Source organism: Rhizobium sp. SJZ105 (assembly GCF_007828365.1).
GTDB lineage: Bacteria > Pseudomonadota > Alphaproteobacteria > Rhizobiales > Rhizobiaceae > Agrobacterium > Agrobacterium tumefaciens.
The window spans coordinates 1-57,671 of sequence record NZ_VIUP01000009.1; the positions used below are offsets into that span (position 1 = coordinate 1).

The window sequence follows — 57,671 nt, forward strand, 5'->3', positions numbered from 1 at the left end:
GCGCTTAAACTCTTCGCTGAAATTCGATTTGCTCATGATGCTCTTCTTGCCTCAAAATTAGGAAAGAAGGCGTCTACAAATCTTGGGGCTATTCATGGTTAAGGCTCTGAAGCTGATCCTCAGCACGCTTTTGGTCCGTAACATCGAAGCCATCAACGAAAATCCCGGTCACTGATCCGTTAAGGTCAAAAATTGGCTGGTAGATCAAATGTACGAAGCGCTGATCCGGCTGCTCCTTGCCATCCCGTTCAAGGAAAACAGGCACATAACGACCTATATACGGCGTGCCCGATCGAAAAACACCGTCGAGCAATTCGAAGAAGCCTTGCCCGGCAATCTCAGGCAGCGCCTCTCTGACGCTGAGGCCAAGGAGCTCGCGATGCCCGACAAGTTGATTATAGGCATCGTTGACCAGCTCGAACGTGTGTTCAGGCCCGCTGAGGATGCACATGAAACTTGGGGCTTGCTGGAACAGGGCGCGCATCCGATCTCGCTCCGCGGTCCGAAGTTCCACTTCTGAGGAGAGTTGACGATTGAGCTGCTCGAGTGCCAACGCTGCTTTTTCCCGGATCTCAGCAGCCTCCGCAAGCGCCGCTGCCCGTCGACGTTCTGTTTCGAACGCTTCGGCGCTCGCCAAGCGCGAGGTGATCTGGCCGGCAATCAATTTAAGGAAATCCAGGTAATCGTCGCTGACCGCCCGATGCGGATTGAGCCCGGTGATCATTACCCCCTTGGGTTGGTCGCTGGCTTGTCCGACCAAAGGAATGACCGCAGCCTGAGATGGCGCTCTTTGCCAGGGCCCCGACGGGATGACGTCTGTGGCCGACAACTGTATCAGATCCATGGCCTGTTCTTGCCAGGCGCGTTCAAGGTTCCAGATACCCACACCACGGTTTATTGTTACAGGCAATAAAGTGTCGTCTTCAGCTGTGCCGCAAACCCACCGGCGCATCGCATTGCCGTTCTCGTCAAAAACGTAAAGTGCGCAGAAGGGAAGATCCTGAGGGTTGTCGTTAAGCGCTTTGCGTGAAGCGTTGAAGACTTCGACCTCGGTGTCGGCCACGGCAAGGCCAGACGCCAGGGTGCGCATGGTTGCCAGGCGGCGTTCACTGATGACCCGCTCGGTTTCTTCCGTGACCGCGCAGAAGACGCCCTCGACCTTGCCATTGTCTCCGATCAGCGGACTGTAAGAGAAGGTATGATACGTTTCTTCCGGATACCCGTCGCGTTCGAGAAGCAAAAGCAGCGCGCGGTCCCAGGTTGCCTCTCCGCTTGAATAAACGGTTTCCAAGCGCCCTTTGATATCATTCCAGATTTCAGACCATAATATCTTTGTCGGCACAGCAAGCGCGTTGGGGTGCTTATTTCCCAAGGTCGGCCTATAGGCATCGTTATAGAAAAAGGCGATGTCTGGACCCCAGCCAAGCCACATTTCAAATTTTGAGGTGAGCAACAGCCGAATTGCGACCTTCAGCGCTTCGGGCCACTCGTCCGGACAACCAAGTGTACTATCCGCCCAGTCATGGCGCCGCATCATCTGCGCCATCTCTCCATCGCCAACAAATATGTCCCGATACCGGTCCGAAATTAATGCCATTCCACTTCCATCCCAATAAAGCACACCCTACGTAGAGCATTGATAACGCTTCGCTGGCCAGCTAGTTCTAGATCGATACCAGCTTTTGTATGGGGTGGGAGAAATTTGAAATTGAGCAAAGGCACATCACAACCTGAATGGAGTACAGCCGAGCTCAGGCGTGCTATCCAGTCGGCCGGGGTCGCGCTCTGGGCCTGGATCGTTGATGACGACACGTTTGTGATGGATGCCAAGGCTTACGAACTCTGGGACATTTGCGGCGAGGTAGACCTCACTTTCGAGCATCTTTCCGCCAAGGTGCATCCCGCCGACCGAGACCGCGTCAGGGCGGCGTTCGTCGCAACCCGCGCCATCGACGGCCCGTTTGAAATTGATTTCCGCATTCTCACGAACGCCTCCGACGTTCGTTGGATTTCCGCTCGGGGCCAGGGCAACGAGGGAGACGCTGCAACCGAAAAAATGACAGGCATCTTTCTTGACGTCACGGGCCGCAAGCAGGCGGAGGAAGGGCATGAACTCCTTGCCGGCGAGATGAGCCATCGCGTCAAGAATATTCTGGCTCTGGCCTCTGGATTAACAAATATCACCTCGCGGACGACCGAGACAAAAGAGGAAATGGCAAAGCAGTTGACTGAGCGACTGACGGCCCTCGGCAGGGCCCACGAACTGGTGCGCCCGCTCCCCGATGGCCAGGGGAGATCGGCATTGCTCGGTGACCTCTTTGCTGTGCTGCTTGCCCCTTACGACGACGTCGGAGCTTTTGCAGGTCGCATCCGCGTTGCTGTGCCGCGGATGGGATTAGGAGAAAAGGCCGCAACCAGCCTGGCACTCGTGATACACGAGTTGGCAACGAATTCGCTCAAATATGGTGCCTTGTCGAATAATGCGGGATTGCTCGACATATCCGGTTCTGTAATCGAAGACGAGGTCGAGATCGTCTGGAGCGAACACGGAGGCGACCCTGCCCAGTCGCCCAGATCTTCAGACGGTTACGGCAGTAAGATGTTGCACAGGACAGTCTCTGGACAACTCGGTGGATCAATCGACTATAACTGGGTAGAGGGCGGCGTCGTTGTAACGCTAAGGATGAAAGAAAGCCATCTTTCTGGATAAATGATCGGGGACCGAGAGTTGGCCCTCAAGCACCCGGCGTGCCGAGACAAAAGCCGAAGTCCCAACCACCGACAGGCTCGGCGCCCTTGCGGGGAAGCATCGACGCGCGTTCCACCAAAACTGATGGAGCCTCACCGTTCTGCGGGACTGAATATGGGTAATCAGAGTGTCGCACGGTTGCGTGGTGACAACATGGACATCGGTATCCCCGTGTCTTTCGGCCATTTAAGTGGCGATGACGGCCACTCTCCTCAAGGCAGAGTTTGTCCAATAGGCTACCTCGGTGTCTTCGCTTTTGCGGTCGAATAGCGACAAACACAAACCATGCCGAGGACCCATTACCCAGAGCGATGTCGCGCAACGGAGCACGTGTCTGCGCGTAGCTGCTGGGCGAATGACAGAGATGCTCCTTGAATGCATTTGAGAAATGTTGGCTTGAATTTAGGTCCGAGTGATCATCTCATCTATGCGTTGGAACGGGTCAGTGGTTCTGATCCCTTCAAGGCAGGGATCGTAACCCCCCTTTAAACAGGCTTTAGCAAAAACCGTTCAATTTAAGGATTCGATACGCTTCGATCGAGCTTCGAAGTGCATCCTCAGAATTGCGGTCTCCGTCATTGGCGTCGGGATGGTGCATTTTGAGCCTCTCCTTATAGCGGCTCTTGATTTCTTGGGATGTCGCCTGGGAAGAAAGGCCGAGTGTTTCGAAAGCTTTGGCTTCCAGTACCTTGAGCTTTCTCTGTTGGGCGCCGATCCGCGATTGCCCCTGCCGATCGGCTTTGCGAGCATTTAGCGTTTTTGCCGAGCCTGAACGAACTGAAGACGGTAACGGAGTTTCAGTCGCCGCGCTCACCCTCTTACCCCAGGTCGGGCGCGCACCCGTCGTCGCTTCTTTCTGGTAACGGGCGACGTCGGCATTGGAGGGTGGCGTCGTAAAACTATAACCCTTGTTGTAGTCAGTCACATGCTCAAGGCAGAATAAGAGGTAAAGACCTTCTGCACCCGATCCCACCGGCGCACGGTGAGTACCGCTCTTTTCACACCCGTCCCATTGGCATTTTGGGCCTGTGGCTTGGCTGGGCGATGGCGAGCGTTTGCGAGCGGATCGAAGACCTACGAATATTTTCGAATCATGCGTCATTAGAACTATATGGACGCGGAAGACCCCTAGGGCAACATCAGACACGTCCAATCTCGATCACACGGACAGCATGCGCGATAGCCAGCCTCACCGGGGGAAGCACTGTTTTCTTGGAAATTGGCCATTTGGAAATGGCCAGTATGGAAAATTTCGGGTCATGCTCATGTCTCGCTGAAAACCCCGCCCGCTCGACAATCATTCTCGCAAGGCGTGCATAGATCTTCCCGAGAAGACGATAGCTCGTGGTTGCGGTATTCTCGACGGATTGTCGGCCGCGAAATGGAAAAACGGGTCAAATCCTGCTGAAACTCAATACTCTTGAATTTTAGCATCATTCTTGGTATTTTGATATCAAAGAGATCATTTTTCCAAGGATGATATCAATGCCGGCAGTCACCATTCGTAACCTTTCTGAAGAAACACATCGCGCTCTGAGGGTGCGAGCGGCTCATCATGGCCGGAGCACGGAGGCCGAGATTCGTGCCATTATTGAAGCGGCTGTTCGTCCTCCGGAACGTATTCAGCTCGGTTCCTTGCTAGCGGCCATTGGTCGCGACGCCGAGCTTTCCAACAGCGACGTTGAAGCTCTTCAGAAAAGTCGCGACAAGACACCTGCTAAGCCGATGACCTTCGAATGATCTTGCTTGACACCAACGTCATATCCGAACCTTGGAAACCGGTTCCGGACGAGGCGGTGATTGCCTGGTTGGACGCCCAAGCTGTCGAAACGCTGTTCATCTCCGCAATAACGATTGCGGAACTTCGCTTCGGAATTGCTGCTATGCCTTCAGGCAGACGGCAAACTATCCTCCGCGACCGTCTCGAGGGCGAGGTGCTGCCACACTTTTCCGGCCGCATCCTGTCCTTCGATCTGACTACTTCTCAGTTTTACTCTGAACTGATGGCACGCACTCGAGCGTCTGGGAAAGCGATCGGCACGGCCGATGGCTACATTGCAGCCACAGCGGCTGCAAATGGCCTCACGATCTCAACTCGCGATACAAGCCCTTTCGAGGCTGCCGGGGTGAAAGTGATCAATGCCTGGTCCAGATAACCACAATGTTCATCTGGGTATCGTAAGGTCATATATTCTGAAGCGCTTTGAAAGGTGACTCAGAGATAATGCGTGCCTCTCGCAGCGAGATGTATTAGGAAATGGCGTGACGCAAGGCATTGTTTGTTCATCGAAACCGAGCTGGTTAGGCGCATAATTCCACAGATGGGTTGGGGGCGGCATCGTAGCGTATTCCCACAGTTGGGAATGAGGCTTCTGTCATTGCCAGCTGGCAAGCAGGACTTCAAGTGTAGCACGATCCTCGTCGTCCAGACGGGCGAGTCCTGGTGCTCGAACTGGGCCAACCGCAAGCCCCTGTATCTGCATCGCTTCCTTCACCACAGTCACATTGGCGCCGTTCCGGTATCGTGTCCGCAGCCGTTCGAACAACTCGATCTTTTCAACGATCTTACGTGCGGTCGAGAAATCGCCGGCCGTCAGTGCATCATGAACTTGCAGGGAAAATTGCGGTGCGACATTGACGAGACCGGATGTGAAACCGCGGGCTCCGACGGCGCAGAAGGCGGGAGCCCAGCTTTCTGCCAGTCCACACACGTAAAGTGAGCCGTCAGGATCGGAAGCGGCGATCGCACGCGACAGAAGCATAATATCCGTCGTCGCGAACTTTATGCCTGCGACATTCGGATGGCTCGATAGTCTGACCATGTCATTGACCGAGAACCCGTCGGCGCGGACATAGGCTACGAGAGGCAATTCGCTGCCTTCAGCCAGGCCGATAAAATAGTCGATCTGTGATTGCGGCGCTGCGAACGGGTCAACCGGCTGGTGGGACATGACCGCAGACGCGCCCATCTCCCTGGCCCGACGCGCCATGGACAGGGCCTCCCGCTGTGAGCGTCCAATCGCTGCAGTAACGGGGGCTTGCCCGTTCACCCCTTCAATCGCAGCTTCGTAGACCTTGAAAATTTCAGCGGGCGTCAACGCGTAAAACTCGCCGGTATTGCCCGCAGCAACGATATTGTGGATGCCCGCCTTTGCTACACGGGCATAGGCTTCGATGGTGACAGCTATATCGACTTCCCCGTCTGTCTCGTAAGCCGTTACGGGGACGCCGGAAATACCGTGCAGAGCCTGGCGGAAATCGAATGTCGTCATCAACTGGTTTCCTTAAAAATCAAAGGGCATCTTCAGATAGAAAATTTGTGAACGGCTACGCCCGCGACAGGCACATCAAACGCAACAAGCGTACCTGGGGTGGTTGTTCCGTTCGTTTCGGTCACAAGACTCGTCAGATAGATCGTTTTGAGGTCCGGGCCGCCGAAACATGGCATGGTCGGCCCTTTGAACGGCAACCTGTATATCTCAAAGAGTTCGCCCTCCGGCGAAAAGCGGTTGAGACGCCCGGCCTGAACGCCGGCGCTCCAGTAACAGCCTTCGCAATCGGTCGCCGCGCCATCAGGCCTGCCTTCGTCGGGTGCGAAATCGTGCAGGCGTTCGGCTGGACCGAGCCTGCCCGTCGCGACATCGAAATCGAACGCCTGATACATCAGACCGCTGCTATCGGAATGATACATGCGCGTTCCGTCCAGATTCCAGGCAAGCCCGTTCGATGTGAACATATCGCCATTGATGACAAGCTCGACGCCGCCATCTGGCGCGATACGATAGAGGCGGGCATTTCCTGTCTGCACGGCAGCCTCGTCGCGGGTTCCCACCCAGAAATGGCCATCGGGGCCGACCTTGCCGTCGTTGAGACGGCTGTCTGCTCGTCCTTCGTCCGGATCGCACAGCAGTTCGAGCGCGCCGTTTACGGGGTCTAGAAGGTGCACGCCCGTCTTGAGGCCCGCCACAACAAGGCCATTGTCGCAAAGACCGAGGCATCCCACCTGGGCGGGCATTTCGTATCTGTCGAGTTTGCCGCCCGGATGCAGGCAGAAAATGGCGGGGGCGAGAATGTCGACGAACCACAGATTCCCGGTACGCTCATCCCATGCCGGTGATTCGCCGACCTTCAACGGCGTGTCGATGAGAGAGCGGAGTTTCGGCTCTATGATGCGTGGCTGGATCACTGATTATTTTCCCTTGCCCTGTATGGCTCGCCTTTTGAAATGTGGAAAAACGGTTCTAGCTGCCGACGCCCTGAAACATGCGGGCACGGGCCTTTAGGATGTGATCTTTCATTGCGTCATGCGCGGCCTGTTCCTGGCGCGCAAAAATCGCTTCCACGATTGCCGTATGTTCGTTCTGTACCTCGCGCACATGTTGCGGCGTGCGCTTGAGGCTGAGGCTGCGTGTCACCGACTGGCCGATCGCGAAATGCGGCTTGAACCAGATCCGCACGGTGATGTGGAACTGGTTATGGCTCGCTTTCGCAATGGCTTCGTGCAGGGCAAAGTCCTCCTCCGCACCAAGATCGTTGCGCGCAAGACACTGTTCCAGCGCGGTAATGGCCTGTTCGATGCGGGCTTTGTCGGCAGCCTGCCAACTGCGCGCTGCAAGTTCGGCGGCTGCAGACTCAAGGCCGGACCGGAACTCGAAGAAACGCTGCACATCGGCAAGCGAGCCGACAGGAACCTGCTGCAACACGGATGAATCCGGCTGCTGGCGCACATAGGAGCCGGAACCTTTCTGCGAAACGATAAGCCCGTCGTTGCGCAGCCGCTCCAGCGCTTCGCGCACCACAGGCCGGGAAGCCCCGAACAGGGAAGCCAGATTTTGCTCCGACGGCAACCGCTCGTTCACGGGAAACCGCCCATCAGAAATCATTCCGATGATCTTTTCGTAGATGATGTCGCTCAAGCGAGTCTCGCCTCGAGCGGCGGCGGATGCGGTTTGATTGTCCATCAGCAGCCCTTCCGTTGCAAATCGCTGAAGTTAATGGGTTTCCTGCATTTCAATCGCAACAGAAATACCGGGGTTTTCGTGAACGTGGTTACTGTCGTGCCGGTTCTTTCCTCAAACCTGATCGTGAAAACCGGTCTACGAATAAAAAATATGTAAAAATCTGTCAATACTTGTAATCATCTGAAAACGCCCATATGGTCTGCCTGCCGGTGGAGGATCGGTGTGCTGGCTGGCCGGGAGGCTGTTGCGGTTCGGTGAAAGCTGTGTCGCTGCCGGTGATTTTTTGGGAGGATAGTCGATGCGCGATGGCGATAAATTTTCACTGGGCGTGACGCGCCGAACCTTTATGGCTGGGCTTGGCGGCGTCGCCGCCGTGTCCGTCATCGGGAGCTCGGCCCTGGCTGCTGCCGGCAAGGAAGCGCCGGAGCTGGCAGCCTTGGTAAAAGACGGCAAACTGCCGCCGTTGGCTGAACGTCTGCCAAAAAACCCGATGGTGGTGACGCCGCATGAAAAGATCGGCACCTATGGCGGCACATTGCGCCGCGGCCTGCGCGGTTCGTCGGACCATAACGGCATCCTGCGCATGGTCGGCAACCAGGGGCTGGTGCGCTGGAACATGGACTTTACCGAAGTTCTGCCCAACCTTGCCGAGAAATGGGAGGTCAATGACGACGCCTCCCAGTTCACCTTCTATCTGTTGCAGGGCGCGAAATGGTCTGATGGACATCCCTTTACCGCAGATGACGTGGTGTTCGCCATCGAGGACTGCATCAAGAACAAGGAGCTTTACAGCGCTACCCCGGCGCAGCTCTCCGTCGCCGGTAAGGCGGTCGATGTCGAGAAAGTCGATGATTTCACGGTCAGGTTCAAATTCGCAGCGCCAAACGCGCTCTATCTGGAAAACCTCGCCACGCCGCTCGGCCAGCATCCGACGCTGTTTGCCAAGCATTATTGCAGCAAGTTCCTGCCGAAATACAACACGGCGCTCGATGCCGACGTCAAGGCGGCTGGCGTGTCCAGCTGGACGGAACTGTTCCGCGCCAAGTGCGGCGACATCGAAATTCCGTCGCGCTGGTCGAATGTCGACAAGCCGACGCTCGACCCGTGGGTGGTCAAGGAACCCTATTCCGGCGGCGCGACCCGTGTGGTCATGACACGCAATCCTTACTTCTGGCAGGTCGATACGGAAGGCAACCAGCTTCCCTATATCAACGAAGTCAATTTCGGCATTTCGCAGGATGTCGAATCGTTGATGCTGAACGTCATCTCCGGCAAGATCGACATTCAGGAACGCCATATCAGCGTTCTCGCCAACAAGCCGACGCTGTCGCAGAACATGAAAAAGGGCGATTACCGTCTGTTGACGCTGGTGCCATCGGCTGCGCAGCAGTGCCAGATCTACCTCAACATCACCCACAAAGACCCTGAGATGCGCAAGATGTTCGGCGACAAGTCGTTCCGTCAGGCGCTGTCCATCGCGCTCAACCGCCAGGAAATCATCGACATCGTCTATTTCGGCCAGAGCGAGGGCTATCAGGCCGGGCCGCGCCCGACGCATCCCTGGTATCACGAAAAGCTGGCGCGTCAGAACACCGAATACGATGTCGCCAAGGCGAACGATCTTCTCGACAAGGCCGGCTACGACAAGAAGAACGGCAACGGCATGCGGCTCCGGCCCGACGGCCAGCCGATTTTCTTCTCGATCGATGTGATCCCGACACTCTATCCCGATCTGGTCGATGCGCTCGAACTGGTGAAGGCGCAGTGGGCGCAAATCGGCGTCGATATCAAGGTCAACACCATCGAACGCGCGCTGTACTACACACGCGGCGATGATAACGCCCATGATGCGGCGGTCTGGCCGGGTCCGGGCGGTCTCGATCCGATGCTCGACCCGCGTGACTTCTTCGCGTTCCACCCGCAGGGGTCGCGCTACGCCATTCCGTGGGCGCTTTGGTACACATCCAACGGGCAGAAGGGGGAAGAGCCGCCGGAAAGCCAGAAGAAGCGCTTCAAACTGTTCGATGAAGCGCGTTCGACGGCCGACCTTGTCAAGCGCGGCGAGAAGATGAAGGAAATCTTCGATATTGCGGCGGAAGAGTTCGAGACGATCGGTCTTTGCCTTGCCGTTGGTGGTTTCGGTATCATCCGCAACAACCTTCGCAACGTGCCGGAGAAAGAACCCGACAGCTGGTCATGGCCCAACCCCGGCCCGGCGTTGCCGCAACAGTTCACCTTCACAAGCTGACACCGCCACATGGGCGTCGCTTCATCAATGCGGCGGCGCCTCTCAGGTTGCTTCGACCACCCGCAAGCCGTCTCGTAGTGGAAGGCGGCGCGTGTGGTAAAACGTGATTGCGAGAACGTCATGCTGCTATTTATCGTAAAACGCCTGCTGTGGATGATACCGTCCCTGTTCGCCGTCAGTTTTCTTGCCTTTGTACTGATCCAGCTGCCACCCGGTGACTATGTGACGACTTACATCGCCACGCTTGCTGCGTCCAACGAAGTCATAGACCACAATACGGCGGCGCAACTGCGAGAGCGCTTCGGCCTCGATGACCCGATGATCGTGCAATATCTCAAATGGATATGGGGCATCATCAGTCGCGGCGATTTTGGCATCTCGTTCGAATGGCAGCAGCCCGTTTCCGGCCTCATCTGGGAGCGCATGGCGCTGACGCTGGTTCTGGCCATAGCAAGCCTTCTCGCAACCTGGGCCATCGCACTTCCGATCGGCGTCTTCTCCGCCGTGCGCAAATATTCGATCGGTGATTATCTTTTTACCGCCTTCTCCTTTTTCGGCCTGTCCATACCGTCATTCCTTCTGGCGCTGGTGCTGATGTATGTCGCGGCGGTGGAGTTTGGGGCCGATGTCGGAGGGCTGTTTTCGGCGGAGTACGAGACTGCCTCGTGGAGCATCGCCAAGATGATGGATCTGATGGCCCACATCTGGCTACCAGTTGCGATCCTCGCGGTGTCCTCCACGGCAAGCCTCATCCGCGTCATGCGCGCGAACATGCTGGACGAATTACCCAAACCCTACGTGACCACCGCGCGCGCAAAGGGATTGTCCGAGTTCCGGCTGCTGACGAAATATCCTTTGAGAATTGCGCTCAACCCATTCATTTCCACGATTGCATGGCTGTTGCCCAATCTTATTTCAGGCTCGGTTGTGGTTGCTATCGTGCTCAATCTGCCGACGGCCGCGCCGCTGCTTTTACAGTCGCTGATGGCGCAGGACATGTATCTCGCCGGCGCCTTTGTGCTTTTGATCTGCGGATTGACGTTGATCGGATCACTCATCAGCGACATCCTTCTTGCGCTGGTCGATCCGCGCATCCGTCTCGAATAGGAGGGCGCCATGAGCGATATCGCCATCACCACCAATACCCGGCCGGACCGCGCTGCCGTCGCCTCGCAATGGCAACTGATCTGGTGGGCGTTCAAGCGCCACAGGCTGGCCATGGCCGCCCTGTTCGTCACCATCGCAATGTATATCGTCGCGCTTTTGCCAGGTTTCTTCGCCATCAACGATCCGGTTCTGCAGAATGCGCGCGCCACCTTCCATCCGCCGCAACGTGTGCATTTCATCGATACGACGGACGGCCTCTCGCTTGGTCTGCACTATTATCCGCTGAAGCTGACGCGTGATCCCGAAACGCTGGCGGCGGTGTTCGTCGAAGATACGGCCAAGAAAATCCCGATCCAGCTATTCGGTCGCGGCTACGAATATTCGGTGCTCGGCCTGTTCACCACGGATATCCATCTGCTGGCCTCGACCGACAAGACCCGACCGCTCTTCCTTTTCGGCGCGGATCGCCTTGGCCGTGATGTTTTCAGCCGGGTAATACAGGGCTCGCAGATTTCGCTGTCCATCGGTCTCGTCGGCGTGTTTTTCTCGCTGCTTCTCGGTGTCGTTCTGGGCGGTATCTCCGGTTATTATGGCGGCCGCATCGATTTTGTCATGCAGCGCGTCATCGACTTCGTTTTGTCGCTGCCGACTATTCCCATCTGGCTGGCGCTTGCCGCTGCCCTGCCGCAGGGTTGGCCGGCAACGCTGCAATATATGATGATCACCATCATCCTGTCCTTGACCGGCTGGGCGCAGCTTGCCCGCGTCGTGCGCGGCAGGTTCCTGTCACTGAGGACGGAAGAGTTCGTGGCGGCAGCCCGGCTGGATGGTGTGCCGGAAGCGCGCATCATTTTCCGCCATATGCTGCCGAGTTTTTCGAGCCACATCATCGCCTCAGTCACGCTTGCGGTTCCGGCGATGATCCTTGCGGAAACCTCGCTGTCCTTCCTCGGTCTTGGCCTCCAGCCGCCGACCATTTCCTGGGGCGTGCTGCTTCGCGAGGCGCAGAATATTCGCTCGATCGCAACCGCGCCGTGGCTGTTCCTGCCCGGCGTGGCTGTTGTCGTTGCCGTCATGGCGCTCAATCTGCTCGGTGACGGTTTGCGTGACGCAGCCGACCCCTATAACAAGTGAGGCCCCGGATGAGCGACATTCTCTCCATGAAGCCAGACCGACCGCTGCTTGACGTCCGCAATCTGGTCACCGAATTTCCCGTGCGAAACGGCATTTTCCGCGCGGTAAACGATCTGTCTTTTTCCATCGATCCCGGCAAGACGCTCTGCGTTGTGGGTGAAAGCGGTTCCGGCAAATCCGTCACCGCCCGCTCGATCCTGCAGATCATCGACAGCCCCGGTTACATCGCTTCCGGGTCGATCATCCTCAACCGTGCCGACGGCACGTCGCTGGATCTCGCAAAGCTCGATCCGCGCAGCCGGGCCATCCGCTCGGTGCGCGGCGCAGACATCGCGATGATTTTTCAAGAGCCGATGTCGTCGCTGTCGCCGGTGCATACCGTCGGTGATCAGATCACCGAAGTTCTGCGGCTGCACTTGAAGATGAGCAAGGCGCAGGCCCGGGCGGAAGCCATCGAGCTGCTGCGACAGGTGGAAATTCCCAACCCCGAAAAGGCGCTGGATCGTTATGCCTTCCAATATTCCGGCGGCATGCGCCAGCGCGCCATGATCGCCATGGCGCTGGCCTGCAAACCGCAACTGTTGATCGCCGACGAACCGACAACCGCGCTGGACGTCACGACGCAGGCCGAAATCCTCGACCTGATATCGCGGCTGCAAAAGGCTCATGGCATGGCGGTGCTCTTCATCACCCACGACATGGGCGTGGTGGCGCAGATTGCCGATGACGTGCTAGTCATGCATCACGGCGTCGCCAAGGAATATGGCACTGTCGATGAAATATTCCACAATCCGCAAGACCCCTATACGCGTATGCTGATCGGCTCGGTTCTGAAGCTGGAGCAGAAGGCGGAAATCCGGCTGGCCCGCCCGCCGCTCGATCTTGCCGCGGCGCCTATCCTGGAAGTAAACGACCTCTCGATGCACTTCGGTGAGATGAAGGCGCTGGATGGCGTGTCGATCAAGCTGCTTCCGGGCGAAACGCTCGGCATCGTCGGCGAAAGCGGCTCCGGCAAGACCACCATGGGCCGCTCGATCATGCGCCTCTACGATCCGACCGGGGGCGAGATGCGCTATCGCCGGGCGGATGGCACGGTGGTCGATCTTGCCAAAATCGAAGGTGCGGAGCTGAAAGCGGCGCGGCGTGAGTTGCGCATGGTTTTTCAGGATCCGTTCGGTTCGCTCAATCCGCGCATGACGGTGGCACAGGTCATCGGCGAGCCGCTGCTGGTCAACGGCATTGCGAAAGGCAAGGAACTGGATGAGCGCGTCTGCGCCCTGATGGAGCAGGTGGGTCTGGACCCTGCCGGACGTGAGCGTTATCCACACGCCTTTTCCGGCGGCCAGCGCCAGCGCATCGGTATCGCCCGCGCCATCACGCTCCGGCCGCGCATCATCGTTGCGGATGAGGCGACATCGGCGCTCGATGTTTCGGTGCGTTTCCAGGTGCTGGACCTGCTCATGCGGCTGCAGGACGAACTTGGCCTGGCTTACATCTTCATCAGCCATGACATCGGCGTTATCAGATACATGTGCGACCGCGTCGGAGTGATGTATCGCGGCAAGCTTGTTGAGGTGGGAGACGCCGAAAAAGTCTGCAACGCGCCGGATCACCCTTATACGCAGGCACTTCTGTCGGCCATTCCGCGCCCGGATCCGCGCGATCGCGACCGCACGAGAAGGTTCCGCTACGTCGAGCCGCCCGAGATCAAGAACGGAGCTGCTGCCAGATAACGGCGCGGCTGTTGCTTCTCGCAATCCAAGAGGAAGACCAAAGCATGAAAATCGATCGCATGCGGGTATTCGTTACCCGCGACAAGGACCGCCCCCGCGTTATCGTCGCTCTCGATACCGATGACGGTTTGACCGGCTGGGGCGAATGCTACAATCACGGCCCCGATCTCGCATTGCCCCCGGTTCTGGATTACCTCTACGGCTTTCTTGCCGGGCAGGATCCGACTCGGGTCGAGTATCTCTACAATCTCCTCCTCCAACAAAACCGCTTTCCGCCCGGAGCACTCGGTCTTTCGGCAATCTCAGCGCTTGACCATTGCCTCTGGGACCTTGCCGCCAAGGCGGCGGGGGTGCCTGTCTACAAGCTTTTGGGCGGCGAAGTGCGTGATCGTATCAAGGTTTACGCCGGCGTCTACACGGCACCGGATGCGCCGGCGGCAAGGGAAGAATTCGATCGTCTCAACGAAGACTGGGGGTTCACAGCCTTCAAGCTAAGCCCATGGCGCGTCGATATTCACGCCCATCGCTGGGGTGAGGTGGTGCGCAGTTCGGCCGAATACTTCCGCTCGCTTCGCGAAACCGTGCGGCCCGACTACGATATTGCCTTCGATGCGCATGCCAAGATTTTCGAGCCTGCTGCCGCTCGTCAACTGGGCAATGCGCTTGCCCCTTACGATCCCTTATTTTTTGAAGAGCCGTTGCGTCCGGAAAATATCGAGATGTGGGGAGACCTGAAGCAGGGGCTGAACTGCACGCTGGCAACCGGTGAAAGTCTTTACAACCGCAATGACTTCCTGCGTCTTCTGCAAGTCCGGGGCGCCGATATCATTCAACCCGACATCTGCGTTGTCGGTGGTATTTCGGAAATGCGCCGCATCGCCACGCTTGCAGAGGCGCATTTCGTCAGCATCGCACCGCACAACCCGATGGGGCCGCTCGCCACCGCCGTCAACGTGCATTTCTCCGCCGCCCAGCAGAATTTCCGTATTCTTGAATACAGGCTGCCGAAAGGGCAGTGCTATGTTTATGGCGGCACCGACCTAGAAAAACGCGAGGATGAAACGCGCTATGTTGTCGACCCTTATTTGCCAAAGGATGGATACCTGGACCTGAGGCCGGACCGACCGGGTTGGGGAGTCGAGATGGATGAAAAGGCCATGCAGGAAGATGGCTATGTTCACTGGCAGCGACGCGTGCCGAAACGGCCTGATGGCTCATATGCTTTTGCCTGAAACGGTTACGATTGCCTTCAGGCAGCTTTCGGCCCGCCTCCACCCTTGCTGGGGTGGAAGGATGACGCATCTGCACCACGAGGATCACGGCGATATCCTGGTGCCGACAGCGGAGGAGTCTTTTGACCCGTTGAACTGGCCGAGGGCAGGTGCCTATCCGCTCATTCCTTACCACAACAGGTTATATGGCAGCTCATTCGTTCACGCGGATATCCGCCACGACCTTCTTCCACATCCCGCCCTTTCGCCTGATGCCATGCATGGACCTGCTCACCGACGATCGTGGGATATTTCCAGCCTGGCGCCCGATCAGTGCACGCTGGTGCTTGACTATAAGGCGGATGCTGAGTGGCCATTTTCCTTCCGCGCTGAACAATCTTTTTTGCTTGAAAGCAACCGTTTGACGGTGGAATTGTCGATAACCAATCTGGAAGACCGGCCTGTGCCGGTTTCGCTTGGCTGGCATCCCTATTTTGCGGCAGAATTGGGCTGCGACGCTAGCACCGATGCCAAACTGCAATATCCCCTCGATGTGCAGAACGTGCCAACCGGCCAGCAAGCGGTGCCCCGCTCGAAACCTGCCATTCCTTCTACGACGGGATACACCTTGCACTTCACCGACTGGTCATATGCGCGCATCGGTTTTGGCAGTTTTTCACTGTTGCTCGAGGCGGATCCCGTTTTTAGCAATCTCGCTGCCCACCGTATGGACCGCTATCTTTGTCTTGAACCCGTTTCCATGGTCGCCGGAGCGCTTGGCTTACCGGAACCAGAGCGAAATGGCCGCGGCGTCGAAACGATCTCGCCGGGACAACGACTGTCTGGGTGTATCAGGCTTTCTATTGAAAGTTGACAGGGGCGTAGGTGCCTCACGCACATAACGGCTATTCCGGGCGCTCCGCCTGTCCTGAATCCTGCACAATCAGCAAGGTTATGCGTTCCTATCTCAAGGATATCCCCTGGCGATCAACGTCTTCCGAGCGGCGGCGTATGCCTCCTGCAGCGCCTAGTGGCCTTGGCCCGTCAAGAGGTGTTGTCACGCTAACCGGCTTGCCGTTGCCAACGTTTTGGATTGGGCGCGCAGTCGATGAGGATGGCGTCGTTCTCGAAGAAATTTTACAGAAGCGACGTGACAAAAGGGAGGCCGAGCGCCTACTCGTGTCTTTGATGAAGCGCTGTAGTTTTGCTCCCTAGCGGATCATCACTGACAAGCTGCGCTCCTACGAGTGCGGCAAATGCGGACGTGGCTGCCGGCCTTAACAATTGGTCGCACAAGAGCTTCAACAATCGGGCCGAGAACAGCCATATGCCGTTTCGAAACGAGAACGAACCCTGCAGGGTCGCCGATCGCCCGGAGTATTGCAACGGTTCGTTTCTATGCACTGCGCTACCCACATCGCTTTTCTGTTTCCGCCCGCCGCCGCGCCGCAAAAACAATTCGCTACCGCCTCGAAGCGTTCGATAGATCGAAAGTTGCTGCCTGCATCGCTTGAAAATTCGAGCCGCTGCCTTTCTCGGCCTAGGTAACTTAACGTGACAACATCCCATGAGGTTATGCTTCAAGCCGGAGTCTGTCGTGCGCTCGTCCGCAGGCGAATGTAACGACATTGTCTTTACGATGCTTGTAAAGATAATGTCGTTACGCTATATATAAATGGGCTTGGATAGGAGTTTCCCATGCCGACCTCACACACGGGTAAGAGCCCGGACGCAAGTGTGCCGCTGAATATGCGCATTAAACCTGCCACTCGCAACTTGATCGATCGCGCCGCAGAGTTGCTCGGCAAAACGCGCACAGATTTCATGTTGGAAGCTTCCGAGCGCCGTGCGGAGGAGGTGCTGCTCGACCGTACAATCGTCACGGTAAGCCCCGAAATTTATGCCGAATATCTTGCCCGTCTCGATGCGCCTGCTCAGCCCAATGAGCGTCTAAAGCGCACGATGTCGACCAAAGCGCCCTGGGATGAGGCGTGACTCTCAGCGCACCAGTCCCCCTGGCCGATCATCACGAACTGGCCGAATTCAATTCTGGAGTACCTGAACTGGACGACTGGCTTCGGCGCCGTGCCCGGGCCAATCAAGCAGGCGGCGCGTCGCGGACCTTTGTCGTTTGCGACGAGAGCCGCGTCATCGCGTACTACGCCCTGGCCTCTGGCTCCGTGAAACCGCCGGAAGTGCCTGGTCGCTTTCGGCGCAATATGCCTGATCCAATCCCAGTTGCAGTGCTTGGCCGCCTCGCCATTGATCAATCCTGTCAAGGGCGTGGTATCGGCAGGGCATTGGTGCGCGACGCGGGTTTGCGCCTGCTGAATGCCGCTGAAGTGCTCGGGATCCGCGGCGTGCTGGTCCATGCGATTTCTGATGACGCACGAGCCTTCTACGAAGCCGTCGGCTTCCTGTCTTCTCCGTCCGATCCCATGATGCTGATGGTCGGTTTGCACGACCTCAATAACGCGCTGAACACCTAAACGAAATTCATCAATAATTTTCGTTTGAGTCCATTCCACTGTGTTTCTAAGCCAATGGAACTGCTCCAGAAAGTCTGACAACAAATGACGTGCGGTGGGTTCGTACCCCTTTAACAACGTGCGACATCGAACCAATCACAGCGTCTACCCGCGCTAGAGTTCGAGCCGCCTGGGGTGTGCCATCGACGCCCTCTTGTTGAGGCCCAAAGTTATCTTGGATCTCGCATTTGGAAATCCGGCCCCGACGTACTTCTTACACAGGTCGCTGATCCCGGGCCAGTCGTTCATCAACAGGGTCATCGCCAAGCGGCCTAAAATTGCCCGATGCGGGGACCCAATCAAGTGACATCGCAGATTCCACTCGACATGGCTGAAGGTGAAGATTCGCCAGCAGGGCTGCCTCGAGTGCAATTAAAGCTACAGGCCTGGACACGGTGTTTCTTCACGGAATGCCACTGTATTTTTGCTCTGTTTGAACCTGCATACCCAGTTCTCGGTATGCCTTAAGAAGTTAACAGACGACAGCCCTTGAGCGAGAAGCCGCCATTGATATCTTGCCCGAACGATAGCGGCAGCATGTGTATTGAGGAGTACGCGGCCGCGTCCGGGGAGGATATCATGAAACTTCTACTGGCCGTTTCGCGCGCCATTGATGCTGCCAATTCAGCAATTGGCAAAGCAATTTCCTGGCTGCTTCTAGCGGCTATTTTCATTAGCGCCATCAACGCGATCATGCGCAAGGCGTTTTCTATGAGCTCAAACGCCTGGCTTGAATCACAGTGGTATTTGTTCTCTGCGGTGTTCCTCATTGCTGCCGCCTACACGCTTCTTAACAACGAGCATGTGAAGGTTGACCTAGTCTACGGAAATCTTCCGCGCAAAGGGCAACTGTGGGTCGACATTCTCGGGACGATCTTCTTCCTCCTGCCTTTCTGCCTCATCACGGTCTACCTCTCCTGGCCGGTCTTCCTGCAGAAGTTCGCCTCCGGTGAAGTATCAAATAATACGGGCGGCCTAATCCAATGGCCGGTCTGGGCACTGATACCGATCGGCTTCAGCCTGCTCTCCTTGCAGGGAGTGTCAGAACTCATCAAGCGCGTCGCTATCCTGCGCGGCGATATTCCTGATCCGGTTGCAGCGGCGGACGCCGAAGCGGCAATGCTCTGATCGAAGGAAAAATAACAATGGCATTCCTTGCGGAAAATCTCGCCCCGATCATGTTCGCGGCGCTCATCATCGTGCTCCTGCTGGGTTATCCGGTGGCCTTTGCTCTGGCTTTTGTCGGCTTTTTCTTCGGTTTCATCGGCATCGAACTCGGCCTGCTACCGGCAACCCTGTTTCAGGCCATTCCCGATCGCATATTCGGTCAGATGTCCAACGAGACGTTGCTCGCCATCCCCTTCTTCACTTTCATGGGCCTGATCCTTGAAAAGAGCGGCATGGCGGAAGACCTTTTGGATACGATCGGCCAGCTGTTTGGACCAGTACGTGGCGGCATTGCCTTCGCGGTGATTTTCGTTGGCGCTATTCTGGCGGCCACCACCGGCGTTGTCGCCGCCTCGGTCATTTCGATGGGCCTCATCTCTCTTCCGATCATGTTGCGTTACGGTTACGACCGTAAAATCGCCGCCGGCACAATCGCAGCTTCCGGCACGCTGGCGCAGATCATACCGCCAAGCCTCGTCTTGATTGTGCTGGCGGACCAGCTCGGTCGCTCGGTAGGGGACATGTACAAAGGCGCCCTCGTTCCGGGTCTCTTGCTCGTTGGTGCCTACACGCTCTACATCATCGTGACCTCGATCATCAGTCCGGCAAAAGTGCCTGCACTGCCTTTGGAGGCACGCACCCTGCGGGGCAGCAAATTGCTTTTGAAGGTGATCACCTCGCTGGTTCCGCCGCTCGTCCTGATATTCCTCGTGCTTGGTACGATCTTCCTCGGCATCGCCACGCCCACGGAAGGTGGCGCCATGGGAGCGGTGGGCGCACTCGCCCTTGCGCTCGCCAATGGCAAGCTCAACTTGGGCCTCATTCAGCAGTCGCTATACGCGACGGCAAAACTGTCGTCCTTCGTCCTGCTCATCTTGCTCGGCGCGCGAGTCTTCTCCCTGACTTTCTATGGCGTGAACGGCCATGTCTGGGTCGAGCATCTGATGACATCGGTTCCGGGCGGCGAGATCGGATTCCTGATCGTCGCAAATCTGCTGGTTTTCTTTTTGGCCTTCTTTCTTGATTATTTCGAGCTGGCCTTCATTATCATCCCGCTTCTGGCTCCGGTCGCGGATGCGCTTGGCATAGATCTGATCTGGTTCGGCGTCATGCTAGCGGTCAATATGCAGACCTCATTCATGCACCCGCCCTTCGGCTTTTCGCTGTTCTTTTTGCGGTCCGTCGCGCCGACAAGGGCCTACAAGGATCGCATCACCGGGCAGACGATCCAGCCAATCACATCGAGCCAGATCTATCTCGGCGCCATTCCCTATCTTTTCATCCAGCTCGCCATGGTCATCATCATCATCGCGTTCCCCGGCATCGTGATGCACTACAAGTCGGGCGCCAAGGTGGCCGATCCTTCTGCCGTTCATATCAACGTACCCATGCCCGGCGCGGGAACGGACGCCGATCCTTTCGCCAACCCGTTCCTCGCGCCCGGCAACACGGCACCGAGCTTCGGCAAGCCAAGCACACCGTGACGATTGATCGGGCAGGCAAGCGCCCGACCACGCCACCCGTATTCAACAGGAGGAGGTAAAACTATGAAGGATAATCCAGGCCGCAGACAATTCTTGTCGGGCGGTGTGCTTGCGGGAGCGGCAGCGGCTGCTTCGACGCTTGCAACACCGGCAATAGCTCAATCGTCACCGACCGTTCGCTGGCGTTTGACGTCAGGTTTTCCGAACAATCTCGACACGATTTACGGCGGTGCCGTTGTCATGGCGAATGCCTTGAGGGCCATGACGGGTGGCAAGTTCGACATCCAGGTCTTTCAGGCCGGAGAGATTGTTCCCGGCGCACAGGCCATCGATGCCGTTAAGGCCAACACGGTGGAAATTTCCCATACCTGCGGATATTATTTCACAGGCAAGGATCCGACATTCGCCATCGGCTCGACCATCCCCTTCGGTCTGAATGCCCGTCAGCAGAACGCATGGCTTTACCATGGCGGCGGCAACGAGGCCTATAATGAATTTCTGTCCGACTACGGCGTCATCGGAATTCCTGGTGGTGCGACGGGCGCCCAGATGGGGGGCTGGTATCGCAAGGAGATAAAAAGCATTGAGGATATCAAGGGCCTCAAGATGCGAATTGCCGGGGTCGCCGGGCAGGTGCTTGCGAGGCTCGGCGCCGTTCCACAGCAGCTTCCGGGCGGCGACATTTATCCAGCACTGGAACGTGGTACCATCGATGCTGCGGAGTGGGTCGGCCCTTATGACGACGAAAAGCTCGGTTTCTACCAGATCGCGCCCTATTATTATTATCCAGCGTTCTGGGAGGGTGGTCTGACGATTCACTTCTTCGTCAACAAGGATCAATATGCGGCCCTGCCTGACGAATACAAGGCAGCGCTTGACACCGCCTGCAAGGCGGCCAACATCAACATGCAGGCTCTCTACGACGTCAAGAACAAGGATGCGATCCGCTCGCTCGTTTCGAAGGGCACGCAGCTTCGCCCGTTACCCCGGGACGTGCTCGACGCCGCCTATAAGGCAACCTTCGAACTCTATGACGAGTATACGCAGAAACATCCCGCATGGGCCAAAATATATCCCGGCTGGAAGAAATTCCGCGACGAGAGCTATGAATGGTTCCGCGTCGCCGAATATACCTATGACAGCTATGGCTATGCGATGCAGACTGCCGGCAAATAAGCTGGCATAACTGATGTCGAGGCCCCCGGGTGACAACATTCGCGGGGCCTCGATCCCATCGCGCTATTCCTTGATGAGCCCGTGGTCTATCGCATAGCGAATAAGACCGGCGGTCGTCGCAATATCCAGTTTCCGCTTGATGTTCTTGCGATGGGTTTCCATCGTGCTCTCGGCGATATCCAGCGCCACAGCGGCGTCGCGGTTGCTTTTTCCCCTTGCAATCAGTAGCAGAACGTCCTGCTCGCGGGTGGTGAGTTCCTTCAACCTGCCAGTGGCGCTCTCCATCAGCACGTCCCGGACTCCTGACGAGAAATAGGTGCCACCCGCCGCAACGGTGCCGATGGCTGCCACTATTTCCTCGGTAGCCACATCTTTCAGGATATAGCCGGCGGCACCATACATCACCGAGGTCGAAATATATTCCCGGCTATCATGCATCGACAGCATCAGCACCCGCGCTGAAAGCTGTTTCTCCTTGAACAGTTCGAGTGCATCGATGCCATTGATCTGGGGCATGTTGATGTCCATCAGCACCACATGGGGTTGCGTGGCCACAGCCGCGTCAATACCCGCCACGGCAGACACTGCGGTTCCAACGACAGTGATGTGCTCGTACGTTTCGAGCACCGCCTTCAACCCGTCGAGGATGAGAGGATGGTTGTCGACAAGAAGAACCCGGATAGGATGATCGTTCATTCCGCAGCCTCCTGCACACGGTGGCCGCGGTCCTTCATAGCCGTCATGGGCAGGACCGCTCGCAGAACCGTTCCCTTGGCAGAGCTTTCCACATCAAGCCTGCCCCCGAAATGGGTCATGCGTTCCTGCATGTTTCGCAAGCCAAGCCCCTTGTCGGTCGCCATTTCGCTCTCTTCGCGGGTGGCCGGAAATCCGCGGCCATTGTCGCTGACGATCATCTGCACGCGTTCATCCCGGCTGGAGAACCTGATGGTGACCCGCGTCGCATTCGAATGACGCTCAATATTGGTCAGCGCCTCCTGCGCGACACGATAAAGGGCGACACGGGCTTCCGGAACTAGCATGTGCTTGAAGGCCACCGATTCCAGCGTTGCCGCGATACCGGTGCGTTCGGAAAAGCTTGAAATCAGTGCTTCTAAAGCCGCGGTCAATCCCAGGTCATCGAGAACACGTGGGCGCAGGTCGTGTGAAATACGACGGACCTCCTTGATCGCCTCGGTCAGTGCGGCGGCCCCTTTGCCGATAGCCTCTACAGCACCGACATTGTCCGGCGTCACCTTGCGCCGTGCAAGATCGATTGCGAAACGCACGCCGACAAGATTTTGAGAGATGCCGTCATGCAATTCCCGGGCAATGCGCAGGCGCTCCTCCTCCTGTGTATCAATCACCCGCTGCATCAATTCCTTGAGCCGACCATCCGCCATCCTCTGCTGGCGCAGATTGAGCAGCATGCAGGTGGCAAACACCAACAGCACGGCAGGAACTGCAAACAGCGCAACGATCAGAAAATTCCAGGTGATGGAATGGCGCAATTCTTCCTTGGCCGCCGCGGTCGCTGCAAAAACGTCATCCAGATAAACTCCTGTCCCGATCATCCAGCGCCACTTGTCGAGACCGGCCGCAAAGGACAGCTTGTCGGCCGTTTTCCGGGTCGACGGTTTCTCCCACTTGTACTGAACAAGCCCCCCGCCTTCTTTTGCCTTGAGGATCAGGTCGTAGATGACCCGATTGCCGTCAGGATCATAAAGATCCAGCCAATTATTACCCGGACGGAAATTTTGCCGCGGATGAACGACGTTCAACCCGTCATAATCATAGACGAAAAAATAGCCGTCCGTGCCGTAGTCAAGGTCCATCAGAATGCGCTTGACCTCTTCCTTTGCTGCGTCGTCACCAGGCCCGGCCTTGTCATAAACGGAGCGGATAGCAGATAGGGCAAGATTGGTGAGGTTGAGGAGTTCCGCCTCCTTAGCAGCAAGCATGTTTCGTTCAAACGCGTCGATACTCGTGCGCGCCAGCGTCATTGACTGCCATGTTATGAGTGCCGTGATGATGATGATCGCAAGCACTAGAGGCCCTATGGCCAGCGCAAGGATCTGGTTTCTGAGTCTCATGCGGCCCTCCGACACATTCGCTCTGACGCACCATCACCTAACAATAGTTCGCACGGCAAGTCGAGCATGTCGGAGGTGATTGCAGGGATAGAGCATAGCACTGGGCACGTGAAGGACGTCAGCCTATTGTCAACTCTGATGTAAGGTCACAATCATCGAAATGAGCCGATATATTGACCTATCAGATATTTCAGGTGGTTCCGGGTCAACCGGCCACCGCCTGTGGCAGCTTTCGAGATGGCGTCACCGCCGCTGCGTGAAGGCAACAGGTTGCTCGAGATCTGCCTGCCAAACGGCCGGCAGCGACGATCTTGACCGCGCTTGATCGGACTGTCCTTGCCCGACTGTTGCCGGTCCTGGACGCGTCATGATCGCCTTCCCGGGCGCGTGCCGCGACTGAATTTTTTCATTGTATTCGTGGGCTCCAACTCCGTTAGAAACACCTTAATTCCAGTGTCCACGAAACAGGCAGCACGCCAGACAAGCACTTGCGCCGTTGCGACCAAATAAAGCTTGTTAAGCCTGCTCGGACCTTATCGCTAATTCAGCCTGCAAAAATCGGCATTGTCCGGCGCCTCCTGCAAGCCTTTGCAGGAGGTACGCTTCAGTTTGCCGTAAGCAGTTGAGGCGCGAAATTCGATCTCGGCGCTCAATGCCGGCTTGACCCTTTTCGGGTCAGAGGCCCGAGACGCAGGTAATATTTCCGTTAAGCCGTCACTTGATTGTCTAGCAACTCAGCAGGTTTTCAGCCGGTTGACGCCTGCTCGATAGAGTGAGAATAATCGCCCCGGCGACACCTGAGACAAGTGATCCCATCAGGATGCCGATCTTCACGTGATCCTGAACAGAGGGATCGTTGAAGGCGAGCAAGCCAATAAACAAAGACATCGTGAAGCCAATACCGCACAAAAGAGCAGTGCCCGTAACCTGACCCCAGCTCGCCTGCGCAGGAAGTTGTGCAAGCCCAAGCTTGACCAGTAATGTGACGACGCCAAGTACTCCGACCAGCTTGCCGAGCACGAGACCACCTGCAACTCCCATTGTCAGAGGCTCGCTGAATACCGACAAGCTAAGGCCGGAGAGCGAAACGCCAGCATTAGCGAAGCCGAAGATCGGCACGATGATGAACGCAACAGGCTTGTGCAGCGCATGCTCAAGGCGATGGAGTGGGGATTCTTCTGGCGCTGCTTCTGGCGTGCCAGGGGTAAGCTTCAAAGGGATCGTCAATGCCAGCATGACGCCAGCAAGCGTCGCATGAACGCCTGAGGCAAAGACGAGCACCCAAAGTACAGCTCCCACCACCAGATACGGCCACAGTACCTTCACCTTCATCTTGTTGAAAATGAAGAGATTACCCCAAACGAGAGCAGCGCCAATGAGAGCAGTAAGGTTCAGATCTGCCGTGTAGAACAGAGCAATAACGATGACCGCTCCGAGGTCGTCAATGATAGCAAGCGCCGCAAGGAAAATCTTCAGCGACGCCGGAACACGTGATCCGAACAGTGAGAGGACACCGAGAGCGAATGCAATGTCGGTCGCGGTTGGGATCGCCCATCCCTGAAGTCCTGCCGGGTTGTCGCGGTTTAAAAGAACATAGAAGAGCGCCGGAATCAGCATGCCGCCTGCAGCGGCAGCACCGGGCAGGACCCTGCGGCTCCAGGTGGAGAGTTGGCCGTCCAGCATTTCACGTTTGATCTCGAGTCCAACCATCAGGAAAAACACAGCCATCAGGGCGTCGTTGATCCAGTGCTGGAGGTTGAGAGGCCCGATGTAGACGTACAAGATATGGAAGTAATCCTCAGCCAAAGGTGAGTTGGCCGTGATGATCGCCAAAAGCGCGACGGCCATAAGAACAAGGCCACCTGAGGCCTCATTGTCGAGAAACTTGCGAAGTGTGGAATTAATGCGACCTGGATTTGATGTCGAAGACACAGGTTCACGCTCCCTTAGCTGGAAGTTGATCTTAGTCTCCGTGGATTTCGGGGGAACCCGCAGCGCACGCAGCACGCGCTGTAGGCCAGCTTTATACTAAACCTCTGATAAGGTTTCCACAAAAACCGAGGCCGTAATCAAAAAACCGCATCGTTTGCGCGATCTTACGGCTCACTGATTGTCATTCGGGCTTTTCAACGGAATTGCCAAGTTGTGTGGTGTTGGGTGGCATCGACGCCGTGTCTCAAGCTGGACAACCGCTCAGGCGCGATCTGGCCGACCGCACGCCGAGCACCTTTGAATTCGTCAATTTCAGCGACTAGAGACAGGATTTCGGGCGTGATCCGGACAGTCGCCGTCTTTAGAAATTCCATTTCCCCATCTATTCCCATCCAATATTTCGGCAGAGCTTGTCAGATCTGACTGTTGATCGTGAGCCTTCCGATTGATGAGTCGGCCCCTGTATCCACTTATGCAGCGAGACGAGAGAAGATGTGCCAGAACGACAGCTCTCAAAAACTCGGAACCGACCTCCTGTGAACCGCGCCGGATTTGCCAGAGGCTCCACTTTCTCAGAAGTTGGAGCCTTCGGCAAACCCGGTGCGGTTCAGAGACCGCCATTTGCGCGGGCTATTATACGAAGCGGCTTCGGTCGTTCTCACGCGCAGTTCCAAACAGAGTTCATTGCGAACACGGGGGCTTCAACTGCGAGAGGGGATCAGCTTTTAAAAGAGCTGCCGTGGCTGTCGCGCGGAAGCTAGCTGTCACCATGCTGAAAACCGGAGAGTTCTTCAATCCGACTGCGGGCATGACCAAATAGTACCTGATAGCGCTCAATAACTGAGCGCTTGAAGCGGCCCTGCCGGGACGTGAGCCGTGCCATTCCGTTGATGGGGTTGCATCGCTTTCGCAGCTGAATGCGTCGTCCACATCGAAGGCTCGTGCTGCGTGGCAACATCATGCGGCGACTGATGTCGACCGCGAAGACTACCATGCACCCGGCAGCGATCTTCAGACAAATTCAATCTTGACGCCCCAGCTGCGATTAGACAACCCCATCAGTTCAGTCCTCTAACTTTAATACACCGTTGATGCCAGGATGAGCGGCGTTCGTATCCTATCAACTGGCCGATTTTTGAATAGCGAGTTTGACGGCTCGACTGCCTTCAAGGCGAAAAGACACTTTGTCGCAAAACGGAGTGGACTATAAAAGCCAGCTTCGTCATGAAAGTCTTTTCTGAAAAAGTTTTGGTTATCCTCGGGCTTCGACAAGTGAAAGCAAAAGGCGCTGCAGCTTGAAGAGCGACTTTAGAAATCGCGACGCGCTTTAAGCATTTTATTCAATCAGTCGCTTCGCCATCACGATCGATGGTGTCCGGTCAATTTCCACAAAGCCGAATTTGGCGTAAAATGCTACGACCTTTTCGTTATACTGATTAACGCCTAGATGGACGCCTCTTACGTCAGACCTCGTCAAAGAATCCAGTTGATGTCGCAGTAGCGACGACCCATGGCCGCCATTTTGGATCTCAGGCAGAAGATTGATATGCAGATGGGCGGGGTAGGGCCGCGTGACCTCAGCCGGGGTCTTTCTTGCACTTCGAATATAGGAAAGAACGTTCTCATCCTCTACTGTCCGCGTTTCGAAATCGCGGAGCTCTTCCTGCAAGGACGGCCACCATACGGCCTTGAGCCAATTTTCATAGGCAATCGTATCGGGTGCGGCGACACAGTAGCCCATGACGACGTCATCCTTCGTCAGCACGAATGCAGTTTCTGCGCAGAAGCGGACATAGGGCAGCGCCCATAAAAGTCCGGGAAGTCTCGGGTCAGAGTAGTATTGTGATCCGTCTTTGCCTCGATCTGAAGTGCGCACACATATGTCGAGGATCGCCGTCTCATCGGACGGTCGGGCGTTGCGGATGATTACGGAGGATAGAGACTCTGGCATGGTCATAATCGTGGCCTCAGGCAGCCACATGCGGGGTGCGAAGCGCGTCATCGAAGCGCTGCCAGGTTTCAGCAAGCTCGATGGTGCGCCGGACCCGGCGTGCCTCATCAATCTTGATTGCCACGAGCCCCGCTTCCAAGGCTGAGACGATATTGACGGGCAGCGGAGAGGCCTCGGTCAGATGCCTGTAGATATCCGAGGCCATCTGATCATCTGCGCCATAGTGATCGCTTTCGTGCCCCTCGTAACGCCGCTCGACTAGCTTTTCGCCTGTTATTGCAGAGTGCACCTCGAAGCGATTGCGGATGAAATCGCCCTCGGCCATTCCCTTGCTACCGATCACGCAGAAGCGGCGGAACTGATCTGGAACGTTGAGATTGGTATGAAACGTCATCGTCGCCCCGCCATTATATTCGATAATCGCGGTCTGATAGTCGATAATATCGCCGTCACTCTCAAACACCGCGCCACCCTCTAGCCAGCCGCTCGGCTTTTTATAGAATTCCCGCTGTTGAAACGCGGAGAACTGATCCGGCTTGTTTTCCGCGATAAACGACTTTCGGCCGCCGAAGCTGGCAACGGCCATCGCCCGCTGCCCAACAACGCTCCCATAGAGGTCGAGATCGTGGCAGCATTTCTCCAAGATAAATGGCCCGGCATAGCGCGTATGCCGTCGCCAGTCCCGCATGAAGAACGCTCCGTGGTAGGGTGCGATATGCTCGGATGCCTCAATCGACGTGATGGCGCCGATTTGACCTTGCGTCTGCGCCGCGCGCAGATCCCGATAAAGGTCAGAGTACCGCAGAACGAGCCCCACCATAACGCTTTCATCGCCATATTCGGCAAGCAGACGCGCCATCGTCATTGTCTGGTTTTCGTCGATCACCACCGGTTTCTCCGTGAAAACCCGCACGCCTGCGCGCAATCCCGCGGTGATATGTTCCAGATGGAAAAGATTGGGCGAGCCGACCATAAGAAGATCCGGCTTCGTCTGCGTCAGCATAGCCTCGATGGTTTCGAAACGTCGCGGCGCCGCCATGCCTGCCGACTGAATGGCTGGAAGGCCAGCAGGCTGCGGGTCCATCAAGCCGACAATTTCCAGTTCAGGGCAGGCCTTGCGGAAGGAGGCAATGACATTGGCAAGCCGAAAGCCGAGCCCGGCAATTGCGATTTTCATGTTTTAGTCCTGTCGGCAAGAGTTATGTAAATCAAGATGACGTGTCGTCATCCGTTGGCGCGCCTGCGACCCGATCGAAGCGTCTTTCGAAATCAATCGTCTGGCTGCGTCCGCGCATGGATGAGAGGCGCCTGAAGTCTGGGCTGCCATGGGCAATCACAGGTAGCATGGCAGCGCCGATCGCGGCGGCCTCCGGCCCTAGAGCGCCAGCACACAGCCGGGGAATTTCGCGGTGGCTTCGGGCGCTGACTGACGGCAAAAGGGGATAGGCCCGGTCGATCAGGGAATTGATGAGCGCTGGTGGAAAGTGCCCTCCAACCACGATGGTCTGCGGGTCCATGATGTTTTCAAGCAGCGACACCAGCAACCGCAGGCGCTTTGAATTGAGATCGAGCCATCGCATCAGAACACTGTCGCGTTGAGCGTAAAGTTTCTCCAATGCCCCAGGCCGCGCAATCTCCCTGCTTTCGCACGACAGCATCGCTGCGAGCTCGTCGATCGAAAACGGTGTCTGTTTCCCCGCATCTGGATTGGCAAGTTCCGCCGGCCATGTCAGGAGACCGATTTCTCCGGCATTGTTCCAAAATCCCTGGAGCGGCATGCTGTCATTGATAATGCCTGCCCCAAGTCCGTGCCCGACGAAAATATGGACGTAGTGGCTCAGTCCTCCGGCACTTCCCACCCTCAGTTCGGCAACTGCTGCGGCTGTGGCGTCATTCTCGACGATGGTGGGGAGGCCACATGCCTCTTCGATGGCTTCTGCCACCGGCATACGGCTCCACGCATCCCAACCCGGCGGACCGACGGGATGTTCGAATTCCGCCTCCTGCAATGTGGGCATCGCGATGCCGATGCCCCAGGCGGGACGATCCACGGTAACCGACCGCAGACGCTGCGTCATATCGGCAATGGCACGGATGGTGTCGGATGGATCTTCGAGCGATGCGGAGGCGGTTTCGCGACCCAACTCCTGCCCCGCCAGATCGCAGACGATGCCCAGAAGCCCGTCGCGATCCACGTGAATACCCAGGCAGCAACCGGCCTCGGCCCTGACCCACATCTTCTTTTGCGGCGCACCGCGCGCGCCCTCTTGTTGGATGGTTTCCACAACCACTGAACGGTCTATCAGGTCCTTGCAGATATTGGACATGGTCTGCGGCTTCAAGCCTGTCACATCAACAAGGTCACGCCGGCTTATGCCATTGCCAGATCGGATAAGATCGAAAACGAGGCGACGGTTGTAGCGGCCGGAATATGTGTGATTGCTGCCCATCAAGCTCATCGGGGCCAATTCCTATTTAATAAATTAAATGGAATTTATCAGTCCAGCCTATGGGCGTCAAGCAGTTCGCAATGCAGATAATCTTAGCCTTCAGTCATAATACTGTAACGCAAGGACCGTAATTCCGCAGAAAAGGCGGCTTGATTTTTAATCTGGTAAATGGATTAATAGGGTCGCCTTCTTCTCAGTGACTTTAAAAAGGGAACATAGTCATGCTGAAATGGACCTTGCGGCGTATAATAGCGGGCGCGTTAGCGTCGGCGTCGATCATCAGTGTTGTGAATGCCGGAGAACTGGTGGTCTACACCGCTCATGGGGAGGCGACATCTGCCCCCATCCTCGATGCTTTTGCCAAGGAAAATCCGGATGTGAAGGTGACCGTCGTGCGCGGCGGTACTGGCGAGCTGATCGAGCGCCTGCGCGCAGAAGGTGGCAATTCCTCGGCAGACGTCATGTGGGGCGGACCGACGCAGACCTTCGAAGAGAATGCAGCGCTCTTCCAATCGTTCGAAAGCAAGTCCGACGCCGACATGGTGACTAACGATCCCAATCACATCTGGCATCCGTTCACGGTGCTGCTGCAGCCGCTGGTCGTCAGCACCAAACGCGTCGAGGCCGGCTCCATACCCAGGACGCAGAAAGATCTCGTCTCACAGGACTTCGCAAAGAACGGTGGCCTGATTATTCCAGACCCTGCAAAATCCGGCACCGGCTATGTCATTCTTTCCGCTCTTGCTGGCAATTTCGGTTGGGATTTCGTCGGTCAAATGGCCAAGGGTGCTCGCATTGCTCCCGGTTCCGATGATGCCTTCAACGCCGTACGCGACGGTGAAGCAGCAGTTGGCTGGATTAACGAGGATCTGGGTGCCAAGTGGAAGGCTCAAGGTCTGCCGATCGAAATCGTCTATCCGACCGATGCGGTTACCGGCCAGATCGATGCGCAAGCAATCGTCAAGGGCGCGCAGCACATCGAAGACGCCAAGAGCTTCATCGATTTCCTCGGCAGCAAGACGGCGCATGAAATTGTTCGCGACGCCACCGTTCGACGCTCGGCACGCAAGGATGTAACGCCTCCCGCCGCTCTGCCTGACATGGCTACGCTCACGATCGTATCCGCTGTCGATCCGCGCCCTGTGGTCGTGGCTCGCTTTCAGGAGCTTCGCGGAAAATGAAGGTGCTGCGCGACAATTGGCTGATATTTTCAATCGTCGCGCTCGTGCTCTGCGGCCTGACGATTGTTGTCCCGCAGGTTCGCCTCATGGCCGCCTCCCTCCTGGAGGAGGGCGGCCGTTTTACTCTTCTGCATAATAAAGACGGCTTGCAATTCGTCCCGGAAATGACCGCCCGATACAGCGTTGCTAAACTTTCTGACGGCGTTGCGATAACGCTGAGTTCGACTGACAGTCTGACTGTAGACGTCCAGGATGACCGAACGCTGCGCCTCTCTTCGCAAGAGCCGATTTCGGTTGGTAAGGACGAGGCAGGTTTACTTGAACTCGATCTGGGCTCGGCTCGGTTCACGCTTTCGCAGCAGGCGCCCCGGGGGCTATTCGCGACAACTGCACCAGCGCCTTTAGATATCAAGGCGCAGTCGCTCAACGCCGTCCTGCTCTCACATGCCGCGAACGCCTACATCACCTTCGAAAACAAATCGCTGTCGCTCTCTGCTGTCCACTATACCGATTTCTTTACACGCTCGGAAACCCTTTCCGCCACGGTAAACAGCCTGCTGATCGCGTTGACGTCCACCGGACTTGCCGCTTTGATCGGCGTATCGCTGGCTTATCTTATCGCACGTTACCGGGTCGCGGGCAGCACTGCTATCGTCTTTCTTGTCACTATGGCGTCCGTGTCTCCACCATTTCTGGGGGCATACGCCTGGCGCTTGCTTCTGGGACGAAACGGCGTTCTGACCAACTATCTCGGCCTCGATGTCTCGATTGTCGGCTTGCATGGCGTCATTTGGGTCATCACCTGGCTGGTCTTTCCAATCATCTTTCTGCTCAGTCACAGCTCGTTTCAGAGTTTGGACGCTGGCCATATCGAGGCAGCGGAAAGCCTTGGTGCCAAGCCGCCTCGTGTGCGCATGACGGTCGAAATTCCGCTGGCACTCCCCGGCATCATCACCGGTCTCTATCTGGCAACGATGGCAGCCCTGTCTGACTTCGGAACGCCGCGCATCATTGGCCTCGATGTCAACGCACTGCCGGTTCTGATCTATACGTCCTTCCTGAGTGAGGCAGGACGCAATCCGGCGCTTGCGGCCACAGGATCGATTGTGCTCATCACCATCTCGAGCCTGTTCCTCATGGCGCAGCAAATCTATTTGGCGCGACGCGGTTTTGCCGTGGTGTCGTCGCGGGCGCTGGAACGCAAGCCGCTATCGCCTCTTGCTCATGTCACAGTGCTTGGCGCGGTCATCATTGCCCTTCTCATGGCATTCACGCCCCACCTGACGGTGCTGGTTTCCAGCTTCATGGAATGGCGGGTCGGCCTACCCAGGGCGAACTTTACGCTGGAAAACTACGCCACTATGTGGCGCACCGGCATGGGGCCGGCTTGGGTGACCTTGTCGCTTGGTATTGCCGGAACGCTGGCGGCAACAGCAATCGGGTTGGGGATTGCATATGTGATTATACGCAAGCGCTACCGGATCATCGCCCCCGTTCTCAGCCTCACTGTCATGATGCCCTACGTCATTCCTGGCACGGTGCTCGGTATCGGTCTCATCATGATGTTCAACAAGGCGCCGCTACAACTGACCGGCACCTGGTTCATCCTTCTCCTTGCCTATCTCATTCGAAACCTGCCTTTTACGGTGAAGGCGTCGGAGGCGGCCCTGAGGCGCGTTCACCCGGCTCTCGAAGAGGCCGCAATCAGTCTTGGAGCGCGTCCATTCAGGGTGTTCTTCACCATAACGGCACCTCTGGTTCTGGCGGGTGCGGTAACCGGTGCAACGCTCACCTTCCTTCACATCGTCACGGAGCTGTCGTCTACCATCGTTCTCTATCGTCCGCCGTGGAAGCCGATGACAGCCGTGATCTTCGAAAACACGCTGGTCGATGCCGATTTCGGTGTCTCCGCAGCACAGACCATCCTGCTGATGCTGATCATTTACATCCCTCTCTATTTCATTGTCCGCTACGGCCAAATTCGAGGAAATTCCGGTGGTTGAAACCTCATCTTCCAAAACTCCAACCCAAGGCTGCGAGGTCGTCATCGACGCCGTCTCCAAGACCTTTGGCAATCATGCAGTTCTGAAAGACATCAGCCTCACGATCAGGCCCGGCGAATTCTTCACGCTGCTAGGGCCGTCCGGTTGCGGCAAGACGACACTTTTGCGCGCCATTGCAGGCTTCCACCCAATCGATGGCGGAAAAATCCTGTTCAACGGGCAGAACGTGACCTCGCTCGCCGCCTGGGACAGAAATATCGGCTTCGTCTTTCAGAACTATGCGCTATGGCCAAATCAGACCGTGTTCGACAATGTCGCTTACGGGCTCAAACTGCGTAAGGTTCAGAAGAATGAAGTTGCTGAAAGGGTTCGGGCCGCACTGGCCCAGGTCGAGCTTCACGGCGTCGAGAAGCGCTATCCCGCAGAAATGAGTGGGGGTATGCAGCAGCGCATCGCGCTGGCGCGTGCACTCGTCATCAACCCGCCGCTGCTTCTCATGGACGAGCCCATGTCCAACCTTGATGCGCGTCTTCGCGTGGCTCTTCGCCATGAACTGCGCAGTCTGCAGAAGAGACTCGGTCTGACAGCAATCTATGTGACGCATGATCAGGAAGAAGCCCTCGAGATGTCGGACCGGATCGCCGTGATGCAGAATGGAATCGTGCAGCAGCTTGCAGATCCCGAAACAATTTATTCGCGACCGGCGAACCGCTTCGTTGCCGAGTTCGTCGGCAGCGCAAACTTTCTGGAGGGCGAATTTGATGAGGCCGGCTTCCAGATGGCTGACGGATCGAGACTTCCTATCACAGGAAGCGGCCACCGCGGTAAGGGCACACTTGTCGTGCGTCCCGAACAGGTAATGACCCGCGAAAAAGGCAGCGCTCTCGTCAATGCAACGGTGAAAGATCGCCGCTTCATGGGCAAGGCCTGGACGCAGAGCCTTCGACTGGAGAACGGTGCGACCATCTCGGTGGAAACACGACACGCACTCGATCTCGACTCGCGCGTCGGTGTGGATTTCGAGACGATAACTTTTCTACCATCGGGAGTATGAGATGGCGGACCTGTCGCTTGACGAACTGATGCAGCTTGCATTGTCCGCCGCACTTGCCGGAGGCGCTGAACTGAAGACGCGTTTCGGCGCCATGTCCCGCGATAGTGTTCAACGAAAAGCTTTGGGTGATTATGCGTCCAAGGCCGATCTTGCTGCCGAGGAGGCTATTGCCGCAGTTCTGGCAAGGGCAGGTGATCGCTACGGTTTCGTGGGTGAAGAAACCGGTACGCGCAAGCCAGACGCACGACCCCGCTGGGTGGTAGACCCGCTCGACGGAACCAGCAACTTCATTTGGGGCATTCCCTATTTTGCTGTCAGCATCGCTCTTTGCGACGACGATGGCGAAATACTGGGCGTCGTCCTTGACCCATTGCGGGACGAGATGTTCACGGCAGTTCGAGGGCAGGGTGCCCAGATGAACGGTAAGGAACTGACACGGTTGGAAGAGAAAAAGCCCGAAGAATCCATCATATCTCTATCTATGCCGATCCACGGACAGTTGAAGTCGATGGACCGCAGTGCTTTCTTCCGGGCCCTGGATACCATCACCAACGAGACGGCAGGCATCCGCAGACTCGGCTCGGCCGCACTTGATCTCGCATATGTTGGCGCGGGCAGGTTAAATGGCTATTTTGAAGACGGCCTTAGCCATTACGACTACGCGGCTGGCAAGATTATTGCCCAGGAAGCCGGAGCGCTTGTTACCTCCCTCAATGGCGGTGTTGTAGAAGACGGCGGTTCACTGTTGGCGGGAACGTCATCCATACATCAGTGGCTCAAATCCAAGTTTCAGCAAGCGGAGACTCCAAGCTGAAAGGTCTCACAACCGCAAGCCGCTTTTGATGTCGCAACTGTCAAGCTTTAGACCTGACTGCTCTTAGTTCGCCGTAGATACCTAGAGACGCGTAACGTTTTCAATCTTTGTATCGATGCATCGTGCTTTTTCCAGAATGCAGGTTTGTGCGGTGATGAGCGTGTGCAAGTCTAGGCGCTGAAGCTTTCGGGTGGTCCTATGCGTTATGATCCAGGAGACGAGATGCGTGCCCCTTGGTAACATCGACAGACTTCTCGTGGCTGCGTTCAGGCAGCCACCGGCTGCACCCGGCGCTGGCGCGCCACTTTTCTCACGGGGCTTTTCAAGGCCACAGGGCCTGTGTCGCTCAGGGCCGACAAGACGGCCTGCGTCAGCGAAGCGGCAACGAAGTCGGCGCTTATGTCTTGTGGGTCGATTGGCGCTTCGCGCCCGCTTTCTCCCATCGGCAACAAAATGCCGACACGAAGAGAAGGTCTTACACGCTTCAAACGACGCACGATCTGTCGCGCGTGCGATTTCGAGTTCTCATTGAGAAACGTAACGACAACGGTGTCGATATCGTCAGCCACCAGAGCCTTTAAATCTCGCCCTTCAATCACTGTATAGTCTGCTTGTCTGATCTGCGCACCCTGAACCAAGAGAACTTGCGATAACATCGCAGACGCTGCATCGTCCATGGCCCCTCGGCCTCCCAGGGATAGAATGGATCTGCCTTTACCGTCCGGTAGCGCGATTGTTTCTTTGGTCTCTGGCGCTGAAGTCTGTTCGTCTTCCGACATTCCCTCGTTTTCCTCTTCGCTCGCAATCTCTGCAAGATTTTCAATGAGGGCATGGGCGCTGGAGGCAAGAAGCGCGATCTGAGCCTCTGTCATCACGCCGCGCTGGCGGTCCGCTTCGCCCAGGATCAAGGCAGGAAGACCAACTTTTTCGTAGTAGTCGATGAGATATTCCTCTTCGAGAAACTCTTCGGCGTTGTCAGTCGCTTCGTTGGGGTCGCCGGAGAGCAGCCGCTGGTAAAGCTTTTCCTGCGGTTGGAGGACTGGTTCATTTCCGAGCAGAACATCCAGAAAACTAAACTCGGGGACATATCTGCCAAGAACGACCAGACACACCGTGAGAGGTGTCGACAGCATTAACCCCAGCGGTCCCCAAAGCCAGGACCAAAAGATTGCGGAGATAATGATCGCCATCGGAGACAAGCCGGTGTGGCTACCATAGAGCCAAGGCTCAACGACGTTATTGCTGATCAGTTCGGTGATGATGAAAAGTGCCGCGACCCACGCGACCAACGACCAGCCGGGAGATGTTGCAAGGGCGAGGAACAGCGGCAATACCATTCCGATAACGGGACCAATATAGGGCACGAAACGCAGAACCAGCGTCAGCAGACCCCACAGGATCGCGTTCGGAATGCCAAGCACCCAAAGCCCAATGGTGATGGGAAAGGCGTAAAGGGCATTTACCACCAATTGCATCAGAAGGTATTTCCCAACCCGTTTTCCAGCGTCCTGCAGCGCTGCCGTCGTGCGATGCAGGTCACCAAGTCCAACCAGCCTGATGAACCTGTCGCGAAGGTCCTCACGCTCGATCAACATGAAAATCACAAGAACGATGACCAAACCTGCCGTTGCAAACGGGCTGATAAGCGGAAGAATGAAATTGCCAAGTGTTTCGACCGGATGGGATCGCGTGACGATCTCAACGAGCATCGGCTCTCGCATGGTTGGTGCGGTCGACTGCTCGTCCTGACTTTCGACGGCGCGTGTCTGCAACTCGGCGCCGACACGCTCGACAACCTTGCTCAGATGTTCGAGCACACCATTGCCTGATCCGGCTTGGCTGAGCGCCTGAACCTTGGTGACGATATTGCGCTGATATGTCGGGATGTTTTCGGCAAGATTTGTCACCTGCGTGGCGACGACGAAACTGAACAGCGCAATTGCCATGAAGGCTGAGGCGACCGCCAAAATAACGGCGGCAATCTTGGGCACAGAGTGTTTTCGGAGAAAGGAGACAATAGGTGCCAGAGTGAATGTCAGGAGGAGAGCCAAGGCTAATGGCACGAAGATTTCCTGACCCACGTGCAGGATGACCGCGACGCCAATCAGAATGAGAATCGTTCGTCCAGAAAGCCTGGTATTAGCCAGCGGACCTTGATGAGAAACGGCCATAAGTTTTCCGATGTCGTTTGTTGTTAAAGCGCCAGTGTCCATCAGCAGTCCGCCTTTAGATGCACCGATGAACTCAAAAAATATGTGCCATGTCCGCATCTGCTTTATGAAGATCAGCTTTAACTCGCGAAAGACGTTAAAGATGCAAGGGCGTGCCTCACATCTTTCTCTCGACCTAGCAGTCCTGTAGTAGCGCCAATGTAAGGGAAAATATTTCTTAAAAATTACTGTGGCCTATCGGAATCGAAAAAGGGGTGTAGGTCCTGAGCGATGCAGGGCGATTGGTGCTGTCACATAGGCAGGACCGAGAGATTGAGCGTAACTGGTTCGGTTGCAATGGATGCAGATAGCTTACGCAACGCTCTTGAACGCAACTCTCCACATCCCCATTCATATTAGGCTGAGGCATATCTCTTTTATGGAGCACGATTGTATGACAGCGAGAACGTGGAACGCCCACGGCACATCGGACGACTTCGTGGATAGTGCTGAGCGGCTCCGCCGTCTGCGGCGGCTGTCGGGCATCGCTCGTATGATGGACACAGCGATCCGCATTCCTGGCACGGGAATCCGTTTTGGTGCAGATTCCATCATGGGTTTGCTGCCACTGATTGGTGATGGTGCGGGCGCAATTGTCGGCCTGTATATCGTCAATGAAGCGCGCCGCCTTGGTGTGCCGCAGGAAAAGCTTGCGCGAATGGTTGGCAACATCGCCATGGATGCTCTTGTGGGCAGTGTTCCTGTCTTCGGTGATCTGTTCGATATTTATTTCAAATCGCACCGCCGTAATGTCGATATGATCATCCAGCACTTTGGCATCCATGGCGACGAGTTGCGACGGAAGCGCAAATAAGCCTCGACGATGGCCCGAAAAATCCTGGCGGCGGTTCTGGAATCGCAGTCGAGGTGTACCGTTCCTCGTCGGTGGTCGAGACTGCGTCTTTCAGCCTGTGCACATTGTTGGCTGTCGCCTTAGGGCGGGTAGGCTCAACTAAGATCCTTGAGTGCCGGATAGAGGCCACCCTGGCGGACGGAGTCGTCCCTGTTTCGCCGGGGTCAGCCGGCTTTCCTGCGCGCTCGCAATCCACGCGATGGCTGTCAAAACACCAATCCTAAATCTGGACGCTGCTGAGCGCGTCGACATGCCATCCCGTGACGCAGCTAGAACGCGGCTACGCACATCGTTGAAAGCTCAGGGCATGTTGCCCGCGACCAAATCACCAATCGGAGCGATGGAATTAGAATTCCGCCAGTAAGGGGGCCTAAACGCGATTCCGCGTTCAACGGACGTGCTCTATAAATCCAATGGAAATCAGCCTGTGAACAATGCTGGGGACAGTTCGGCTCCTTTCAAGAGCTAAAGATAAAGATACCCCTTGTCTCAGTTCAACAGACCTAACTTTTTTCTAAGCGCTTCCGACCAGACCGCGTAGCCTGCCGCATTCAGGTGAACCAGATCGGGTAAATAATAACGGAACATCGGCAGGCCATTTTCGCCAATGAGGCCGGCGTTCGGATCAAGCCATGTCGTGTGTTCGCGGCCGTTGCACCAGTCGCGCGCCGTCTGGTTGAAAAGATCGAATTCGTGGCGGTATATCCAGCGCGCCGGACTGGGCTTGATCGCCAGAACAAAGACGTCCGCCTGCGGTAGCGCTCGAGAGATGCGATCGCGCAAATCCCGCAGGTGCGCAAGCGTCGTCTGCGCCTTGAGGCCGTCGCTGGCAATATCGTTTTCGCCGAAATAAAGCACCACTCTACTTGGCTTCAAGGGAGCCAGGAGCCGGTCGAGGTAGTGGCTGGCAGAGAGGTAAGTGCCACCGCCAAATCCCAGATTGACGATATCCAGCGAGCCGAGATCCTCGGTGATGGAGCTCCAGATTCGAAACGAGGATGAGCCATAAAAGGCGATCGGATTGTCTGGAAGGCCGATGCGCTGAATGCGGGCCAGAACGGCAATGATATCGTTTTCGTGACGGCTGGTGCCGATATTGGCTGGGAAGTCGTACATGATTGGTCCTAAAGATTGTCTTGAAAGCCGGATGCCGCCATTTCGGCAACCGGCGATCGGCAAGGGTTATAAAAGCGCTTGCCGCAGGACAGTCAGAGCGCCTTTTGTGAGGGCGTCATCCGCACCCATGGATGTCTTGAGCCCGAACACATCTGCGGCAGCCAGATAGAGATCGTTCAGCCCGTCATTGCCGACGATAGCTGCCTCGTCTCCTTCCGCATACCATCCGGCCTCGCGGGCTTGCCGAAACTCCTGCCCGATGACCAGTCCTCGCACATAGGATCGCAACTGATCCGGCGAAAGCCGGCCCGCAAGCCCGCCGGTTCGCGCCGAAAACAGCAGCGACAGCATGGCGGCGGATCGTTTTGCCTCTGTCAGACCCCAGCGATAGGCCTCCTGATCATCGACCGGCGGCTGCGTGGAACCGCGCGCGATGAAGGAGTGATTGATAAGCAGGTTGAAGATTTCACCAGTGACGAATGTCTGGAAGCCATCGATCCGTTTCGCCTTCACCCGCGCCCATTTGCTGTGTGTTCCAGGGATGATCAAGGTGGCGTCTTCGCCTAGGCCGTGGCCGACGATCTGGGTTTCTTCACCGCGCATCACGTCCGGGAAGGGCTGGCGGGCGGGGTCGGTCAGACCGGGCAGGAAGACGAGATCGGACCCGTTCGGCAGCGAACTGCGCACCGTGCCGGCGGCAAGTTCCGCCGGGCCGGCCGGGCACGGCACATAAGCGACCTCGACCCAGCCGTTGCGGCTGGTGATCATTCCGAGTGCGGCGACGGGCAAGGCCCCATGGCTTGAGAACCAGGGTGCGAGTGCATCCATCAGCGCCGCCTCGTGCTCACCCTTGCCAAGGCTCGAAATACCGTCGGCGGTTTCAAGATGATCGAGTTCTTCGCCGCCTTCATCAACGAGCGCTGCCCTCAGTGATGTCGTTCCCCAATCAACGATGATCGATGTCGCCGGTGCTGCCATGTCTTGAACCTCCTCGTTCATTTCATCTTGGGGCTTGTCATAGGTCGCAAGTCTATATAGTGTCAATTAGTGAATTCAAGGTATCAAAATATGATACTTAATCGGGAGGAGAAAGATGGTGGCTGGCCTTAAGGGGATTTTACCTGTTCTGCCTACGCCGTTTCTGGCTGATGGCGGCATTGACGAAGCGGGTATGAAGCGACTGGTGGTCTTTGCGCTCGACAAGGGCGTCGATGGTGTCGTGTTTCCCGGTTTCGCCAGCGAGGTGGAGACTTTGAACGCCGCCGAGCGTGCGGCGTTGCTGAAAATTGTCGTGGATGTGGTGGCCGGGCGGGTGCCGGTCGTGGCCGGGGCAAGTGCGGCCGACTGGCGTGATGTGGTTGAGCACGGGCGGGCGGCATCGGCGCTTGGCATCCGCCACCTGATGGTGCAGGTGCCCAAGTCGGTCGGCACGGATGCGCCGGCGCTGATCGAATTCCTGGGCAGGATCGTCGAGGCGTTGCCCGAAGTTGAAATCATTCTGCAGAATGCCCCCGCGCCGCGCGGCTCCGACCTTTCGCCGCAGGCGATCGTGGAGATCGTGCGGGCGTTGCCGCAGGTGACCTATGTCAAGGAAGAGACGCTTCCTGCCGGCCCAGCCATCAGCCACATCGTCGCCCATGCGCCTTCGACACTGAAGGGCGTCATCGGCGGGGGCGGCGCGCGTTACATTCTCGACGAATATGCCCGAGGTGCTACGGCGGCAATGCCGGCGCTGGAGATCGCCGAGGAACATGTTGCCATCGATCGGGCGCTTGTTGCCGGGCGGCAGGAGGAGGCTCGTCGAATCTATGTCCGCACCCTGCCTCTTCTGGTGCTGCAGGCGGTCTATCGCATGCGGCTGACCAAATATGTGCTGGCCCGCCGCGGCGTGATCGAAGGCGTCGGTGTGCGTGCGCCGACACCCGAGCTTGATGCGGCGGCCATTGCCGATATCGACGCCAATCTGGTCGAACTAGGCCTCGTTGCCGTGGAGGCCGCATGAACAGCCCCATCGCAAGCGTCGAAGTCTTCACCCTGACGCAGCCGCGCAAAGTGCCTTATCTCGGCGCCTTGCGTGAAGGTGAGGTGGTCAATCCCAACGGCTATATCGTACGCAAGGGAAATCGCACGGTTTACCCGACCTTCGACCGCAGCGTTCTGGTGCGCATGACGACCGAGGCCGGCGTCGTGGGCTGGGGTGAGACCTACGGTATCGTCGCCCCCGGTGCGGTCGCCGCTCTCATCAACGATCTTCTCGCCGGTTTCGTGATCGGCCGCGATGCTTCGGACCCTTCGGCGATCTATGACGACCTTTACGACATGATGCGGGTGCGCGGTTATACCGGTGGCTTCTACGTGGATGCGCTCGCCGCGCTCGATATTGCGCTATGGGATATTGCCGGACAGGAAGCCGGCAAGTCCGTTCGCGACCTGCTCGGCGGCGGCGTGGATACGTTTCCGGCCTATGTTTCAGGCCTGCCTGAAAAGACGCTCAAGGCCCGCGGGGAACTGGCGAAATACTGGCAGGACCGCGGTTTCAACGCCTTCAAGTTCGCAACGCCGGTGGCAGACGATGGCCCGGCGGCCGAAATGGCGAATCTCCGGAAGGTGCTTGGACCCGATGCAAAGATTGCCGCCGACATGCACTGGAACCAAACGCCGGAACGGGCGCTGGAACTGATTGCCGAAATGCAGCCCTTCGACCCGTGGTTCGCCGAGGCTCCGGTCTGGACGGAGGACATTGCCGGTCTGGAGAAGGTTTCGAAGAACACCGAAGTGCCGATTGCAGTTGGTGAGGAATGGCGCACCCATTGGGATATGCGCGCCCGCGTCGAGCGCTGCCGCATTGCGATCGTGCAGCCGGAAATGGGCCATAAGGGCATCACCAATTTCATCCGTATCGGTGCTCTTGCTTCCGAGCACGGCATCGATGTCATCCCGCACGCCACCGTTGGCGCCGGCATATTTCTTGCCGCCAGCCTGCAGGCGTCGTCGACATTGTCAACGCTCAAAGGTCACGAATTCCAGCATTCGATCTTCGAGCCGAACCGTCACCTGCTGGAAGGCGACATGGATTGCCGGGAGGGCAGGTATCACCTGCCGTCCGGACCCGGACTTGGGGTAAGGCCGTCGGAGGCGGCACTCGGTCTGATTGAACGTATCTGAACTGGTTTTTTGGAGGAGGAAGCCATGAACAAAACAATAAACCGATTGGCGCTCGGCACCGCGACCGCCGTTTTGATGGCAATGGGCAGCCTTGCCCCGGCCAAGGCCGATACCGTTCTGAAATTCATTTCCTGGCAGACGGACGATGCCGGCACAGGCGAATGGTGGCATTCGGCCATTGCCGCCTTCGAAAAACAGCATCCGGGCGTGAAAATCGAATTCACCAAGGCCGAGCGCAGCTCCTATGCCGACACGATGACGACGCTTTTTGCGGCCAACCAGCCGCCGCAGATCGTGCATCTGGCGTCGTTCGAATTTCAAATGTTTGCCGATAGCGGCTGGCTCGAGCCGCTCGACCCCTGGCTGAAGAAGGACGGCATCGACATGACGGGCTGGGCCGGCCAGCAGAAATGCGAATGGAATGGCGAAACCGTCTGCATCATGACCAACTATTTCGGTTTCGTGATGGCCTACAACAAGAAGCTTCTCGAAGAAGCGGGCGTCGCGGTTCCGAAGACCTATGACGAGTTTCTGGCCGCTGCGAAGGCGACGACCAAGGATCTGAACGGCGACGGCATTATCGACCAGTTCGGCACAGGCCATGAAACGAAAGGCGGTCCGGGTCAATATCTGACGGAGATGCTGAACTACATCCTCGACGCTGGCGCCTACTGGACCGACAAGGACGGCAATATCACCATCGATACGCCGCAGATGGTGGAGGGTCTTTCACGCTGGAAAACCGTGATGAAGAGCGGGATCAGCCCGGTCGACATGAGCGCCAGCGACGTGCGCAAGCTGTTTGCCGATGGCAAGATGGCCATGCGGCTGGACGGCCCCTGGCTTTACGGCACCACCGAAAAAGGTTCGGCCAAGACTGACATCATTTACGCCGCACCGCCGCTTCATCCGCCGCTTGGCGGTTCGTCCAATGTACTCGCCATGCCGGCCGATATTCCCGACGACCAGAAGGCATTGGTCTGGGATTTCATCAAGCTGACGATGTCACCGGAATTCCAGCGCAGCTATGCCACCCTTGGCGGCAACACCCCGCCAAGCCCGACCGCCGACGTCTCGGGTGTCGAAAAGACCATCCCGCATTTTCCGGTGCTGATCGAGACGATGAAGGCCGCGTCCGAGGCGGGGATCGACCGCATTCCGACCGGACTTGAGCTCTTCTACAACGAGTTCAGCAAGATGGTGATGGAAGAAAGCCAGCGGATGATCATTCAGGATCTCGATCCGGCGGCGGTGGCGAAAACCATGCAGGCAAAGGCCGAAGCCATCAAGGGTTGATCCCGTTGTCTTGCCATGGCCCGGAAAGGGCCATGGCCATCATCCGCATCCGGCAGGAGGACCATCCATGACCGAACCCGTTCGGGCTGGGCGTCGCAAGTTCTTCGATCTTGCGCGCCCCAGCCGGCAACATCTCCTCGGCTATATTCTGATCGCGCCCGCAGTCCTGATGGTTGCCGCCATCATCGTCTGGCCGCTCGTTTTGGCCATCGACCTGTCGTTCCAGCAGGTCAAGATACCACGGCTTGGCGGTGCCAGCAGGCCGTTTTCGCTGAGCAATTACACATGGTTGTTCTCCTCGCCGGAATTCTGGCTGGCCTGCTGGGTGACGCTAAAGCTGGTCATCGTCGTAACCGCCGGCAGCGTCGCAGTCGGCCTCAGCACGGCGCTTCTGGCCAATAATCGCTTCAAGGGCCGCACCGTCGCGCGGCTGGGAATGGCGCTGCCCTGGGCGGTGCCGGAAATCATCGCGGTCGTCATCTTTGCATGGATGTTCGACACGTCCTTCGGCCTGTTCGGTTGGCTGGCGATCAAGCTCGGTTTCACCGACCAGATGATCCCCTGGGTCAGCAGTTCCACGGCCGCCTTCTGGGCCGTTGCCATCACCATGGTGTGGAAGGGCTTTCCTTTCGTGTCGATCATGTGTCTGGCCGGTCTGCAGTCCATTCCCACCGATTATTACGCCGCTGCCAAGGTGGATGGCGCCAGTGTCTGGCAGCGTTTCCGCTGGATCACCATGCCGTTGCTGATGCCGGTTCTCGGGGTCACGCTGGTGCTGACCCTGCTTTGGGTGTTCCGCGACTTTTCCATCATCAAGGTTCTGACCGGCGGCGGCCCGCTGCGTTCAACCCAGACGCTGTCGATCATGACCTATGATCAGGCCTTCCAGTATCACAACTTCGGTCGCGCCGCCGCCGTCGGCGTGCTGACGCTGGTGATCTGCATCATTGCCAGCCTGCTTATGCTCGGCCGGCGCTCGAAATCAATCTACTGAGGAGGCTTTGATGAAACGTAGCTTTGCACAGAGCCTTGCCCTCTACGCGACGGTGATCTTTACGCTGGTGATGATCCTGTTCCCGGTCTACTGGCTGCTGGTTACCGCCCTTTCCACCACCGACGAACTCTACCGCCTGCCACCGACTTTCTGGCCGGACGATCCGCAATGGGACATTTTTGCCCGTGTCTGGGCGGCAAAACCGATCCTTCTGTGGCTGTGGAATTCGATGCTTGCCGCAGTCGGCTCGGTTGCGCTGTCGATGCTGGTTTCGGTCAGCGCCGGTTACGCCCTGTCCCGCTATTCGATGCGGGGCGGCGCTACCATGGGAATGTTCGTTCTCACAGCCAAGATGCTGCCCGCCACGCTACTCGTCATCCCGCTGTTTTCGATCTTTTCGAGCTTCGGTCTGATCGGCAGCCTATGGACGCTTGTGCTTGCACATTCGACCATGATCATTCCCTTCGCGACCTGGATGCTGAAGGGTTATTTCGACACGATCCCCAAGGAACTGGAACAGGCTGCCATGGTCGACGGCTGCTCGCCGATCGGCGCCATGGTGCGTGTCGTGCTTCCCATCGCAACACCGGGGCTTGCTGCCACCGCGCTTTACGCCTTTGTGCTCAGTTGGGCCGATTACGCCTATGCGCGCACCTTTCTGGTCAACTCGCCGGACAACTGGACCGCCAATCTCGGCATCACCACGATGCAGGGCGAATATGTCACCTATTGGAACGACATCTCCGCCGCATCGGTGTTCATCGCGCTGCCGATCATCGCAATCTATCTGTTCCTTGAACGTTATTTGGTCGGCGGTTTGACCGCTGGCGCGGAGAAATAAGCATGGCCAATATTTCCATTCGCAACGTCAGCAAGTCCTATGGCGCGCTCAACGTGCTCAGGCCCTTTTCGCTTGAGATCGAGAACGGCGAGTTCGTGGTGCTGGTTGGACCTTCCGGTTGCGGCAAGTCGACGATGTTGAAAATCCTTGCGGGTCTCGAACCGGCAAGCGAAGGGCAGATCTTCATCGGCGACAATGAAGTCACGGATCTGGCGCCCGGGGACCGCGATATAGCCATGGTGTTTCAGAATTATGCGCTCTATCCGCATCTGACGGTTCGCCAGAACATCGGCTTCGGGCTGAAGATGCGCGGCACGGACAGGCATGAGATTGACCGCCGGGTCGACGATGCGGCGCGCATTCTGGAAGTGACGCCCTATCTGGATCGCAAGCCCAAGGATCTGTCAGGCGGTCAGCGACAGCGCGTCGCTCTGGGACGAGCGATCGTGCGCCAGCCGCAAGCCTTCCTCATGGACGAGCCGCTGTCCAACCTCGATGCCAAGCTGCGTGTCCATATGCGTGCCGAAATCGGCGCTTTGCATAAACGCATCGGGGTCACTACCGTCTACGTGACGCATGACCAGGTCGAAGCCATGACCATGGCGGACCGGGTTGTGATCATGCAGGGCGGCATCATCCAGCAGATTGCCGCACCGGACGAACTGTTCAACAACCCGGCCAATCTTTTCGTTGCCGGTTTCATCGGCTCGCCGGGCATGAACTTCCTCAATGCGCAACTGCATGACGGCACTGTTACCCTGTTTGGGCAACATGTTTCCGTGCCGGGCGCGGCTGATCGCCAAGGCAGCGTGATCGTCGGTCTGCGGCCGGAACATCTCGTTCTCGGCGATGCGCCGGTCGCCTTCGATGTTCACCCGACGCTGGTGGAAAGCCTCGGATCGGAAAAATACGTCTATTTCGACGCGGAAGGCGCAAGGGTGGCCGATGGCGAGGAGGGCAAGTCCAAGGGTCTGATCGCGCGCGTCTCGCATACCGGCAATCTTCCTGGCAACGAGGCACTCCGGCTCGGTTTCGATCCGGCCAAGCTTTATCTCTTCGATGCAAAGACCGGAGAACGGCTATGATCCTCGTCACCGGATCGACGGGCCGTGTCGGTCGTGCCGCTGTCGCCGCCTTGCGCGCACAGGGCCGCACCGTTCGCGGTTTTGATCTCAGGCCATCGGGAACCGGCGGCGAGGAAGTCGTCGGGTCGCTGGAGGATGCGCAGGCACTGTCCGAAGCTATGAAGGGCGTGAGCGCCGTGCTGCATCTGGGAGCCTTCATGTCCTGGGCTCCGGCGGATCGCGATCGTATGTTCGCTGTCAATGTCGAGGGTACGCGCCGGCTTCTGGATGCCGCTTCAGCGGCTGGCCTGCGGCGTTTCGTGTTCGCTTCCTCAGGCGAGGTCTATCCGGAAAACCGACCGGAATTCCTGCCGGTCACCGAGGATCATCCGCTTTGCCCCAATTCGCTCTATGGCCTGACCAAGCTTTTGGGCGAAGAGCTGGTGCGCTTTCACCAGCGAAGCGGCACCATGGAAACGGTGATCCTGCGGTTTTCGCATACGCAGGATGCGGCGGAACTGCTGGACGAAGAGAGTTTCTTTTCCGGTCCCCGGTTTTTCCTGCGGCCGCGCATCCGCCAGCAGCAGAATTTCGGAAACGTTGCTATCGCCGAATTGCTCCAGTCCCGAGATATCGGTGAGCCGTCGCACATTCTGTCGCGCAACAAAAACGGCCGTCCATTCCGTATGCACATTACCGATACGCGAGACATGGTGGCAGGAATTCTGCTCGCTCTCGATCACCCCGAGGCGGCGGGCGGCATCTTCAATCTCGGCGCGGATGAACCCGCCGACTTCGCCGTGCTTCTGCCGAAGATTGCGGCGCTGACCGGCCTTCCCATCGTGACAGTCGATTTTCCCGGCGACGGCGTTTATTACCATACGTCCAACGAGCGGATCAGAAACACTTTGGGGTTTGAAGCAGAATGGACGATGGACCGGATGCTGGACGAAGCGGCGGCCGCAAGGCTGGGGCGACTCGCGAAGGAGCAGAGGCGATGAAGCCCGAGACGCCGGGCGGCACGGCGGCGCTGGCCAAGGGGCTAACCCTGCTCGATATGGTTGCCGACGCGCAGGAACCGCTACGTTTTGCCGAGTTGTTGCGCGCCTCCGGCCTGCCGAAGCCGACCTTTGCACGCATCCTGCGCACCCTTATCGCCTATGGTCTCGTCCGTCAGGATGCGGCCCGGGGCACTTATGTTCTGGGCCAGCGTTTTCTGGAAATGTCCCATAGGGTCTGGGAGAGTTTCGATCTCGTCTCGGCGGCAACCCCGGAACTCGAGCGGCTGGCGGCCGAACTGGGGGAAACGGTTGCGCTGTGCCGGCTTGACGGCACGATGACGCAATATCTGGCCGAACGTTCGCCGAATGGCCTTTCTGTGCGCGTCGAGGTGGGGCGCCGCGTCCCCCTGCATTGCACAGCACCCGGCAAGGCACTGCTCGCCTTTCAGGACCCCGCCGTCGGCCGCGCCCTCTTGGACCGTCTGACGCTGGATGTGCAGACCCCGAAAACCATCACCACGCTCGATGCGCTCCAGGCCGACCTGACGTTGACCCGGGCACGTGGTTATTCGATTTCTTATGAGGAGCACTTGCCAGGTGTAAATTCGGCAGCCGCGCCTGTCATGGGTCGCGACAATACGCCGATCGGGGTGCTTGTTGCGCTTGGCCCTTCATCGCGGCTCAGTTCCTCCAATATCCATCCAGCCGGGCGCGAATTGATTGCTGCCGCCCGCCGTATCACGGGTGCGGCTGGGGCTGTCGCCATTAGTTCCAGGCCCAGGCCCCGGTCTGTCACCGGCCGTCCGAGTGCCGAGCTGAGTTGCGTCTTGCCATGGGGCGCACAGCTTGGCGAGAGTCCAGTGTGGCACGATGGCGAAAATACGCTCTACTGGGTCGATATTCTTCATCCCGCTGTCAACCGGTTTGATCCAGCGAGTGGCCGGAACGAAACCTGCGAGACCGGGAAGTTGGTCAGCGCGGTCATTCCGGTTCGCGGTGGGCGTCTGCTGGTGGCGTCTCAGGATGGGATCGAATGGCTGGATTTTGCATCAGGTCGCCTCACACCCTTCGTCAGCCCGGAGGCAGGCATCGTCGACAACCGCTTGAATGATGCCAAATGCGGGCCTGACGGCGCGATATGGGTGGGATCGATGAGGATTGACGCCTCCAAGCCCACGGGTGCGCTTTATCGTATCAGCACCGATGGCGCATTCGAACGCAAGGAAGGCGGCATCATCGTCTCCAACGGCCTCGGCTGGAGCGCGGATGGGAAAACCTTCTACTTTGTTGACACGGTACCTGGCCTCATCCACGCCTATGATTGCGATCCCGCGACCGGAACGCTGTCGGGATGCCGCGAATTCGCACGCATTCCCGTCGCTGACGGCCGGCCGGACGGTCTTGCGGTGGACGCGGAAGGAGGGGTCTGGTGTGCAATCTGGGATGGCTGGTCCGTGCGCCGTTATCTTCCAAACGGGAAGCTCGACCAGGTAATTGAGATGCCGGTGCCCCGTCCCACCAGCATCGCCTTTGGTGGCCCGGATCTGTCGACGCTGTTCATCACCAGCGCCCGCACCCGCCTGCCGGCCTCGACACTCGCCGACGCGCCTCTGTCAGGTGGACTGTTTTCCTGCCGCCCGGGAGTTTCCGGTGCGCATGTCTCATTGTTCGAAGGATAAAGGATGAACCTTGAAAACATCTTTGGCCTGAAGGGCCGCGTGGCGCTCGTTACCGGTTCAAGCCGTGGGATAGGAGCGGCGATTGCCGAAGGGCTGGCTGGGGCAGGTGCCCATGTCATCCTGCATGGCGTCAAGCCGGGCGCCACAGCGGCTGTACATGAGCGGATTGTTACGCACGGGGGAGCGGCGGATCATCTGGCAGGCGATCTCTCCGAAGTCGGGGCTGGTCGGGATCTTATCGAGCGAGCAGAGGCGATCGCACCACTCGATATCCTTGTTATCAACGCCAGTGCCCAGATCAATGCCCCTCTATCGGCGCTGACGCCAGGTGATCTGGCGTTTCAACTGGCGGTCAATCTGGGCTCGACGGTCGACATGCTGCAGACGGCACTGCCGCGAATGTCGGCTCGGAAATGGGGCAGGATCGTCTCCATAGGATCAGTCAATCAGCTAAGGCCTAAAAGCGTCGTTACCGCCTATGCGGCGACGAAGGCCGCACAGCACAATTTAATTCAAAGTCAGGCTAGAGATTATGCCCGCGACAACGTGTTGCTCAATACTCTCGCTCCCGGCCTCATCGATACGGACCGCAACGCTCACCGCCGCGTCGAGGATCCGGAGGGCTGGAATGAATATGTAAGCGCGTTGAACTGGATGGGGCGTGCCGGGCGACCGGAAGAGATGGTGGGGGCAGCTGTCTTTCTGGCGTCGGAGGCATGTAGTTTCATGACGGGCGAAACGATTTTTCTCACCGGAGGTTATTGAGCGGGTGGATATTGAAAAAATGCAAAATGTCCCGAACGCAGGTGTTGGCCCAGCAACTTTTGCGGTGATCGTCTGGAGAGGTCGTCATTCGAAAAAACCAGCGCCGATAGTGCGGCGATTGTGTTTGAAGCCATGAAAGCGGGATCGCGCGCGGTTGCACGGGGGTCGTCAGCGGTTTCCATCCCTACCGACGGAAGTCTGACGGCAACCGGAAATGGCTGATGAGCCGTCGGTCTTTCTTGCGATTGCGGCGATGACGGAGTCCATCAGCTATCCCAAACTGGCGAAGCTTTATCACCAGCGCCTCGGCATCATACCCGGGGTTAGCGACATCATCACCTTGCACTTCCCTTAGATGCCCTCAGCCCGCAGCATGATTTCAACCGCGCTGTTCCCACCGGCTCGTTGACGGGCCCGCGCTGGAGCTCGCATTGAAAACCGGCCAGATCAGCGGGCCTGGCTTCGACGTTGTCATCACCGAACTGCCGCATACTATCGTCCACTCATGCGTCTGCTTGATTTGCCGAACATCATCCTGACGCCGCATGTGGCGTGGGTAAGAAGCGCAGCGGTCCAGTCGCTGGTCGATCAGCTGATCGACAATGTCGAGGCGTTCTAGCGCGCCCTTCGTTTGACCGTTATAGCTTCTCATGTAATCGAGAAATGCGCGCATGGCGGCACGCGGGAGGCGGCGGCTGGGGTCGTAAAAACCATTACGGTAGGAGAGTGTCCATTGGGAGGAAGCTCCGCCAGCCGGCCGATTTCCTTTCAGGTGTCGCTGTACCTTCTGACGTTCAGCGGTCGAAGTTTCCCAGATATCGGGCAGGCGATGTACCAAGCGCTTTCTTGAACATGGTTATGAATGCAGAGACGGATTGATATCCAAGATCCCCTGAAACCCGCTGCACCGTTTCCCCTGCTGCAAGGCTTCTGATTGCGACAATCACCTGCAATTGTTGTCGCCAGCGGCCGAAGGTAAGGCCCGTTTCGTTTTGAACGAGACGGGCGAGCGAATTCTCACTCATCGCCACTCGTTTAGCCCATTGCGCCATCGTACTGCGATTGGATGGATCGTCTGCCAGCTCGGATGCAATGCGTGCAAGCCGGGGCTCGTCCGTCAGCGGGAGGTGAAGATGCTCGACCGGCATCCGCGACAATGCTGACAGAAGCAGCGTTTCCATGAGCTCTAAGTCAGCAGTCGCGGCAGCCGATTGGTCGGCCATCTCGATGATCAGTTCCCTGACGAGCGGAGACAGGGAAAGCGTGCAGCACCGGTTCGGCAGATCGGCAGCCCCCGGCTCGATGAACAGGAAGAACAAACGTGCGTTGGCGGTGGCCACATTGCTGTGAAGCATGCCCCCTGGAACCCAGACGCCACAATGAGGCGGAACCATCCACATGCCGCTTGGGACGCGACAAGTCACGCCTCCCAGCAGCGGCATGACAAGCTGGCCCTTACGGTGGTGGTGTTCGGGAGCCTCGCGTTCGTTCTGAGACACGTAGATCCTCACAGCGCGAACGCGCGATGAAGAGCTTTCGACATCATGGTCGGCGAGGGCACCAGATAGAGATAGAGGTGAATGGTGGTATTTAGTGATCATTAGAGAGAATATCTAAATTTGTCAGATCGGTTTGTCGATAGGGTCATCCTGCTAGAAGCTGGAGGGTGATCATGACACTTCAAAAACACAACGACCGCTGGTGGTCGGATATCGTCCGGACCGAAATTCGTCTGTCCTCGAAAGGACCTCGCAGGCTCTGCATCCTGCCCCCATCCCTGATGGGGACAAGGCCGGATCGTGCCGCTGTTCTGAAAAGGATTACAGGGGTTCTTTTTTCGAAAGCCCGAGCGTTGCTTGCCCGCCAGCCTCCGGCCATGTCGACTGTTGTGCACGATGACGCTGCCGAAGCCTATCTGCACGCCTGCCTCGCTGCTCCATTCTTTTTCTATGTGTCGCGAGCGACCTACGGCCTCGCAGACAATGTTACCACTGATGAAAAAGGCATCGAGCGCAAGGCCACACTGCCGGGGGATGAGGTGTGAGTTCCCTGCCAGTTGTCACCAGCGGGAACGTCATCTTTTCGCTGAAAACATTCCTTGCGGCCATGGCGTGGCCGATGCGCTGGAACTGCTTGAATCGCCTCACATGGCAGATGGCTCACGTAACCCGCTTTTCAGGCCCATCCTCTACCGTCGATACGAGGGCAAGCCAAAGCGTCTCCGCCGCATCTGTTGCATCCGATATCTGATTAACGGACTGGATTACTGCAAGACGTGCCCATGTCTGAATAGTCGCTCTAGTCCAATGCATGATGCGTGTTATGGCGATATGCACGATGGATCGACCAATGCCGGCGGCAAGAAACAGAGCTAAGGACTTTGAATTCACGGGCCGGGCTGCAAGGATTTCGCTGCATCTTTGTGCGATTGTCTCACGAAATCGATAAATGCGCGTAAAGGCGCGGGCACAAGCCGCCGTCCGGAATAATAGAGGAACGGGCCGGAAAACCGCAGCCACCATTCTTCCATCACCGGTACCAGATCTCCTCTATCGAAGTGTGGCCTTAGCCAATCTTCAAAAATATAAATGATGCCAGAACCGGCAATGGCTGCGTCGATGCCAAGATCGGTGCCGCCGCCGAACTGAACAACGAGGCTACCTTTAGGATTTATGGCGATTTCTTCCCCATCGCGTTCGAATTCCCAGGAGGGAAGCGCGCGCCCCGAAAACCGGCCTAAAATACAATCATGCGAAAGCAGCTCTTGTGGATGTTGCGGTTTGCCTCTTCTTGCAAGGTAACCCGGCGATGCGGCAAGGGCGTAGCGCTGCTGGCGCGGTCCGATCGGCAACGCCACCATATCCTGCTCGAGCCGTTCGTCATAACGGATGCCTGCGTCGCAGCCGCTCTTTATGATGTCGACGAAATTCTCATCGGTCACGATTTCCAGCCTTATTCCGGGATAGGCCTTTAGGAACGGCGGCACGATCGGAGGCAGGACCAGCCTTGCCGCACTCATCGGAACATTGAGTCTGAGATCCCCCGAGGTGCGGCCGCGGCTGCTTTTCACCTCGTCGAGTGCCGATGCCACCTCTGCGAATGCGGGTCCGGTGCGCTCTAGCAAGAGACGTCCTGCATCCGTCAGGAGCACGCTGCGGGTTGTGCGATTGAATAGTCTTACCGCAAGGTCTTCTTCGAGACGCTTCACCGCATCGCTCAACGCCGAGGAGCTGACGCCACTTTCGCGCGCGGCCTGCCGAAAACCTTTGGATCTAGCCACAAGTAAAAACGCATTCAGATCCGTAAAATCCGACACCCTGCTCTCCAAACATAAAAAACAATTGTCCGTTTTCACGGACAACCTGTCCGGATTATAGCTTCTTGTAGCGTATATGCCACCTGTCTATTTTGGAGGAACACAAGGAGATGGACCATGAGCACTATTGCAACTTCAGGAACCTTCACGCTTGGCGATCATACGGTGCGCCGGCTGGGCTATGGCGCGATGCAGCTTGCAGGCAAGGTCGTTTTCGGGCCTCCGAGCGATCGTCCGGAGGCCATAGCTGTCCTGCGCGAGGCGGTGGAAAGCGGCGTCAACCACATCGACACCAGCGATTTCTATGGCCCGCATGTTACAAACGAGATAATCCGCGAAGCTTTGCATCCCTATGACAACGACCTTGTGATCGTCACCAAGGTCGGCGCAGGCAGGGGCGCGGATGCTTCGTGGTATCCGTCGTTCTCGCGCGTGGAGCTGACACAGGCCGTTCATGACAACCTCCGCAATCTCGGACTCGATGTGCTCGATGTGGTCAACCTGCGCGCTATGTTCGACGTGCACGGCCCCGCGGAAGGCTCATTGGACGAGCCTCTTGAAGTTCTGGCCGGTTTAAAGCAACAGGGACTGATCCGGCATATCGGACTGTCTAACGTCACGGCGAAGCAAATCGAGGATGCCGGAAAGATTACCGACATCGCTTGCGTGCAGAACCAGTACAATCTTGCGCATCGGCAGGACGAAACCTTAATCGACACACTCGCCTCCCGAGGGGTTGCCTATGTGCCGTTCTTTCCTCTTGGCGGCTTCTCGCCGCTGCAATCCTCTACCCTGTCTGACGTGGCCGCTCGGCTCAACGCCACGCCGATTCAGGTTGCGCTTGCCTGGCTTCTCCAGCGATCGCCGAACATTCTCCTGATCCCGGGCACATCGTCACGGGGACATCTGCGAGAAAACCTCGCCGCGGCCAGGATAGAGCTCCCCTCGGAGGCACTGTTGGAGCTGGATAAGGTGGCTGCTTAATGCCGCTTGTAGAAATCTGGGGAATTTGTCGACGGGTTGTCATCTGTCCTCACGCCCGCTTTTGGCAAATGCTGCCTAGTCAGCGTCGCCCCAGAAGCAGACATTCGCTGCCATTGTCAGGACAACTTCACTAAGGTGTCGAGGAAAGCGCGGACGGCCGGGTTTGACCGCCGGCTCTCGGGCCACAGCGCCGTGATGTTGTGCCGTTCCACCGCATAATCGGCCAGAACCGGAATAAGCGCTCCACGCCTCACCCAAGTGCTGGCCATGAAATTGGTTGCCATTCCGATTCCGGCACCTGCTGCGATCGTCGCAAGCACGGCTTCGCTCGCGTCAACGATAATGCTAGAGGTGGGCACAATCTCCACCTCCCTGTCCCCTACGTGGAAAGGCCAGCGGAACAGCTGGCCGCTACTCTGGTAGCGCAGGTTGACAGTCTCGTGCTCTTCCAATTGGTCTGGACTGGTCGGCGGGCTGCGCCCGGCCAGATATACGGGCGAGGCATAACAGCATAGCCGATGTGGCAGAAGGCGGCGCGAAAGCAGGCGCGAATCTGCCACATCACCAATGCGGACCGCTACATCGTAGCCGCCTTCGATAAGATCAACCATGTGATCGCTCAAACGTAGATCTATATTGACCCTCGAATGGAGCCTGCGAAACTGAGGAAGCATCGGCGCTATTACGTGCAGGCCGATAGGCAACGATGCTGCAATCCGTAAAGTGCCAGCGGGCTCGGTGCGCGCTGCTTTTGCCGCCTGCTCTATATCTTCGGCGTCGTGCAGCAGCCTGAGCGCACGCTCATGAAGATCGCGCCCTTCGGTCGTCAGGGCCAGGGAACGTGTCGTACGCGCAAAAAGCGAAACGCCGAGCTGCTTTTCCAGCCGCTGAATGCTCTTGCTGACCGCCGAGGGTGAGATGGACAAGGAACGGGCGGCGGCGGTGTAGCTTCCGAGCGAGCCGGCCCGAGCGAATGCGATCAACCCAGTCAGTCTATCAATTCCGATTTGTTCCTTCATGGCACTATTAAAGCGAATTATCTGATGATTATCAAGCGAAGGAGATGATCGTATCTTCAGTCATCAAAACGAATATTCAAGCGAGGCCGTGATGACTGATATGATGAAAGCTGTGCGATTGCACGAATTCGGTGGGCCAGATGTTCTTCGTTATGAAGATGCGCCCCGGCCGGAAATCTCGGCGGACGACGTGCTTGTTCGCGTCCATGCCGCCAGCCTCAACCCGCCGGATCTCTATCTGCGCGATGGTTATCGGGCTCTACCGCCGGAATGGCAACTCAGTCCAAGCTTTCCGCTGATCCTTGGCACGGACGTTTCCGGCACGGTTGCGGCCGTTGGTGAAAACGTGTCGCAGTTCAAGGTCAACGACGAGGTCTATGCGATGGTCCGCTTCCCGCATGACCTCATGACGGGAAGCAGCGCCTATGCCGAATATGTTCGCGTTCCGGTATTGGAGTTGGCGTTGAAGCCCGCCGGGATAGACCACATCCAGGCTGCCGGTGCGCCCATGTCGCTTTTGACCGCTTGGCAATTTCTGGTCGATTTGGGACATGATTTGCCGAACCCATTCCAGACCTTCCAGCATGCACCGGTTCCGCTCGACGGCAAGATCGTGCTGGTGAACGGCGCCGGCGGCGGCGTTGGCCATCTTGCAGTCCAGATCGCGAAGTGGCAAGGCGCGAAGGTGATTGCCGTTGCTTCCGGCAAAAACGAGGCGCTTCTCTATGATCTCGGTGCCGATATTTTCATCGACTATACGAAGACGGCTGCCGAAGCAGTGGTGAGGGATGCTGATCTGGTGCTTGACGCCGTCGGCGGCGCGAATATGGAAGGCTTTCTCTCCAGCATTAAGCCGGACGGCGCCCTGTTTCTCGTCAACCCGCTGGGTTTTCTAGGCCATGACGAAGCCGCCCGGCGAAAGATCACCGTCTCAACGACACAGGTGCGTTCGAACGGTGCGCAATTGGCAGAGGCCGGTCGTCTGCTCGATGATCGCTCCATACGGGTGGTGATCGACAGCACCTATCCGCTGGCCGAGGCATCGACAGCGCATCGTCGTGCTTCAGAAAGTAGCATCCAGGGCAAGATCGTGCTGGTTGCCGCTTGATCACCATTGACCAGTCAAGGCCCCGGTCGCCGCGAACAGGCGGTCGGTGCGCTGATCCAGGGATTATCCCGTGCTGATTATAATAGACTACATGCACGTCGCTCTGTCGCAATTCATGACAGAACTGAATGCGGTGGCATCCACGACACGAAAGCGTAGGACAGCATCACCTATGATGCTGCCGTGGACGATCCACAATCAGGGCGATTCCTGATCTCGGAGCGTTGGGTCGATCAGGCTGCGCTCAGCTCTCATTTGCAGGTAGCTGACACGATCGTGTTTGCCGGCCGCTGAAGCAGTAAAATGCGAGGCGAAATACGGAAATACGACGCATTGAACGAACGCGACATCATGGATGACTGATACACGCACGCTAGGCATTCTCTGCGAGAAAGATCTGGATGTCCGTTGAGATAGAGACCGCTTCTCCAGGCATTCTACCGAGGAGCTTTGCGATGGTCTCAACTGCCAGGCGTGCTTCCAAAAGGGGTCTCTGGTCGATAACCGCGCTGATCTTTCTGGATTTTAGCAGCATCCGTCGATTGGGCGTGAGTTCGTGGGTGATGACAACCGTATTGTCGATTCGGCCAAGGCGTTGCAGAGCACTGACAATCGGCAAAGCACCCGCGGACAGATGATATATGCCTCGTAATCCCGGGTCATCCCGAAATGCAATCTCTACGACACGGCCTGCTTCCTCCTGATTTTCTCCGGTCTCCAGAACCACGGCCAGACTGCATTCAGGATAACGCTCGGTCATGATGTCGCGAAACCCGGCTTCCCGTTCGCGATGGCCAGTGATATCGCGTGAGCCGGCAACCACGACGACGCGGCCGCCTTGCCGTCCGAGGAAAAGGCCCATCAGGTCGCCAGCCACCCGACCGGCCTGCCTGTCGTTCGGCCCCACATAGGCGGCACGCCCGCAATCTGTGAGGTCGGTCGCCAGAGTAACCACCGGGACATTGCGCGACAGGAATGCTACGGCTTCTCGAACCCTGATATCGTCAGGGCTGGTGATGACGAGGCCATCATAGGAGCGACAATCGCGGACGGCTGCGGCGATCGCCGCCGGCTTTCGTGGATCGATGTGATGGACGAAGAATTGCACGTTCAGTGTTGCGTACATTCGCGATGCAAGATCGATACCCTCGCGCAAAGACGCGTGAAACGGGTTGACTGGCGGTTGGATAAGGACCGCGACACGTAGCGCGCGTGAAGGGGTACGATCTAGGGCCCGGTCAATACCGAGCGCCCGCGCAGCGGCCAAAACGCGGTCTTCTTTGTCGG

At 57.4% G+C, this 57,671-nt stretch carries 50 protein-coding genes and 2 pseudogenes (1 of these 52 running past the window's edge); 33 read left to right on the forward strand and 19 right to left on the reverse strand.

Annotated elements, in window-relative coordinates:
* Positions 1-88: 88 nt before the first annotated feature.
* On the reverse strand, positions 89-1,546 hold the full coding sequence (locus FB593_RS21255) for a PAS domain-containing protein (RefSeq protein WP_321186298.1): 1,458 nt from the start codon (positions 1,544-1,546) through the stop codon (positions 89-91).
* A 156-nt stretch (positions 1,547-1,702) separates the two neighbouring features.
* Between FB593_RS21255 and FB593_RS21260 the strand changes: the two genes are divergently transcribed.
* A complete protein-coding gene (locus tag FB593_RS21260; protein WP_019565741.1) occupies positions 1,703-2,710 on the forward strand; it encodes a sensor histidine kinase in 1,008 nt (335 codons plus the stop codon).
* Positions 2,711-3,245: 535 nt separating this feature from the next.
* Here FB593_RS21260 and FB593_RS21265 read toward each other — a convergent pair.
* Positions 3,246-3,851, reverse strand: coding sequence for a J domain-containing protein (locus tag FB593_RS21265; RefSeq protein WP_003517207.1), 606 nt, complete (start codon positions 3,849-3,851; stop codon positions 3,246-3,248).
* A 383-nt stretch (positions 3,852-4,234) separates the two neighbouring features.
* Here FB593_RS21265 and FB593_RS21270 point away from each other — a divergent pair, with 383 nt between their 5' ends.
* Positions 4,235-4,489, forward strand: a complete 255-nt coding sequence (locus FB593_RS21270; RefSeq protein ID WP_003517203.1) for a FitA-like ribbon-helix-helix domain-containing protein — start codon at positions 4,235-4,237, stop codon at positions 4,487-4,489.
* Positions 4,486-4,905, forward strand: a complete 420-nt coding sequence (locus FB593_RS21275; RefSeq protein WP_145166913.1) for a type II toxin-antitoxin system VapC family toxin — start codon at positions 4,486-4,488, stop codon at positions 4,903-4,905. The genes FB593_RS21270 and FB593_RS21275 overlap by 4 nt, the downstream gene beginning before the upstream one ends.
* Positions 4,906-5,124: 219 nt before the next feature.
* Here the strand turns inward: FB593_RS21275 and FB593_RS21280 are convergent, their stop codons facing one another.
* The 3 genes from FB593_RS21280 to FB593_RS21290 are packed head-to-tail and all read right to left on the reverse strand — an operon-like array spanning position 5,125 to position 7,710.
* Positions 5,125-6,021, reverse strand: coding sequence for a dihydrodipicolinate synthase family protein (locus FB593_RS21280; RefSeq protein WP_013637432.1), 897 nt, complete (start codon positions 6,019-6,021; stop codon positions 5,125-5,127).
* A 32-nt stretch (positions 6,022-6,053) separates the two neighbouring features.
* Positions 6,054-6,935, reverse strand: a complete 882-nt coding sequence (locus FB593_RS21285) for an SMP-30/gluconolactonase/LRE family protein (protein ID WP_145166914.1) — start codon at positions 6,933-6,935, stop codon at positions 6,054-6,056.
* Between the two features lie 55 nt (positions 6,936-6,990).
* Positions 6,991-7,710, reverse strand: coding sequence for a FadR/GntR family transcriptional regulator (locus tag FB593_RS21290; protein WP_003517195.1), 720 nt, complete (start codon positions 7,708-7,710; stop codon positions 6,991-6,993).
* 298 nt (positions 7,711-8,008) lie between these two features.
* On the opposite strand from FB593_RS21290, the gene FB593_RS21295 reads away from it, so the two are divergent.
* The 11 genes from FB593_RS21295 (at position 8,009) to FB593_RS21350 (ending at position 21,498) form a co-directional block, all read left to right on the forward strand.
* The gene (locus FB593_RS21295; protein WP_145166915.1) at positions 8,009-9,958 is read left to right on the forward strand and encodes an ABC transporter substrate-binding protein; all 1,950 of its coding nucleotides are present in this window, start codon (positions 8,009-8,011) and stop codon (positions 9,956-9,958) included.
* A 120-nt stretch (positions 9,959-10,078) separates the two neighbouring features.
* On the forward strand, positions 10,079-11,065 hold the full coding sequence (locus tag FB593_RS21300) for an ABC transporter permease (protein ID WP_003517191.1): 987 nt from the start codon (positions 10,079-10,081) through the stop codon (positions 11,063-11,065).
* A 9-nt stretch (positions 11,066-11,074) separates the two neighbouring features.
* Positions 11,075-12,199: an ABC transporter permease gene (locus FB593_RS21305; protein WP_003517190.1), complete on the forward strand. Its 1,125-nt coding sequence runs from the start codon at positions 11,075-11,077 to the stop codon at positions 12,197-12,199.
* Between the two features lie 8 nt (positions 12,200-12,207).
* Positions 12,208-13,932, forward strand: a complete 1,725-nt coding sequence (locus FB593_RS21310) for an ABC transporter ATP-binding protein (RefSeq protein ID WP_019565751.1) — start codon at positions 12,208-12,210, stop codon at positions 13,930-13,932.
* A 44-nt stretch (positions 13,933-13,976) separates the two neighbouring features.
* Positions 13,977-15,164 carry a galactarate dehydratase gene (locus tag FB593_RS21315; protein WP_145166916.1) on the forward strand — a complete coding sequence of 396 codons (1,188 nt, stop codon included), beginning with the start codon at positions 13,977-13,979 and terminating at the stop codon, positions 15,162-15,164.
* A complete protein-coding gene (locus FB593_RS21320; protein WP_145166983.1) occupies positions 15,151-16,017 on the forward strand; it encodes an aldose 1-epimerase in 867 nt (288 codons plus the stop codon). Before FB593_RS21315 ends, FB593_RS21320 begins: the two co-directional genes overlap by 14 nt.
* A gap of 824 nt (positions 16,018-16,841) precedes the next feature.
* A complete protein-coding gene (locus FB593_RS21330) occupies positions 16,842-17,138 on the forward strand; it encodes a DUF1778 domain-containing protein (protein WP_019565754.1) in 297 nt (98 codons plus the stop codon).
* Positions 17,135-17,632, forward strand: a complete 498-nt coding sequence (locus FB593_RS21335; RefSeq protein ID WP_019565755.1) for a GNAT family N-acetyltransferase — start codon at positions 17,135-17,137, stop codon at positions 17,630-17,632. Before FB593_RS21330 ends, FB593_RS21335 begins: the two co-directional genes overlap by 4 nt.
* Positions 17,633-18,250: 618 nt before the next feature.
* Positions 18,251-18,799 carry a TRAP transporter small permease subunit gene (locus FB593_RS21340; protein ID WP_019565757.1) on the forward strand — a complete coding sequence of 183 codons (549 nt, stop codon included), beginning with the start codon at positions 18,251-18,253 and terminating at the stop codon, positions 18,797-18,799.
* 17 nt (positions 18,800-18,816) lie between these two features.
* Positions 18,817-20,322, forward strand: a complete 1,506-nt coding sequence (locus FB593_RS21345; RefSeq protein WP_019565758.1) for a TRAP transporter large permease — start codon at positions 18,817-18,819, stop codon at positions 20,320-20,322.
* Between the two features lie 63 nt (positions 20,323-20,385).
* A complete protein-coding gene (locus FB593_RS21350; protein ID WP_065703185.1) occupies positions 20,386-21,498 on the forward strand; it encodes a TRAP transporter substrate-binding protein in 1,113 nt (370 codons plus the stop codon).
* 63 nt (positions 21,499-21,561) lie between these two features.
* On the opposite strand, the gene FB593_RS21355 is transcribed toward FB593_RS21350, so the two are convergent.
* The 3 genes from FB593_RS21355 to nhaA all read right to left on the reverse strand — a co-directional run bounded on the left by FB593_RS21355 (position 21,562) and on the right by nhaA (position 25,520).
* The gene (locus FB593_RS21355; RefSeq protein WP_019565760.1) at positions 21,562-22,194 is read right to left on the reverse strand and encodes a response regulator; all 633 of its coding nucleotides are present in this window, start codon (positions 22,192-22,194) and stop codon (positions 21,562-21,564) included.
* Positions 22,191-23,588 carry a cache domain-containing protein gene (locus tag FB593_RS21360; RefSeq protein ID WP_019565761.1) on the reverse strand — a complete coding sequence of 466 codons (1,398 nt, stop codon included), beginning with the start codon at positions 23,586-23,588 and terminating at the stop codon, positions 22,191-22,193. Before FB593_RS21360 ends, FB593_RS21355 begins: the two co-directional genes overlap by 4 nt.
* Before the next feature lie 726 nt (positions 23,589-24,314).
* Positions 24,315-25,520: a Na+/H+ antiporter NhaA gene (gene nhaA, locus FB593_RS21365; protein ID WP_186447947.1), complete on the reverse strand. Its 1,206-nt coding sequence runs from the start codon at positions 25,518-25,520 to the stop codon at positions 24,315-24,317.
* 612 nt (positions 25,521-26,132) lie between these two features.
* Between nhaA and FB593_RS21375 the strand changes: the two are divergent.
* A pseudogene (locus FB593_RS21375) lies at positions 26,133-26,340 on the forward strand (IS110 family transposase); the annotation flags it as partial.
* Positions 26,341-26,856: 516 nt separating this feature from the next.
* Here FB593_RS21375 and FB593_RS21380 read toward each other — a convergent pair.
* Genes FB593_RS21380 through FB593_RS21390 form a run of 3 tightly spaced genes read right to left on the reverse strand, consistent with a single transcriptional unit; the run spans position 26,857 to position 29,930 of the window.
* Positions 26,857-27,522: a GNAT family N-acetyltransferase gene (locus FB593_RS21380; RefSeq protein ID WP_145166917.1), complete on the reverse strand. Its 666-nt coding sequence runs from the start codon at positions 27,520-27,522 to the stop codon at positions 26,857-26,859.
* Positions 27,488-28,648 carry a Gfo/Idh/MocA family protein gene (locus FB593_RS21385; RefSeq protein ID WP_112681656.1) on the reverse strand — a complete coding sequence of 387 codons (1,161 nt, stop codon included), beginning with the start codon at positions 28,646-28,648 and terminating at the stop codon, positions 27,488-27,490. The genes FB593_RS21380 and FB593_RS21385 overlap by 35 nt, the downstream gene beginning before the upstream one ends.
* A 31-nt stretch (positions 28,649-28,679) precedes the next feature.
* Entirely contained in the window at positions 28,680-29,930 is a 1,251-nt protein-coding gene (locus FB593_RS21390; protein WP_145166918.1) for an ROK family protein, read from the reverse strand.
* A gap of 212 nt (positions 29,931-30,142) precedes the next feature.
* Here FB593_RS21390 and FB593_RS21395 point away from each other — a divergent pair, with 212 nt between their 5' ends.
* Genes FB593_RS21395 through FB593_RS21410 form a run of 4 tightly spaced genes read left to right on the forward strand, consistent with a single transcriptional unit; the run spans position 30,143 to position 34,973 of the window.
* Entirely contained in the window at positions 30,143-31,102 is a 960-nt protein-coding gene (locus FB593_RS21395) for an extracellular solute-binding protein (protein WP_145166919.1), read from the forward strand.
* The gene (locus FB593_RS21400; RefSeq protein WP_145166920.1) at positions 31,099-33,105 is read left to right on the forward strand and encodes an ABC transporter permease; all 2,007 of its coding nucleotides are present in this window, start codon (positions 31,099-31,101) and stop codon (positions 33,103-33,105) included. The genes FB593_RS21395 and FB593_RS21400 overlap by 4 nt, the downstream gene beginning before the upstream one ends.
* Positions 33,098-34,159, forward strand: coding sequence for an ABC transporter ATP-binding protein (locus tag FB593_RS21405; RefSeq protein WP_145166921.1), 1,062 nt, complete (start codon positions 33,098-33,100; stop codon positions 34,157-34,159). Before FB593_RS21400 ends, FB593_RS21405 begins: the two co-directional genes overlap by 8 nt.
* A gap of 1 nt (position 34,160) precedes the next feature.
* Positions 34,161-34,973: an inositol monophosphatase family protein gene (locus FB593_RS21410; RefSeq protein ID WP_145166922.1), complete on the forward strand. Its 813-nt coding sequence runs from the start codon at positions 34,161-34,163 to the stop codon at positions 34,971-34,973.
* Between the two features lie 266 nt (positions 34,974-35,239).
* Here the strand turns inward: FB593_RS21410 and FB593_RS21415 are convergent, their stop codons facing one another.
* Positions 35,240-37,144, reverse strand: coding sequence for an AI-2E family transporter (locus FB593_RS21415; RefSeq protein ID WP_321186299.1), 1,905 nt, complete (start codon positions 37,142-37,144; stop codon positions 35,240-35,242).
* A gap of 433 nt (positions 37,145-37,577) precedes the next feature.
* On the opposite strand from FB593_RS21415, the gene FB593_RS21420 reads away from it, so the two are divergent.
* Positions 37,578-37,997: a DUF4112 domain-containing protein gene (locus FB593_RS21420; RefSeq protein ID WP_003517171.1), complete on the forward strand. Its 420-nt coding sequence runs from the start codon at positions 37,578-37,580 to the stop codon at positions 37,995-37,997.
* Positions 37,998-38,180: 183 nt separating this feature from the next.
* Here the strand turns inward: FB593_RS21420 and FB593_RS27870 are convergent.
* From FB593_RS27870 to FB593_RS21430, 3 genes and pseudogenes are all read right to left on the reverse strand, one after another.
* Positions 38,181-38,288, reverse strand: a pseudogene (locus FB593_RS27870) (IS630 family transposase); the annotation flags it as partial.
* A gap of 237 nt (positions 38,289-38,525) precedes the next feature.
* Positions 38,526-39,152 (reverse strand): GDSL-type esterase/lipase family protein, encoded by a 627-nt coding sequence (locus tag FB593_RS21425; protein ID WP_145166924.1) that lies wholly within the window; start codon positions 39,150-39,152, stop codon positions 38,526-38,528.
* 66 nt (positions 39,153-39,218) lie between these two features.
* Positions 39,219-40,130 (reverse strand): 2-dehydro-3-deoxygalactonokinase, encoded by a 912-nt coding sequence (locus FB593_RS21430; RefSeq protein ID WP_145166925.1) that lies wholly within the window; start codon positions 40,128-40,130, stop codon positions 39,219-39,221.
* 115 nt (positions 40,131-40,245) lie between these two features.
* On the opposite strand from FB593_RS21430, the gene FB593_RS21435 reads away from it, so the two are divergent.
* The 10 genes from FB593_RS21435 to FB593_RS27590 all read left to right on the forward strand — a co-directional run bounded on the left by FB593_RS21435 (position 40,246) and on the right by FB593_RS27590 (position 50,312).
* A complete protein-coding gene (locus FB593_RS21435; protein WP_003517164.1) occupies positions 40,246-41,154 on the forward strand; it encodes a dihydrodipicolinate synthase family protein in 909 nt (302 codons plus the stop codon).
* Complete coding sequence (locus FB593_RS21440) at positions 41,151-42,317, forward strand: mandelate racemase/muconate lactonizing enzyme family protein (RefSeq protein ID WP_025591558.1); 1,167 nt, start codon at positions 41,151-41,153, stop codon at positions 42,315-42,317. Before FB593_RS21435 ends, FB593_RS21440 begins: the two co-directional genes overlap by 4 nt.
* A 24-nt stretch (positions 42,318-42,341) precedes the next feature.
* On the forward strand, positions 42,342-43,613 hold the full coding sequence (locus FB593_RS21445) for an ABC transporter substrate-binding protein (RefSeq protein ID WP_145166926.1): 1,272 nt from the start codon (positions 42,342-42,344) through the stop codon (positions 43,611-43,613).
* A gap of 67 nt (positions 43,614-43,680) precedes the next feature.
* Positions 43,681-44,607 (forward strand): carbohydrate ABC transporter permease, encoded by a 927-nt coding sequence (locus tag FB593_RS21450; RefSeq protein ID WP_013637453.1) that lies wholly within the window; start codon positions 43,681-43,683, stop codon positions 44,605-44,607.
* A 10-nt stretch (positions 44,608-44,617) separates the two neighbouring features.
* Entirely contained in the window at positions 44,618-45,448 is an 831-nt protein-coding gene (locus tag FB593_RS21455; RefSeq protein ID WP_003492168.1) for a carbohydrate ABC transporter permease, read from the forward strand.
* Positions 45,449-45,450: 2 nt separating this feature from the next.
* Positions 45,451-46,533 carry an ABC transporter ATP-binding protein gene (locus FB593_RS21460; RefSeq protein ID WP_112162132.1) on the forward strand — a complete coding sequence of 361 codons (1,083 nt, stop codon included), beginning with the start codon at positions 45,451-45,453 and terminating at the stop codon, positions 46,531-46,533.
* Positions 46,530-47,513 carry an NAD-dependent epimerase/dehydratase family protein gene (locus FB593_RS21465; RefSeq protein ID WP_145166927.1) on the forward strand — a complete coding sequence of 328 codons (984 nt, stop codon included), beginning with the start codon at positions 46,530-46,532 and terminating at the stop codon, positions 47,511-47,513. Before FB593_RS21460 ends, FB593_RS21465 begins: the two co-directional genes overlap by 4 nt.
* Positions 47,510-49,192: an SMP-30/gluconolactonase/LRE family protein gene (locus FB593_RS21470; RefSeq protein WP_145166928.1), complete on the forward strand. Its 1,683-nt coding sequence runs from the start codon at positions 47,510-47,512 to the stop codon at positions 49,190-49,192. The genes FB593_RS21465 and FB593_RS21470 overlap by 4 nt, the downstream gene beginning before the upstream one ends.
* 3 nt (positions 49,193-49,195) lie before the next feature.
* Positions 49,196-49,957, forward strand: coding sequence for an SDR family NAD(P)-dependent oxidoreductase (locus FB593_RS21475; RefSeq protein ID WP_019565782.1), 762 nt, complete (start codon positions 49,196-49,198; stop codon positions 49,955-49,957).
* Between the two features lie 214 nt (positions 49,958-50,171).
* A complete protein-coding gene (locus FB593_RS27590; RefSeq protein ID WP_186447948.1) occupies positions 50,172-50,312 on the forward strand; it encodes a hypothetical protein in 141 nt (46 codons plus the stop codon).
* Positions 50,313-50,751: 439 nt separating this feature from the next.
* On the opposite strand, the gene FB593_RS21485 is transcribed toward FB593_RS27590, so the two are convergent.
* On the reverse strand, positions 50,752-51,558 hold the full coding sequence (locus FB593_RS21485; RefSeq protein ID WP_186447949.1) for an AraC family transcriptional regulator: 807 nt from the start codon (positions 51,556-51,558) through the stop codon (positions 50,752-50,754).
* A gap of 71 nt (positions 51,559-51,629) precedes the next feature.
* On the opposite strand from FB593_RS21485, the gene FB593_RS21490 reads away from it, so the two are divergent.
* On the forward strand, positions 51,630-52,001 hold the full coding sequence (locus FB593_RS21490; protein ID WP_145166929.1) for a hypothetical protein: 372 nt from the start codon (positions 51,630-51,632) through the stop codon (positions 51,999-52,001).
* A 342-nt stretch (positions 52,002-52,343) separates the two neighbouring features.
* Here FB593_RS21490 and FB593_RS21500 read toward each other — a convergent pair whose 3' ends face one another.
* Positions 52,344-53,273 (reverse strand): LysR family transcriptional regulator, encoded by a 930-nt coding sequence (locus FB593_RS21500; protein ID WP_145166986.1) that lies wholly within the window; start codon positions 53,271-53,273, stop codon positions 52,344-52,346.
* A gap of 117 nt (positions 53,274-53,390) precedes the next feature.
* On the opposite strand from FB593_RS21500, the gene FB593_RS21505 reads away from it, so the two are divergent.
* Entirely contained in the window at positions 53,391-54,257 is an 867-nt protein-coding gene (locus tag FB593_RS21505; RefSeq protein ID WP_145166931.1) for an aldo/keto reductase family oxidoreductase, read from the forward strand.
* A gap of 116 nt (positions 54,258-54,373) precedes the next feature.
* On the opposite strand, the gene FB593_RS21510 is transcribed toward FB593_RS21505, so the two are convergent.
* Positions 54,374-55,276, reverse strand: coding sequence for a LysR family transcriptional regulator (locus FB593_RS21510; protein WP_145166932.1), 903 nt, complete (start codon positions 55,274-55,276; stop codon positions 54,374-54,376).
* 91 nt (positions 55,277-55,367) lie between these two features.
* On the opposite strand from FB593_RS21510, the gene FB593_RS21515 reads away from it, so the two are divergent.
* Positions 55,368-56,384 (forward strand): NADP-dependent oxidoreductase, encoded by a 1,017-nt coding sequence (locus FB593_RS21515; RefSeq protein WP_145166933.1) that lies wholly within the window; start codon positions 55,368-55,370, stop codon positions 56,382-56,384.
* A gap of 373 nt (positions 56,385-56,757) precedes the next feature.
* Here FB593_RS21515 and FB593_RS21525 read toward each other — a convergent pair whose 3' ends face one another.
* Positions 56,758-57,671, reverse strand: partial view of a LacI family DNA-binding transcriptional regulator gene (locus tag FB593_RS21525; RefSeq protein WP_145166934.1) — the 3' portion only. Its footprint extends 100 nt past the window's final position; only the last 914 of its 1,014 coding nucleotides appear in the window; the start codon falls outside the window, past its right edge — the gene reads right to left on this strand; the stop codon is at positions 56,758-56,760.

Excerpts from the sequence above, each read along its gene's own strand:
- FB593_RS21280 (WP_013637432.1), bottom strand. The coding sequence starts at position 6,021 with ATGACGACATTCGATTTCCGCCAGGCTCTGCACGGTATTTCCGGCGTC.
- FB593_RS21350 (WP_065703185.1), top strand. The coding sequence starts at position 20,386 with ATGAAGGATAATCCAGGCCGCAGACAATTCTTGTCGGGCGGTGTGCTT.
- FB593_RS21390 (WP_145166918.1), bottom strand. The coding sequence starts at position 29,930 with ATGAGCTTGATGGGCAGCAATCACACATATTCCGGCCGCTACAACCGT.
- FB593_RS21460 (WP_112162132.1), top strand. The coding sequence starts at position 45,451 with ATGGCCAATATTTCCATTCGCAACGTCAGCAAGTCCTATGGCGCGCTC.
- FB593_RS21265 (WP_003517207.1), bottom strand. The coding sequence starts at position 3,851 with ATGACGCATGATTCGAAAATATTCGTAGGTCTTCGATCCGCTCGCAAA.
- FB593_RS21430 (WP_145166925.1), bottom strand. The coding sequence starts at position 40,130 with ATGGCAGCACCGGCGACATCGATCATCGTTGATTGGGGAACGACATCA.
- FB593_RS21505 (WP_145166931.1), top strand. The coding sequence starts at position 53,391 with ATGAGCACTATTGCAACTTCAGGAACCTTCACGCTTGGCGATCATACG.
- FB593_RS21445 (WP_145166926.1), top strand. The coding sequence starts at position 42,342 with ATGAACAAAACAATAAACCGATTGGCGCTCGGCACCGCGACCGCCGTT.
- FB593_RS27590 (WP_186447948.1), top strand. The coding sequence starts at position 50,172 with ATGGCTGATGAGCCGTCGGTCTTTCTTGCGATTGCGGCGATGACGGAG.
- FB593_RS21510 (WP_145166932.1), bottom strand. The coding sequence starts at position 55,276 with ATGAAGGAACAAATCGGAATTGATAGACTGACTGGGTTGATCGCATTC.
- FB593_RS21515 (WP_145166933.1), top strand. The coding sequence starts at position 55,368 with ATGACTGATATGATGAAAGCTGTGCGATTGCACGAATTCGGTGGGCCA.
- FB593_RS21490 (WP_145166929.1), top strand. The coding sequence starts at position 51,630 with ATGACACTTCAAAAACACAACGACCGCTGGTGGTCGGATATCGTCCGG.
- FB593_RS21340 (WP_019565757.1), top strand. The coding sequence starts at position 18,251 with ATGAAACTTCTACTGGCCGTTTCGCGCGCCATTGATGCTGCCAATTCA.
- FB593_RS21255 (WP_321186298.1), bottom strand. The coding sequence starts at position 1,546 with ATGGCGCAGATGATGCGGCGCCATGACTGGGCGGATAGTACACTTGGT.
- FB593_RS21305 (WP_003517190.1), top strand. The coding sequence starts at position 11,075 with ATGAGCGATATCGCCATCACCACCAATACCCGGCCGGACCGCGCTGCC.
- FB593_RS21380 (WP_145166917.1), bottom strand. The coding sequence starts at position 27,522 with ATGACGCGCTTCGCACCCCGCATGTGGCTGCCTGAGGCCACGATTATG.
- FB593_RS21290 (WP_003517195.1), bottom strand. The coding sequence starts at position 7,710 with ATGGACAATCAAACCGCATCCGCCGCCGCTCGAGGCGAGACTCGCTTG.
- FB593_RS21360 (WP_019565761.1), bottom strand. The coding sequence starts at position 23,588 with ATGAGACTCAGAAACCAGATCCTTGCGCTGGCCATAGGGCCTCTAGTG.
- FB593_RS21315 (WP_145166916.1), top strand. The coding sequence starts at position 13,977 with ATGAAAATCGATCGCATGCGGGTATTCGTTACCCGCGACAAGGACCGC.
- FB593_RS21385 (WP_112681656.1), bottom strand. The coding sequence starts at position 28,648 with ATGAAAATCGCAATTGCCGGGCTCGGCTTTCGGCTTGCCAATGTCATT.
- FB593_RS21410 (WP_145166922.1), top strand. The coding sequence starts at position 34,161 with ATGGCGGACCTGTCGCTTGACGAACTGATGCAGCTTGCATTGTCCGCC.
- FB593_RS21420 (WP_003517171.1), top strand. The coding sequence starts at position 37,578 with ATGACAGCGAGAACGTGGAACGCCCACGGCACATCGGACGACTTCGTG.
- FB593_RS21450 (WP_013637453.1), top strand. The coding sequence starts at position 43,681 with ATGACCGAACCCGTTCGGGCTGGGCGTCGCAAGTTCTTCGATCTTGCG.
- FB593_RS21270 (WP_003517203.1), top strand. The coding sequence starts at position 4,235 with ATGCCGGCAGTCACCATTCGTAACCTTTCTGAAGAAACACATCGCGCT.
- FB593_RS21275 (WP_145166913.1), top strand. The coding sequence starts at position 4,486 with ATGATCTTGCTTGACACCAACGTCATATCCGAACCTTGGAAACCGGTT.
- FB593_RS21310 (WP_019565751.1), top strand. The coding sequence starts at position 12,208 with ATGAGCGACATTCTCTCCATGAAGCCAGACCGACCGCTGCTTGACGTC.
- FB593_RS21455 (WP_003492168.1), top strand. The coding sequence starts at position 44,618 with ATGAAACGTAGCTTTGCACAGAGCCTTGCCCTCTACGCGACGGTGATC.
- FB593_RS21395 (WP_145166919.1), top strand. The coding sequence starts at position 30,143 with ATGCTGAAATGGACCTTGCGGCGTATAATAGCGGGCGCGTTAGCGTCG.
- FB593_RS21355 (WP_019565760.1), bottom strand. The coding sequence starts at position 22,194 with ATGAACGATCATCCTATCCGGGTTCTTCTTGTCGACAACCATCCTCTC.
- FB593_RS21435 (WP_003517164.1), top strand. The coding sequence starts at position 40,246 with ATGGTGGCTGGCCTTAAGGGGATTTTACCTGTTCTGCCTACGCCGTTT.
- FB593_RS21485 (WP_186447949.1), bottom strand. The coding sequence starts at position 51,558 with ATGATCACTAAATACCACCATTCACCTCTATCTCTATCTGGTGCCCTC.
- FB593_RS21300 (WP_003517191.1), top strand. The coding sequence starts at position 10,079 with ATGCTGCTATTTATCGTAAAACGCCTGCTGTGGATGATACCGTCCCTG.
- FB593_RS21440 (WP_025591558.1), top strand. The coding sequence starts at position 41,151 with ATGAACAGCCCCATCGCAAGCGTCGAAGTCTTCACCCTGACGCAGCCG.
- FB593_RS21330 (WP_019565754.1), top strand. The coding sequence starts at position 16,842 with ATGCCGACCTCACACACGGGTAAGAGCCCGGACGCAAGTGTGCCGCTG.
- FB593_RS21425 (WP_145166924.1), bottom strand. The coding sequence starts at position 39,152 with ATGTACGACTTCCCAGCCAATATCGGCACCAGCCGTCACGAAAACGAT.
- FB593_RS21295 (WP_145166915.1), top strand. The coding sequence starts at position 8,009 with ATGCGCGATGGCGATAAATTTTCACTGGGCGTGACGCGCCGAACCTTT.
- FB593_RS21470 (WP_145166928.1), top strand. The coding sequence starts at position 47,510 with ATGAAGCCCGAGACGCCGGGCGGCACGGCGGCGCTGGCCAAGGGGCTA.
- FB593_RS21465 (WP_145166927.1), top strand. The coding sequence starts at position 46,530 with ATGATCCTCGTCACCGGATCGACGGGCCGTGTCGGTCGTGCCGCTGTC.
- FB593_RS21415 (WP_321186299.1), bottom strand. The coding sequence starts at position 37,144 with ATGGCCGTTTCTCATCAAGGTCCGCTGGCTAATACCAGGCTTTCTGGA.
- FB593_RS21475 (WP_019565782.1), top strand. The coding sequence starts at position 49,196 with ATGAACCTTGAAAACATCTTTGGCCTGAAGGGCCGCGTGGCGCTCGTT.
- FB593_RS21320 (WP_145166983.1), top strand. The coding sequence starts at position 15,151 with ATGCTTTTGCCTGAAACGGTTACGATTGCCTTCAGGCAGCTTTCGGCC.
- FB593_RS21345 (WP_019565758.1), top strand. The coding sequence starts at position 18,817 with ATGGCATTCCTTGCGGAAAATCTCGCCCCGATCATGTTCGCGGCGCTC.
- FB593_RS21400 (WP_145166920.1), top strand. The coding sequence starts at position 31,099 with ATGAAGGTGCTGCGCGACAATTGGCTGATATTTTCAATCGTCGCGCTC.